The 55,889-nt window shown below is 58.9% G+C and carries 54 protein-coding genes and 1 pseudogene (2 of these 55 cut by a window edge); 32 read left to right on the top strand and 23 right to left on the bottom strand.

Annotated features, from left to right (window positions below; all coding sequences use genetic code 11):
* The 9 genes from coxB to FHL07_RS09230 all read left to right on the top strand — a co-directional run.
* Window positions 1-315, top strand: the final stretch of a protein-coding gene (coxB, locus tag FHL07_RS09190; RefSeq protein WP_138738397.1) for a cytochrome c oxidase subunit II. The gene continues 810 nt to the left of window position 1, outside the view; the window shows 315 of its 1,125 coding nt (coding positions 811-1,125); its start codon lies beyond the left edge, outside the window; it ends in the stop codon at window positions 313-315.
* A gap of 82 nt (window positions 316-397) precedes the next feature.
* Window positions 398-1,987: a cytochrome c oxidase subunit I gene (gene ctaD / locus FHL07_RS09195; protein WP_138738398.1), complete on the top strand. Its 1,590-nt coding sequence runs from the start codon at window positions 398-400 to the stop codon at window positions 1,985-1,987.
* A 57-nt stretch (window positions 1,988-2,044) separates the two neighbouring features.
* Complete coding sequence (locus FHL07_RS09200; protein WP_094999693.1) at window positions 2,045-2,617, top strand: cytochrome c oxidase assembly protein; 573 nt, start codon at window positions 2,045-2,047, stop codon at window positions 2,615-2,617.
* 12 nt (window positions 2,618-2,629) lie between these two features.
* Complete coding sequence (locus FHL07_RS09205; RefSeq protein ID WP_094999692.1) at window positions 2,630-3,517, top strand: cytochrome c oxidase subunit 3; 888 nt, start codon at window positions 2,630-2,632, stop codon at window positions 3,515-3,517.
* Window positions 3,514-4,251: an SURF1 family protein gene (locus tag FHL07_RS09210; RefSeq protein WP_095020627.1), complete on the top strand. Its 738-nt coding sequence runs from the start codon at window positions 3,514-3,516 to the stop codon at window positions 4,249-4,251. The genes FHL07_RS09205 and FHL07_RS09210 overlap by 4 nt, the downstream gene beginning before the upstream one ends.
* Window positions 4,226-4,819, top strand: coding sequence for a hypothetical protein (locus tag FHL07_RS09215; RefSeq protein ID WP_094999690.1), 594 nt, complete (start codon window positions 4,226-4,228; stop codon window positions 4,817-4,819). The genes FHL07_RS09210 and FHL07_RS09215 overlap by 26 nt, the downstream gene beginning before the upstream one ends.
* A gap of 11 nt (window positions 4,820-4,830) precedes the next feature.
* Entirely contained in the window at window positions 4,831-5,880 is a 1,050-nt protein-coding gene (locus FHL07_RS09220) for a COX15/CtaA family protein (protein ID WP_138738399.1), read from the top strand.
* On the top strand, window positions 5,880-6,767 hold the full coding sequence (gene cyoE, locus FHL07_RS09225) for a heme o synthase (RefSeq protein ID WP_446730758.1): 888 nt from the start codon (window positions 5,880-5,882) through the stop codon (window positions 6,765-6,767). Before FHL07_RS09220 ends, cyoE begins: the two co-directional genes overlap by 1 nt.
* The gene (locus FHL07_RS09230; RefSeq protein ID WP_095017884.1) at window positions 6,764-7,399 is read left to right on the top strand and encodes an SCO family protein; all 636 of its coding nucleotides are present in this window, start codon (window positions 6,764-6,766) and stop codon (window positions 7,397-7,399) included. Before cyoE ends, FHL07_RS09230 begins: the two co-directional genes overlap by 4 nt.
* A 138-nt stretch (window positions 7,400-7,537) precedes the next feature.
* Here FHL07_RS09230 and FHL07_RS09235 read toward each other — a convergent pair whose 3' ends face one another.
* The 3 genes from FHL07_RS09235 to FHL07_RS09245 all read right to left on the bottom strand — a co-directional run bounded on the left by FHL07_RS09235 (window position 7,538) and on the right by FHL07_RS09245 (window position 10,071).
* A complete protein-coding gene (locus FHL07_RS09235; protein ID WP_138738401.1) occupies window positions 7,538-8,308 on the bottom strand; it encodes a MetQ/NlpA family ABC transporter substrate-binding protein in 771 nt (256 codons plus the stop codon).
* Window positions 8,309-8,389: 81 nt separating this feature from the next.
* Window positions 8,390-9,064 carry a methionine ABC transporter permease gene (locus tag FHL07_RS09240; RefSeq protein ID WP_094999685.1) on the bottom strand — a complete coding sequence of 225 codons (675 nt, stop codon included), beginning with the start codon at window positions 9,062-9,064 and terminating at the stop codon, window positions 8,390-8,392.
* On the bottom strand, window positions 9,064-10,071 hold the full coding sequence (locus tag FHL07_RS09245; RefSeq protein WP_094999684.1) for a methionine ABC transporter ATP-binding protein: 1,008 nt from the start codon (window positions 10,069-10,071) through the stop codon (window positions 9,064-9,066). Before FHL07_RS09245 ends, FHL07_RS09240 begins: the two co-directional genes overlap by 1 nt.
* A 199-nt stretch (window positions 10,072-10,270) precedes the next feature.
* On the opposite strand from FHL07_RS09245, the gene katE reads away from it, so the two are divergent.
* Window positions 10,271-12,463, top strand: a complete 2,193-nt coding sequence (gene katE / locus FHL07_RS09250; protein WP_254925214.1) for a catalase HPII — start codon at window positions 10,271-10,273, stop codon at window positions 12,461-12,463.
* Window positions 12,464-12,523: 60 nt separating this feature from the next.
* Here the strand turns inward: katE and FHL07_RS09255 are convergent, their stop codons facing one another.
* From FHL07_RS09255 to FHL07_RS09270, 4 genes are read right to left on the bottom strand one after another with little or no spacing between them, the layout of a single operon-like run.
* On the bottom strand, window positions 12,524-13,243 hold the full coding sequence (locus FHL07_RS09255) for a PA5502 family lipoprotein (protein ID WP_095020625.1): 720 nt from the start codon (window positions 13,241-13,243) through the stop codon (window positions 12,524-12,526).
* Between the two features lie 37 nt (window positions 13,244-13,280).
* Window positions 13,281-14,069 carry a zinc ABC transporter permease subunit ZnuB gene (znuB, locus tag FHL07_RS09260; protein WP_094999681.1) on the bottom strand — a complete coding sequence of 263 codons (789 nt, stop codon included), beginning with the start codon at window positions 14,067-14,069 and terminating at the stop codon, window positions 13,281-13,283.
* Complete coding sequence (znuC, locus tag FHL07_RS09265; protein ID WP_094999680.1) at window positions 14,062-14,850, bottom strand: zinc ABC transporter ATP-binding protein ZnuC; 789 nt, start codon at window positions 14,848-14,850, stop codon at window positions 14,062-14,064. The genes znuB and znuC overlap by 8 nt, the downstream gene beginning before the upstream one ends.
* Complete coding sequence (locus FHL07_RS09270; RefSeq protein ID WP_094999679.1) at window positions 14,850-15,332, bottom strand: Fur family transcriptional regulator; 483 nt, start codon at window positions 15,330-15,332, stop codon at window positions 14,850-14,852. Before FHL07_RS09270 ends, znuC begins: the two co-directional genes overlap by 1 nt.
* A 66-nt stretch (window positions 15,333-15,398) precedes the next feature.
* Between FHL07_RS09270 and FHL07_RS09275 the strand changes: the two genes are divergently transcribed.
* Window positions 15,399-16,319: a zinc ABC transporter substrate-binding protein ZnuA gene (locus FHL07_RS09275; protein WP_095017886.1), complete on the top strand. Its 921-nt coding sequence runs from the start codon at window positions 15,399-15,401 to the stop codon at window positions 16,317-16,319.
* Window positions 16,320-16,478: 159 nt separating this feature from the next.
* Here FHL07_RS09275 and FHL07_RS09280 read toward each other — a convergent pair whose 3' ends face one another.
* On the bottom strand, window positions 16,479-17,429 hold the full coding sequence (locus FHL07_RS09280; RefSeq protein WP_095020623.1) for a homoserine kinase: 951 nt from the start codon (window positions 17,427-17,429) through the stop codon (window positions 16,479-16,481).
* A gap of 56 nt (window positions 17,430-17,485) precedes the next feature.
* Window positions 17,486-17,776 carry a DUF2782 domain-containing protein gene (locus tag FHL07_RS09285; RefSeq protein WP_019828138.1) on the bottom strand — a complete coding sequence of 97 codons (291 nt, stop codon included), beginning with the start codon at window positions 17,774-17,776 and terminating at the stop codon, window positions 17,486-17,488.
* A gap of 74 nt (window positions 17,777-17,850) precedes the next feature.
* On the opposite strand from FHL07_RS09285, the gene polA reads away from it, so the two are divergent.
* On the top strand, window positions 17,851-20,619 hold the full coding sequence (polA, locus tag FHL07_RS09290) for a DNA polymerase I (RefSeq protein ID WP_094999676.1): 2,769 nt from the start codon (window positions 17,851-17,853) through the stop codon (window positions 20,617-20,619).
* 331 nt (window positions 20,620-20,950) lie between these two features.
* On the opposite strand, the gene yihA is transcribed toward polA, so the two are convergent.
* Complete coding sequence (gene yihA, locus FHL07_RS09300) at window positions 20,951-21,601, bottom strand: ribosome biogenesis GTP-binding protein YihA/YsxC (protein WP_094999674.1); 651 nt, start codon at window positions 21,599-21,601, stop codon at window positions 20,951-20,953.
* A gap of 190 nt (window positions 21,602-21,791) precedes the next feature.
* Between yihA and FHL07_RS23835 the strand changes: the two are divergent.
* From FHL07_RS23835 to FHL07_RS09335, 7 genes and pseudogenes are all read left to right on the top strand, one after another.
* Window positions 21,792-22,039 (top strand): annotated as a pseudogene (locus FHL07_RS23835) (c-type cytochrome).
* A gap of 46 nt (window positions 22,040-22,085) precedes the next feature.
* Window positions 22,086-22,706, top strand: coding sequence for a c-type cytochrome (locus FHL07_RS09310; protein WP_094999673.1), 621 nt, complete (start codon window positions 22,086-22,088; stop codon window positions 22,704-22,706).
* Between the two features lie 200 nt (window positions 22,707-22,906).
* Window positions 22,907-23,545 (top strand): thiol:disulfide interchange protein DsbA/DsbL, encoded by a 639-nt coding sequence (locus FHL07_RS09315; RefSeq protein ID WP_016782754.1) that lies wholly within the window; start codon window positions 22,907-22,909, stop codon window positions 23,543-23,545.
* Window positions 23,546-23,560: 15 nt separating this feature from the next.
* On the top strand, window positions 23,561-24,439 hold the full coding sequence (locus FHL07_RS09320; RefSeq protein ID WP_094999672.1) for an endonuclease/exonuclease/phosphatase family protein: 879 nt from the start codon (window positions 23,561-23,563) through the stop codon (window positions 24,437-24,439).
* Window positions 24,436-26,424 carry a diguanylate cyclase gene (locus FHL07_RS09325; protein WP_130872200.1) on the top strand — a complete coding sequence of 663 codons (1,989 nt, stop codon included), beginning with the start codon at window positions 24,436-24,438 and terminating at the stop codon, window positions 26,422-26,424. The genes FHL07_RS09320 and FHL07_RS09325 overlap by 4 nt, the downstream gene beginning before the upstream one ends.
* A gap of 271 nt (window positions 26,425-26,695) precedes the next feature.
* On the top strand, window positions 26,696-27,097 hold the full coding sequence (locus FHL07_RS09330; RefSeq protein ID WP_095020621.1) for a hypothetical protein: 402 nt from the start codon (window positions 26,696-26,698) through the stop codon (window positions 27,095-27,097).
* A gap of 132 nt (window positions 27,098-27,229) precedes the next feature.
* A complete protein-coding gene (locus FHL07_RS09335; RefSeq protein ID WP_094999669.1) occupies window positions 27,230-28,009 on the top strand; it encodes an N-acetylmuramoyl-L-alanine amidase in 780 nt (259 codons plus the stop codon).
* Between the two features lie 4 nt (window positions 28,010-28,013).
* On the opposite strand, the gene FHL07_RS09340 is transcribed toward FHL07_RS09335, so the two are convergent.
* Together FHL07_RS09340 and algB are read right to left on the bottom strand one after the other, a co-directional pair.
* Complete coding sequence (locus FHL07_RS09340) at window positions 28,014-29,804, bottom strand: ATP-binding protein (protein ID WP_094999668.1); 1,791 nt, start codon at window positions 29,802-29,804, stop codon at window positions 28,014-28,016.
* A 7-nt stretch (window positions 29,805-29,811) separates the two neighbouring features.
* Window positions 29,812-31,158: a sigma-54-dependent response regulator transcription factor AlgB gene (algB, locus tag FHL07_RS09345; protein ID WP_094999667.1), complete on the bottom strand. Its 1,347-nt coding sequence runs from the start codon at window positions 31,156-31,158 to the stop codon at window positions 29,812-29,814.
* 538 nt (window positions 31,159-31,696) lie between these two features.
* Between algB and FHL07_RS09350 the strand changes: the two genes are divergently transcribed.
* The 4 genes from FHL07_RS09350 to FHL07_RS09365 all read left to right on the top strand — a co-directional run bounded on the left by FHL07_RS09350 (window position 31,697) and on the right by FHL07_RS09365 (window position 35,492).
* A complete protein-coding gene (locus FHL07_RS09350) occupies window positions 31,697-31,981 on the top strand; it encodes a hypothetical protein (protein ID WP_094999666.1) in 285 nt (94 codons plus the stop codon).
* Between the two features lie 82 nt (window positions 31,982-32,063).
* Window positions 32,064-32,228: a DUF1328 domain-containing protein gene (locus tag FHL07_RS09355; protein ID WP_019828122.1), complete on the top strand. Its 165-nt coding sequence runs from the start codon at window positions 32,064-32,066 to the stop codon at window positions 32,226-32,228.
* 610 nt (window positions 32,229-32,838) lie between these two features.
* Window positions 32,839-34,158, top strand: coding sequence for a glutamate/aspartate:proton symporter GltP (gene gltP, locus FHL07_RS09360; RefSeq protein WP_094999665.1), 1,320 nt, complete (start codon window positions 32,839-32,841; stop codon window positions 34,156-34,158).
* Between the two features lie 104 nt (window positions 34,159-34,262).
* On the top strand, window positions 34,263-35,492 hold the full coding sequence (locus tag FHL07_RS09365) for a nucleoside recognition domain-containing protein (protein ID WP_138738402.1): 1,230 nt from the start codon (window positions 34,263-34,265) through the stop codon (window positions 35,490-35,492).
* Between the two features lie 102 nt (window positions 35,493-35,594).
* On the opposite strand, the gene FHL07_RS09370 is transcribed toward FHL07_RS09365, so the two are convergent.
* The 8 genes from FHL07_RS09370 to FHL07_RS09405 all read right to left on the bottom strand — a co-directional run bounded on the left by FHL07_RS09370 (window position 35,595) and on the right by FHL07_RS09405 (window position 43,726).
* The gene (locus tag FHL07_RS09370; protein ID WP_095017892.1) at window positions 35,595-36,224 is read right to left on the bottom strand and encodes a class I SAM-dependent methyltransferase; all 630 of its coding nucleotides are present in this window, start codon (window positions 36,222-36,224) and stop codon (window positions 35,595-35,597) included.
* Between the two features lie 41 nt (window positions 36,225-36,265).
* On the bottom strand, window positions 36,266-36,910 hold the full coding sequence (locus FHL07_RS09375; RefSeq protein ID WP_094999662.1) for a methionine ABC transporter permease: 645 nt from the start codon (window positions 36,908-36,910) through the stop codon (window positions 36,266-36,268).
* Window positions 36,900-38,021 (bottom strand): methionine ABC transporter ATP-binding protein, encoded by a 1,122-nt coding sequence (locus FHL07_RS09380; RefSeq protein WP_094999661.1) that lies wholly within the window; start codon window positions 38,019-38,021, stop codon window positions 36,900-36,902. The genes FHL07_RS09375 and FHL07_RS09380 overlap by 11 nt, the downstream gene beginning before the upstream one ends.
* A 2-nt stretch (window positions 38,022-38,023) precedes the next feature.
* Complete coding sequence (locus FHL07_RS09385; protein ID WP_094999660.1) at window positions 38,024-38,815, bottom strand: MetQ/NlpA family ABC transporter substrate-binding protein; 792 nt, start codon at window positions 38,813-38,815, stop codon at window positions 38,024-38,026.
* Between the two features lie 114 nt (window positions 38,816-38,929).
* On the bottom strand, window positions 38,930-40,291 hold the full coding sequence (locus FHL07_RS09390) for an LLM class flavin-dependent oxidoreductase (protein ID WP_138738403.1): 1,362 nt from the start codon (window positions 40,289-40,291) through the stop codon (window positions 38,930-38,932).
* On the bottom strand, window positions 40,291-41,487 hold the full coding sequence (locus FHL07_RS09395; protein WP_094999658.1) for an SfnB family sulfur acquisition oxidoreductase: 1,197 nt from the start codon (window positions 41,485-41,487) through the stop codon (window positions 40,291-40,293). The genes FHL07_RS09390 and FHL07_RS09395 overlap by 1 nt, the downstream gene beginning before the upstream one ends.
* A gap of 14 nt (window positions 41,488-41,501) precedes the next feature.
* Window positions 41,502-42,743 (bottom strand): SfnB family sulfur acquisition oxidoreductase, encoded by a 1,242-nt coding sequence (locus FHL07_RS09400; RefSeq protein ID WP_138738404.1) that lies wholly within the window; start codon window positions 42,741-42,743, stop codon window positions 41,502-41,504.
* 173 nt (window positions 42,744-42,916) lie between these two features.
* Window positions 42,917-43,726, bottom strand: coding sequence for a hypothetical protein (locus tag FHL07_RS09405; RefSeq protein ID WP_138738405.1), 810 nt, complete (start codon window positions 43,724-43,726; stop codon window positions 42,917-42,919).
* 481 nt (window positions 43,727-44,207) lie between these two features.
* Between FHL07_RS09405 and FHL07_RS09410 the strand changes: the two genes are divergently transcribed.
* Entirely contained in the window at window positions 44,208-45,140 is a 933-nt protein-coding gene (locus tag FHL07_RS09410) for an SdiA-regulated domain-containing protein (protein ID WP_094999655.1), read from the top strand.
* Window positions 45,141-45,238: 98 nt separating this feature from the next.
* The gene (locus tag FHL07_RS09415; protein WP_138738406.1) at window positions 45,239-46,153 is read left to right on the top strand and encodes an SdiA-regulated domain-containing protein; all 915 of its coding nucleotides are present in this window, start codon (window positions 45,239-45,241) and stop codon (window positions 46,151-46,153) included.
* Between the two features lie 103 nt (window positions 46,154-46,256).
* On the opposite strand, the gene rpiA is transcribed toward FHL07_RS09415, so the two are convergent.
* A complete protein-coding gene (rpiA, locus tag FHL07_RS09420) occupies window positions 46,257-46,928 on the bottom strand; it encodes a ribose-5-phosphate isomerase RpiA (protein ID WP_048361307.1) in 672 nt (223 codons plus the stop codon).
* Between the two features lie 143 nt (window positions 46,929-47,071).
* Between rpiA and ilvA the strand changes: the two genes are divergently transcribed.
* Window positions 47,072-48,586 carry a threonine ammonia-lyase, biosynthetic gene (gene ilvA, locus FHL07_RS09425; protein WP_094999653.1) on the top strand — a complete coding sequence of 505 codons (1,515 nt, stop codon included), beginning with the start codon at window positions 47,072-47,074 and terminating at the stop codon, window positions 48,584-48,586.
* 40 nt (window positions 48,587-48,626) lie between these two features.
* Window positions 48,627-49,055 (top strand): DUF2269 family protein, encoded by a 429-nt coding sequence (locus tag FHL07_RS09430; RefSeq protein ID WP_138738407.1) that lies wholly within the window; start codon window positions 48,627-48,629, stop codon window positions 49,053-49,055.
* A gap of 109 nt (window positions 49,056-49,164) precedes the next feature.
* Here the strand turns inward: FHL07_RS09430 and FHL07_RS09440 are convergent, their stop codons facing one another.
* Window positions 49,165-49,821: a histidinol-phosphatase gene (locus FHL07_RS09440; protein ID WP_095017899.1), complete on the bottom strand. Its 657-nt coding sequence runs from the start codon at window positions 49,819-49,821 to the stop codon at window positions 49,165-49,167.
* A 143-nt stretch (window positions 49,822-49,964) separates the two neighbouring features.
* On the opposite strand from FHL07_RS09440, the gene FHL07_RS09445 reads away from it, so the two are divergent.
* Together FHL07_RS09445 and ptsP are read left to right on the top strand one after the other, a co-directional pair.
* Entirely contained in the window at window positions 49,965-50,444 is a 480-nt protein-coding gene (locus FHL07_RS09445; protein ID WP_019828104.1) for an RNA pyrophosphohydrolase, read from the top strand.
* 21 nt (window positions 50,445-50,465) lie between these two features.
* Window positions 50,466-52,745, top strand: a complete 2,280-nt coding sequence (gene ptsP, locus FHL07_RS09450; protein ID WP_094999650.1) for a phosphoenolpyruvate--protein phosphotransferase — start codon at window positions 50,466-50,468, stop codon at window positions 52,743-52,745.
* Window positions 52,746-52,802: 57 nt separating this feature from the next.
* On the opposite strand, the gene FHL07_RS09455 is transcribed toward ptsP, so the two are convergent.
* A complete protein-coding gene (locus FHL07_RS09455; protein WP_095017900.1) occupies window positions 52,803-53,549 on the bottom strand; it encodes an NRDE family protein in 747 nt (248 codons plus the stop codon).
* A 129-nt stretch (window positions 53,550-53,678) separates the two neighbouring features.
* On the opposite strand from FHL07_RS09455, the gene FHL07_RS09460 reads away from it, so the two are divergent.
* The 3 genes in view from FHL07_RS09460 to FHL07_RS09470 are tightly spaced (at most 53 nt apart) and all read left to right on the top strand, a layout consistent with a single transcriptional unit that may run on beyond the window.
* Window positions 53,679-54,461, top strand: coding sequence for a sulfite exporter TauE/SafE family protein (locus tag FHL07_RS09460; RefSeq protein WP_138738408.1), 783 nt, complete (start codon window positions 53,679-53,681; stop codon window positions 54,459-54,461).
* A gap of 12 nt (window positions 54,462-54,473) precedes the next feature.
* Window positions 54,474-55,277: a prolipoprotein diacylglyceryl transferase gene (lgt, locus tag FHL07_RS09465; RefSeq protein WP_094999647.1), complete on the top strand. Its 804-nt coding sequence runs from the start codon at window positions 54,474-54,476 to the stop codon at window positions 55,275-55,277.
* A gap of 53 nt (window positions 55,278-55,330) precedes the next feature.
* On the top strand, window positions 55,331-55,889 hold the 5' portion of the coding sequence (locus FHL07_RS09470; RefSeq protein WP_095020616.1) for a thymidylate synthase. 413 nt of this gene lie beyond the right edge of the window; only the first 559 of its 972 coding nucleotides appear in the window; the start codon lies at window positions 55,331-55,333; its stop codon lies beyond the right edge, outside the window.

Raw genomic sequence — 55,889 nt, forward strand, 5'->3', positions numbered from 1 at the left:
GACGAGTTGGTGGCGCGTGGCGACAAGGTCTATCACACCGCCTGCGTGGCCTGTCACCAGGCTCAGGGCCAGGGCCTGCCGCCGATGTTCCCGGCACTCAAGGGTTCACCTGTTGCCACCGGCCCTGCCGCCGACCACCTGCACCGCGTGTTCTTCGGCAAACCGGGTACCGCCATGGCCGCTTTCGGCAAGCAACTGTCGGAAGTCGACATCGCTGCGGTGGTGACTTACGAGCGCAACGCCTGGGGCAACAACAAGGGCGACATGGTGACACCAAAAGACGTGCTGGCGCTCAAGCAGGAACAAGGCAAATGAGCCGCCCGGGGATGTGTGCACGTAACGGTCGGGGGCAATCTGCCACTGGCTTCTTGGTCCAGCTGTTTGCAGGAGTCAGGACATGAGTGCTGTTATCGATGACCACGGCCATGCAGACGGTCAGGCCCATGGCCCGGCCAAAGGCCTGATGCGCTGGGTGCTGACCACCAACCACAAGGACATCGGCACCTTGTACCTGTGGTTCAGCTTCTGCATGTTTCTGCTTGGCGGCTCGTTTGCCATGGTGATTCGCGCCGAGCTGTTCCAGCCCGGCCTGCAGATCGTGGCCCCGGCCTTTTTCAACCAGATGACCACCATGCACGGTCTGATCATGGTCTTCGGCGCGGTGATGCCGGCGTTTGTCGGCCTGGCCAACTGGATGATCCCGCTGATGATCGGCGCACCGGACATGGCCTTGCCACGGATGAACAACTTCAGCTTCTGGCTGTTGCCCGCTGCATTTTTACTGCTGATTTCGACGCTATTCACCGCCGGGGGTGGGCCCAACTTCGGCTGGACGTTCTACGCGCCGCTGTCCACGACCTACGCATCCGAAAGCGTGACCTTTTTCATTTTTGCAATCCATTTGATGGGCATCAGCTCGATCATGGGCGCGATAAACGTGATCGCCACCATCCTCAACCTGCGCGCCCCCGGCATGACCCTGATGAAAATGCCCCTGTTTGTCTGGACCTGGTTAATCACCGCCTTTCTGCTGATTGCGGTAATGCCGGTGCTCGCGGGCGTGGTGACGATGATGCTGATGGATATCCACTTCGGCACCAGCTTTTTCAGCGCCGCAGGTGGCGGTGACCCTGTGCTGTTCCAGCATGTGTTCTGGTTTTTCGGCCATCCCGAGGTGTACATCATGATCCTGCCGGCCTTCGGTGCCGTCAGCGCGATCATTCCAACCTTCTCGCGCAAGCCGCTGTTTGGCTACACCTCGATGGTCTACGCCACGGCCAGCATCGCCTTCCTGTCGTTTATCGTATGGGCGCACCATATGTTTGTGGTGGGCATTCCGCTGGTGGGCGAGCTGTTCTTCATGTACGCCACGCTGCTGATCGCGGTGCCCACCGGGGTCAAGGTGTTCAACTGGGCCAGCACCATGTGGCAAGGCTCACTGACCTTTGAAACGCCGATGCTGTTTGCCGTGGCCTTTGTGATTCTGTTCACCATCGGCGGGTTTTCCGGGTTGATGCTGGCCATTGCTCCGGCGGACTTTCAGTACCACGACACCTATTTTGTGGTGGCGCATTTCCACTATGTGCTGGTGCCGGGGGCAATCTTTGGCATCTTCGCTTCGACCTACTACTGGCTGCCGAAATGGACCGGCCACATGTACGACGAAACCCTGGGCAAGCTGCACTTCTGGCTGTCCTTTGTGGGCATGAACCTGACGTTCTTCCCGATGCACTTTGTCGGACTGGCGGGTATGCCGCGGCGGATTCCGGACTACAACCTGCAATTTGCCGATTTCAACATGGTGTCGTCGATTGGTGGGTTCATGTTTGGAGCGACGCAGTTTTTGTTCCTGTTTATTGTCATCAAATGCATCCGCGGTGGGCCGCCAGCACCGGCCAAGCCGTGGGACGGCGCCGAAGGTCTGGAATGGAGCGTGCCTTCGCCCGCGCCGTACCACACCTTTACCACGCCGCCGGAAATCAAGTGAAAGGTCAAAGTCCCCTCTCCCTTTGGGAGAGGGGCTTTTGCTCCAAGGAGATCAAGCGTGAACAACTCAACCCCCATCAAACGCCTGGTCCTGCGCCTGTCGCTGCTGGTGGTGGTGATGTTTGCCTTTGGCTTTGCCCTGGTGCCGATTTACGACGTGATGTGCAAGGCCTTCGGCATCAATGGCAAGACCGCCGGGCAGTACGAAGGGGAGCAAGTGGTCGACCCGAGCCGTCAGGTACGGGTGCAATTCCTGTCTACCAATGCCATCGACATGGTGTGGGAGTTCTACCCCAAGGGCGATCAACTGGTGGTCAATCCGGGCGCGGTCAACGAGATGGTCTTTGTTGCCTACAACCCTACCGGTCAACCGATGTCAGCGCAGGCAGTGCCGAGCATTTCGCCCGCCGAAGCGGCCCGGTACTTCCACAAGACCGAGTGCTTTTGCTTTACCCAACAGGTGCTGCAACCGGGTGAACGGATCGAAATGCCCATGCGCTTTATCGTCGATCAGGCCATGCCCAAGGATGTGAAACACCTGACGCTGGCTTACACGCTGTTCGATATCACCGCTCGCCATCCGCCCGTCGCCGCCATCGCCGGCAAGGCCGCTGACCAGCCTTCCCGATAAGGAGAACGCCCCATGGCAACTCACGATCAGTACTACGTACCGGCGCAAAGCAAGTGGCCGATCATTGCCACCATTGGCTTGCTGGTCACGGTGTATGGACTGGGGACATGGTTCAACGATCTGAAGGCGGCGCGGCCTGAATCCCACGGGCCGCTGATCTTTTTCGTCGGCGGTCTGATCGTTGCCTACATGATGTTCGGCTGGTTTGGCGCGGTGATCAAAGAGAGTCGCGCCGGGCTTTACAGCTCGCAGCTCGATCGCTCCTTTCGCTGGGGCATGACCTGGTTTATTTTTTCCGAGGTGATGTTCTTTCTCGCCTTTTTTGGTGCGCTGTTTTATGTACGCCACTTTGCCGGCCCGTGGTTGGGGGGCGAAGGCAGCAAGGCAGTGGCACATATGCTGTGGCCCGACTTTCAGTTCACCTGGCCACTGCTGCACACCCCCGACCCTGCCCTGTACCCGCCCCCCAAAGGGACCATCAGCCCGTGGGGCTTGCCGCTGCTTAATACCGTATTGCTGGTCAGTTCCAGCGTTACCCTCACCATTGCCCACCATGCACTGAACAAGGGCCATCGCGGCGCGTTGAAGTTCTGGCTGGGGCTGACGGTGTTGCTGGGTGCAGGCTTCCTGGGGTTCCAGGCCGAGGAATATGTTCACGCCTACAAAGAGCTGGGGTTGACTCTGGGCTCAGGCATCTATGGTGCGACCTTCTTTATGCTCACCGGTTTTCACGGTGCCCACGTGACCATCGGCGCGCTGATTTTGCTGATCATGCTGATCCGTATTGTGCGCGGCCACTTCAATGCCGAGCACCAGTTCGGATTCCAGGCCGCAACCTGGTACTGGCATTTTGTTGATGTTGTGTGGCTCGGCCTGTTCTTGTTTGTTTACGTGCTATGACGCGCTTTCGCCCTGGTTTTGCCCCCACGCTGGTGGTGTTGGCGGTGCTGCCGCTGCTGGTGTTTCTGGGCTTCTGGCAGCTTGACCGGGGCGAGCAAAAGCGTGAGTTGCTCAACCACTACGCCGAGCGTCAGGTGGCTGCACCGGTGACCGTCGGGCAATTGCTCACCTTCGATGATCCGGCCTTTCGCCGCGTGCAGCTGCGCGGCCATTTCGACGGTCAACACAGCCTGCTCCTGGACAACCGCATGCGCGATGGCAAGGTCGGTGTGGAGTTGCTGCAACCCTTTCAGGATCAGGCCAGCGGCCAGTGGCTGTGGCTTAATCGCGGCTGGTTGCCATGGCCGAGCCGCCTTAAGCCACCCGAGTTCAGCACCCCGGAGCAGATACTGGATATTCAGGCCTGGGTCTACGAATCACCGGGAACGCCCTTCCAGCTGCACCCCGACCCGCTGGGCGCGCCCTGGCCACGGCTGGTGACGGCTGTGATGCCAGCCAAACTGTGGGCCGAACTGGGCCGTGAAGGCTTTGCCGACGAGGTGCGCATCGCCCCCGGGCCCGCAGCGTATCTGGCCGACTGGCCACTGATCTCCACGGGCATGGGCCCGGAAAAACACACTGCCTATGCCGTGCAATGGTTCGCCATGGCACTGGCGTTACTCGGTCTTTATCTGTATCTCGGCTGGCACACTGCTCAGGAGAAACGCCATGGGAACGGCCATCAATCCGCCTGAAAGCACACGCACCCTGCCCCCGACCACACGACGGCGCGGGCGCTTGCAACTGATCCTTATCCTGCTGCTCACTATCGGCCCCATGGTGCTGGCCACATGCATGTACCAACTCAAATTCTGGCTGCCCGAAAGCCGCAGCTACCACGGCGAGCTAATCGGCAACGGGCAAAGCCGCGCTGCCCTTGGGGTGACGGCCGATGAACAACGCTGGCAGCTGCTGGTGACCGCGCCTCAGGGTTGCGCTACGGATTGCCAGCAACTGGTGTACCTGGCCCGCCAGCTGCAGATCGGCCTGGGTCGCGATGCCTCCCGCGCAACCCACGCACTGGCAGCGGCACACCCCGTGGATGCGGCCTACGCGGCCAAGCTGCAACTCGAATACCCGCAACTGCAGCGCTACGCCCTGGACCTGCCAACTTATACGCAGGGAGCCGAGGGCAACGGTGCAGCGCAACTGTGGATCATCGACCCCCACGGCAATCTGGTGCTGCGCTACGCCTACGGGGTGATCGGCAAGGACGTGCTCAACGACCTGCGCCTGCTGCTGAAGCTGTCCAATATCGGATAGAGGGCTACGCCATGGCCAAAGCCGGATTTCGTCTCGCCTTGCTTGCCACCTTGCTGGCGCTGGTGGTGGTGCTGCTCGGCGCCTACACCCGCCTGACCCATGCAGGGCTGGGCTGCCCTGACTGGCCGGGCTGCTACGGTTTTATCAGCGTGCCCAAGACCGAGGCGCAACTGGCCCATGCCGAGCTGCATTTTCCCGATGCCCCGGTGGAGGCCGATAAAGGGTGGAGCGAGATGACCCATCGTTACTTCGCGGGCACCCTGGGCCTGTTGATCGCACTCCTGGCGGCCCGGGCCTGGCGGCAGCGGCACTTGCCCGATCAGCCGCTCAAGCTGCCGCTGTTTATTCTGCTAGTGGTGATCGCCCAGGCGGCCTTTGGCATGTGGACGGTGACGCTCAAACTATGGCCGCAGGTTGTCACCGGGCATCTGCTCGGCGGCTTTGCCACCTTGAGTTTGCTGTTTTTGCTGACCTTGCGCCTCTCTGGCGTATTGCCCGCGCTGGCGGTACCGCGGCGTTTGCAACGTTGGGCCAGCGCCGGGCTGATGCTGGCAATCCTGCAGATCGCATTGGGGGGATGGGTCAGCTCCAACTATGCCGCCGTGGCGTGTATTGATGTGCCGACCTGCCATGGCCAATGGTGGCCTGAAGCCGATTTCGCCAATGGTTTTCATCTGACTCAGCACATTGGCCCCAACTATCTGGGTGGGCAACTGGACAGCGAAGCCCGTACAGCGATTCACCTCACCCATCGTTTGGGCGCCATGCTGCTGACCGGCGTGCTGCTGGGTCTGGCCTGGCAATTACGCAAGGTCGGCATGAGCCGTCTTGCGGGGTTACTGCTGGTGGCGCTGGCGGCACAGATCGGCCTGGGCCTGAGCAATGTGCTGTTTGGCTTGCCGCTGGCAGTGGCGGTGGCCCACAACGCCGGGGGGGCGGCTTTGCTGCTGACCCTGGTGCTGGTCAATTACCATGCGCGCGCAGTGCTGGTACGGGCCCGGGCGCCACGATTTTCCCGCTGGACCTACAGCCTCAAAGGAGAACAACCGTGGCGACCTTGATGGGCGAGCATGCACAGCGGGCGTTGTGGCGCGATTATCTGGAGCTGACCAAGCCCAAGGTGCTGGTCTTGATGCTGATTACGTCGCTGGTGGGCATGTTCCTGGCGACCCGCGCCGGCGTGCCCTGGCCGGTGCTGATCTTCGGCAATCTGGGCATCAGCCTGTGTGCCGGTGCTGCGGCCGCAGTCAATCATGTAGTGGACCGGCGCATTGACGCCGTCATGGCCCGCACCCACAAGCGCCCGCTGGCACAGGGGCGAGTGTCGCCGGTTGCTGCGCTGACCTTCGCTCTGTTGCTGGCGCTGGCGGGCATGGGATTGCTGCTGGTGTTTACCAATCCGCTGACAGCCTGGCTGACGCTGGCGTCGTTGCTCGGCTATGCGGTGATCTACACCGGTTTTTTGAAACGGGCCACACCGCAAAATATCGTTATCGGGGGGCTCGCCGGGGCTGCCCCACCGCTGCTGGGTTGGGTGGCGGTTACCGGGCAGGTCACCGCCGAGCCGTTGCTGCTGGTGTTGATCATCTTCGCCTGGACCCCGCCGCATTTCTGGGCCCTGGCCATTCATCGCAAGGAAGAATACGCCAAGGCCGATATCCCGATGCTGCCGGTCACTCACGGCGAACACTACACCAAGGTGCATATCCTGCTGTACACCTGTGCCCTGCTGGCAGTGAGTCTGCTGCCGTTTGTGATCCATATGAGCGGCTTGCTCTATCTGGGCTGTGCGCTAGGGTTGGGCGCACGCTTTCTGCATTGGGCGTGGGTGCTGTACCGTGGCACCCAGCCGCACGCGGCGATCAACACGTTCAAGTACTCTATCTACTACCTGTTCCTGCTGTTTATCGCGCTGCTTGTCGACCACTATCTGATGTTGAACCTATGACTAAAATTCAAAAGACCGTCTTTATTCTCGTTGCGCTGGTGGCCTTGGTCATGGGCCTGACGTTTAACAAAATGATGTCGGGTAAAAACCAGGGCGATAACACGTCACTGATCGATGCCGGGATCATTTTGCTGCCGCAAAGCCGCCAACTGCCGGACGTGACGATGACCAACCAGGATGGTCAGCCGGTGGTGATGAACGCGCTGAAAGACAAATGGAGCATGCTGTTTTTTGGCTACACCTTCTGCCCGGACATCTGCCCGACCACCCTCGCCCAACTGCGCCAGATCAAAAGCGAGCTGCCCAAAGAGGTACAGGACAAGCTGCAGATCGTGCTGGTCAGCGTTGATCCCCATCGCGACACGCCGCAGCAGCTCAAGCAATACCTGGGCTACTTTGACCCGCAGTTTGTGGGGCTGACGCCGGGCTCCATTGAAGAGCTGCAGACACTCGCCAACGCGGTGAGCATCCCGTTTATTCCCGCCGATACCAGCAAGGCGAACTACACGGTGGATCACAGTGGCAATCTGGCGCTGATCGGGCCGGACGGCACTCAGCGAGGGTTTATCCGCGCACCGTTCAACAACCAGAAGATGGTTGCCCAGTTGCCGGGATTGGTTGAACGCAAGTAAGGAGGGGGGCTGCAGGTTACTGGGTGGGCGCTGGCTTGCCTGCGATGCAGGCGACACGGTCTTTCAGACAAACCGCAATGAGGCCATCGCGAGCAAGCCCGCTCCCACAGAGGGGCGGGATTGCTCCGACAGTGGGTGTCAGAACGCCGGAACGATGGCGCCTTTGTACTTCTCAAGAATGAACGCTTTCACTTCCGGGCTGTGCAGGGCTGCAACCAGCTTTTGCATGTCAGCCGAGTCCTTGTCATCCGGGCGAGCTACCAGAATATTCACGTAAGGCGAGTCGCTGCCTTCGATGACCAGTGCGTCTGTTTCCGGGTTCAGCTTGGCTTCCAGCGCGTAGTTGGTGTTGATCAGCGCCAGATCAACCTGGGTCAGCACCCGTGGAATGGTGGCTGCTTCCAACTCGCGGAACTTCAGCTTCTTGGGGTTGGTGGTAATGTCTTTGGGTGTCGACAGGATGTTGGTCTTGTCCTTGAGCGTAATCAGCCCGGCCTTATCCAGCAACAACAGCGCACGGCCGCCGTTGGTGGCGTCATTCGGGATCACCACGGTAGAACCGTCTTTGATTTCATCCAGCTTTTTGTACTTGCTCGAGTAAGCGCCCAGCGGCTCCAGGTGAACGGCTGCAACGTTGATCAGGTGGGTGCCCTTGGCCTTGTTGAACTCATCCAGGTACGGTTGGTGCTGGAAGAAGTTGGCGTCCAGGCGCTTTTCGGCCACCTGCACGTTTGGCTGGATGTAGTCGGTGAACACCTTGACCTTGAGGTTTACACCCTCTTTGGCCAGTGCAGGTTTCACGAACTCCAGGATTTCGGCGTGAGGCACTGGGGTGGCCGCAACCGACAGATCGCCCGCGTGGGCCGAGAACGCCGCAACAGCGGCCACAGCAGCAAATAACTTCTTCATGCAGCAACTCCTTGGGAATACCTGAAATCAGGTATCTGCCAGCCACAGGCTGGCGGTTACGTTTATTAATCCGGGGGGTACTTACTTGCGCGAAAAATGCACCACCAGCCTGTCGCCAACGGTTTGCAGAATCTGCACCAGAATCAGCAGCAGCACCACCGTGACGATCATCACGTCGGTCTGGAAGCGCTGATAACCGAAGCGGATCGCCAGATCGCCCAGACCACCTGCGCCCACCACACCGGCCATCGCGGTGTAGCTCACCAGGGTAATGGCGGTCACGGTGATCGCCGCAAAGATACCAGGGCGCGCCTCAGGCAACAGGGCGCTGGTGATGATCTGCCGCGTGCTGGCGCCCATGGCCTGGGTCGCCTCGATGATGCCGCGGTCCACTTCACGCAAGGCAGTCTCCACCAGACGGGCGAAGAACGGCGTGGCGCCGACCACCAGTGGTGGGATGGCGCCGGCAACGCCCAGCGAGGTGCCGGTAATCAGTACCGTGAAGGGGATCATCACAATCAGCAGGATGATGAACGGCAGCGAGCGCAGAATGTTCACCGCCAGCGACAGAAAGGCATACACCGCCTTTTGTTCAAACAGTTGGCGCGGGCTGCACAAAAACAGCAGCACGCCAAGCGGCAGGCCCAACACGATGGTAAACAGCAGCGAACCGCCGAGCATCATCAGGGTGTCGCCGGTAGCCAGCCAGATTTCCAGCCAGTCGATATTGGAGAAAAAACTCAAGAAAGCGTCCATTAGCGCAGCACCTCCATATGAACGTCAGCGGCAACGAAGCGGGCGAACGCCGCTTTCATATCGCCACCGGTGATGGCGAGGGTCAATTGCCCATAAGGGGTGTCTTTGATGCGGTCAATACGACCGGCCAGGATGCTGTAGTCCACACCTGTTTCGCGGGCGATGGTGCCCAGCAGCGGTGCGTAGGTAGCTTCGCCCTGGAAGGTCAGGCGTACGATGCGACCAGGTACATGAGCGAAATCGTCGCGCTGCTCACTCTCGTCGATCTGCTCGTCTTCCTGCACAAAACGCTTGGTGGTCGGGTGCTTGGGGTGCAGGAATACATCGGCCACCGGGCCTTGCTCAACGATCACCCCCGCGTCCATCACTGCCACTTCGTCACACACGCGACGGATAACATCCATCTCGTGGGTGATCAGCACGATGGTCAACTTCAGCTCACGGTTGATCTCGGCCAGCAATTGCAGCACCGAGGCGGTGGTTTGCGGGTCGAGGGCGCTGGTGGCTTCGTCGCACAGCAACACTTTTGGCTTGGTGGCCAGCGCACGGGCAATGCCCACACGCTGTTTCTGGCCGCCTGAAAGTTGCGCCGGGTATTTTTTGGCGTGATCAGACAGGCCCACGCGCTCGAGCAACTCTGCAACGCGCTTATCAATGGCACTGCGGGACAATTCACCGGCCAGTGTCAGAGGCATCGCGACGTTATCGGCCACGGTCTTGGAAGCCAGCAGGTTGAAGTGCTGGAAAATCATGCCGACCTGCTGACGGAAACGGCGCAGGCCGTTGGCGTCCATCGCGGTTACGTCTTCGTTATCGACGATGATTTTGCCGCCGCTCGGCGTTTCGAGGCGGTTGATCAGGCGCAGCAATGTACTTTTACCCGCACCGGAGTGGCCTATCAGGCCGAACACCTGGCCGCTCTCAACACGCAAAGTGGTGGAGTGCAGCGCGGGGATGTCCTTACCGGCAACCCGGTAAGTTTTATGAACGTTATGAAACTCAATCACGTAGCGAACCTTGTGGGCGCGTAAATAGAAGTTCAGCGGTAAGCCGGGCGCGCATTTTAGCCTGTCCGTATAGATGCACTTAGCATTTATTTGCGCACAAACCTTTGATTTGGCAATAAGACGACTAAAGGTCAGAAAAAAGGAACGACGGTAACGGCCAGACGTCAGTACTTAGGCAACTCGCATCCGCTTGGGCGGTATTTGTCTACAAAGCCCTTATCACAGGGCTTTCGCATACAAGGAGTTTAGTCTGATGAGCAGCAAAAAACCGTCTTCCAACAAGAGCCAGATGGCCGGCACCGACACCCTGGATCGTGGTAACACCAACGTCAAACTGGAAAGCCTTGAAACCTTTCGCGACGACGCCACCGATCAGGCCTTACGAACCAACCAAGGGGTGAAGATTGCTGACAATCAGAACACCCTCAAGGCCGGTTCGCGCGGGCCGTCGCTGCTCGAAGACTTCATCATGCGCGAGAAGATCACGCATTTTGACCATGAGCGTATTCCCGAGCGCATCGTGCATGCGCGAGGCACTGGTGCTCATGGTTATTTTCAGGCGTACAAGTCCCACAGCGCACTGACCAAAGCAGGATTCTTGCAGGACCCCGGCAAGCAAACCCCCGTATTCGTGCGTTTCTCCACCGTGCAAGGCCCGCGGGGCTCCGGGGATACGGTGCGTGATGTTCGCGGTTTCGCGGTCAAGTTTTTCACCGACGAAGGTAACTTCGATCTGGTCGGGAACAATATGCCGGTATTTTTCATACAGGATGCGGTGAAGTTTCCAGACTTTGTACATGCTGTAAAACCTGAGCCACACAATGAAATCCCTACTGGCGGCTCGGCCCATGACACCTTCTGGGACTTTGTCTCACTGGTTCCGGAATCCGCTCACATGGTCATTTGGGCCATGTCCGACCGGGCCATTCCGAAAAGCCTGAGAAGCATGCAGGGCTTCGGCGTGCACACCTTTCGTTTCATCAACGCGCAAGGCCAGTCTAACTTCGTCAAATTTCACTGGCGCCCAAGTGTAGGCACTTGCTCGTTGGTGTGGGACGAAGCGCAGAAGCTCGCAGGCAAAGACACGGACTTCCATCGCCGTGACCTGTGGGACGCCATTGAGACGGGCGATTACCCGGAGTGGGAGTTCGGTGTCCAGATCATCCCGGAGGAAGATGAGCATAAGTTTGATTTCGATATCCTTGACCCGACCAAGCTGATCCCGGAAGAACTGATACCGATTACGCCATTGGGAAAAATGGTCCTCAACCGCAACCCGGACAATTTTTTCGCAGAAACCGAACAAGTCGCCTTCTGCCCTGGCCACATTGTTCCAGGGATCGACTTTTCCAATGACCCGTTGCTGCAAGGGCGCCTATTTTCCTATACGGATACGCAGATCAGTCGCCTTGGCGGGCCGAATTTTCATGAGATCCCGATCAACCGTCCGGTGGCGCCATTCCACAACAACCAGCGTGATGCCCAGCACCGCAGCACCCTCCACAAGGGGCGTGCAGCCTACGAACCCAACTCGATCGATGGCGGCTGGCCAAAAGAAACCCCACCGGCGGCCAGTGACGGCGGTTTTGAGAGTTACCCGGAACGCATCGACGCCAACAAAATCCGTCAGCGCAGCGAATCATTCGGTGACCATTTCTCCCAGGCGCGGCTGTTCTTCAACAGCATGAGCAACCATGAGCAAGAGCACATCATTGCTGCCTACAGCTTTGAGCTGGGTAAAGTTGAGCGCGAGTCTATCCGTGCGCGGCAGGTGAATGAGATTCTGGCCAATATTGATTTGGGCCTGGCCAGGCGCGTCGCCGAAAATCTGGGCTTGCCCGCACCCAAGGCCGGTACGGTAGCTGAGCGCAAGACTCGCTTTACCCAGTCGCCGGCCCTGAGCCAGGCCAATCTGCTGGCAGGGAATATCAAAACCCGAAAAGTGGCGATCCTGGCGGCCAACGGGGTGGATGGCAAAGCGATCGATGCGCTGAAACAGGCGCTTGCAGCAGAGGGTGCCCACGCCAAATTGCTGGGGCCGACGTCAGCCCCGGTGAAAACCGCTGACGGCACATTGCTGGCTGTGGATGCGTCGATGGAAGGCTTGCCTTCGGTGGCGTTCGACGCGGTGTACGTACCGGGTGGCGCGGCGTCGATCAAGGCACTGAGCGGCGACGGAGTGGCCTTGCACTACCTGCTGGAAGCGTACAAGCACCTCAAGGCCATCGCCTTGCAGGGTGATGCCAGACAACTGCTGGACGTGCTGCACCTACAGGCAGATGAAGGGTTGCTGGCGATCAAGGATGCCCAGGATCTAAAAGCCTTTTTTGCAGCCATCGGGCAACACCGCGTGTGGTCACGGGAGGCCAGGGCCAAGGCAATACCGGCCTAGCCGAAAACAAAAAACCCGTAGCAGCCTTTGGCTGCTACGGGTTTTTCATGCCCGGATGTTTTATTCCGGTTTGCTGGGGATCAGCACCATTTGTGCGGGTACGTGGCGAATGACTTGACGGTTCAGCTTGAGGTCAAACCCGGGGTCGATCTTTTTAACCCGCTTGCTGATCAGTGTGGCCAGCCATGGATAATCCGCCGTACGCGGAACCTGCAGGCTGACGGCGCACTGGTAATTGACGATATCTTGCGCGATCAAATCCAGTTGATGGCGAAGTTTGGCAATATCGTTGATGTTCAGTGCAACGGTGGTGCTTTCGGCCGCCGGGTCGATCACCTTGGCCGGTGGTCGGGCCTCGGCAGCCTTGAGGGCGGCTTCAGCCTTGTCCAGCTCGGCCTTGCGGGCCTGGGCAATGGCGCTATTGACCCCACCGGTCAGTGCAGGGGCCTTGGGCATCAGGGCGCGGGCACGGCTCAGGGCGGTAGCTGCCGCGTTGACATCACCCTTTTGCAGGACGATCTGGCTGCGTTGCAGGTAGGCCTCGGCCAGTTGGCGCTGGTACTGCACCAACTGCGGATCATCCGGGGTTTGCGTCTGCAAGGCGCTCAATTGGTCTTCAGCGGTCGCGAGTTCACTGCTGGCCAGGTTTTGCTCCAGCTGTGCGATGGCCGTAGCGCGTGCGGCGGCGGCAGTAGTGTCGGCCGACGGCGTGCTTTGGCAGGCGCCCAGCAGCAGAGAAAATGCGGCCAGGAGCAAGTAACGGGAGTTGAACAGCTTCATTCCTGCGGCTCTCTAAGTGCGCAAAAAACAAGCAAGTCTACACCCCTCGACGGGGTAGAACAAAACTCAACAAAAACAGTGCTGCGGCACACACCACAATCGACGGGCCTGCTGGCGTGTCCTTAAACCATGACAGCGCAAGGCCACCCACTACGGCCAATATGCCCAGTGCGCTGGCGCCCAGTGCCATTTGCTCCGGCGAGCGAGCATGACGCTGGGCCGCGGCCGCCGGAATAATCAGCAAGGAGGTAATCAGCAACACGCCGACGATTTTCATCGCCACGGCAATCACCACCGCAATCAACAGCATCAGGGCCAATCGTAACGCCGCCACGGGCAGGCCTTCAACCATGGCCAGCTCTTCATGCACGGTGATCGCCAGCAATGGTCGCCACAGTGCAACCAGCAAGGCCAGAACCGTCGCGCTGCCACCCAGGATCCACATCAGGTCGGTTGGGCTGATGGCCAGCAGGTCACCAAACAAATACGCCATCAGGTCGATCCGCACTTCATGCATGAAGCTTAGTACGACCAGCCCGAGGGACAAGGTGCTGGGGGCGAGAATTCCGAGCAGTGTGTCGGATGCCAGCGACTGTCGCTGCTGCAGCGTGACCAACAGCACCGCCAGCAACAGGCAGCCCACGGTCACGGCAATGGTCGGGCTGATATCCAGCAGGAACCCCAGGGCTACGCCCAACAGGGCTGCGTGCGATAACGTGTCGCCGAAGTAGGCCATGCGCCGCCACACCACGAATGACCCCAAAGGGCCTGCAACTATTGCCAAAGCCAGACCTGCCAGCAGGGCGTAAAGCAGAAAATCAGCCATGCTTGCAGCCTTCTCCATGAACGTGGGCGGATGCCGCCGGGTTATTTTCGCTAACCACTGAGCCATGCAAGTCATGAGCATGGTCGTGATGGTGGTGATAAATCGCCAGGCTTTGTGCGTTTTTGCCAAATAGCTCAACGAAAGCCGGGTCACCACTCACCTGCTCGGGATGGCCCGAACAACAGACGTGGCGGTTGAGGCATACCACCTGATCGGTGGTGCTCATCACCAGATGCAAATCGTGGGAGACCATCAGCACGCCGCAGCCGTGGCGGTCGCGCAGGCGGGTGATGAGGGCATACAGCTCCGATTGACCGGCCACGTCCACGCCTTGCACCGGCTCGTCGAGCACCAGCAATTCGGGCTTGCGCAGCAGGGCGCGGGCCAGCAGCACGCGCTGCATTTCACCACCGGACACGCTTTGCACCGGGCTATCGATGACCTTTTCAGCACCGACTTCCTTTAGCGCCTCAAGGGCCTGGGCACGGTCTACACCGGGCACCAGGCGCAAAAAGCGCAACACGGACAATGGCAGTGTCGGGTCAACGTGAAGCTTTTGCGGCATATAGCCCACGCGCAGCTTGGGCTTGCGCCATACGCTGCCGCTGGTGGGCTTGAGCAGGCCGAGCACGGCTTTGACCAGCGTGGTCTTGCCGGCGCCGTTGGGACCGATCAGGGTCACGATCTGGCCCGGTTCAACGCTCAGCTCGATATTGTCGAGTACGTTTTGTCCGGCATAGGTCACAGTGACATGTTGCAGGCGAATCAGTGCAGCGCTCATCAGGCCTCCCGGCAACCCGAACACAAACCGACCACTTCGACAGTCTGGCCTTCGACAGTAAAGCCGACATCCCGGGCGCTATTGATAATTGCGTCGCTGATGGACTTTTGCTCAAGCTCGATGGCGGCGTGGCAGTTGCGGCAAATCAGGAACTGGCCCTGGTGCGGGTGCTCGGGGTGGCTGCAGCCAACAAAAGCGTTGAGTGAGGAAATGCGGTGCACCAGGCCATTGTCGAGCAGGAAGTCCAAAGCCCGATAAACGGTAGGCGGCGCAGCGCGACGGCCATCCTGCTCGCTCAGTACTGCAAGAATGTCGTAGGCACCCAGCGGCTTGTGGCTTTGCCACACCAGCTCAAGCACCCGTCGACGCAAGGCGGTCAGGCGCAGGCCCTTTTGCGCACACAAGGCATCGGCCTCGGTCAGGGCGCTATGGACACAATGAGAATGGTCGTGGGGACGGCTGGCAAGCGGTGTTATAGGCATGGGCGGCGACGATTATTGAGAGAGACGTTATTATGTTACCTGTTTCAGCCATCATGAGTGCTTATCGTGCCCCGTCTTTTTTCCCTTTTTCTTGCTCTAAGCGCCAGTTTGCTTGTGATCAGCCCGGCCCGGGCCGAGGTCAACGTGCTGACCAGCATCAAGCCCCTGCAACTGATTGCCGCTGCCGTGCAGGACGGCGTGGGGCATCCGGAGGTGCTTTTACCGCCCAATGCCTCACCGCATAACTATGCGCTGCGCCCATCCGACGTACGGCGCGTGCAGTCAGCAGACCTTCTCTACTGGATCGGTCCGGACATGGAAGGGTTTCTGCCACGAGTGATCAAGGGCCGCACCCTGCCATCGGTTACGGTACAAACCCTGCCGGGCTTGAAATTGCGTCATTTCGCCGAAGATAGCCATTCGCACGAAGAAGATGCCGCCGAACATGATCACGATCATCGTCCCGGCACCCTGGATGCACACTTGTGGCTGGCTCCGGACAATGCGCGGGTGATCGCCGCGAAAATGGCGGCGGACCTGAGTGAAAAAGACCCTGCCAATGCGACCAGGTATCAAAGCAATCTCAAGGCCTTCAATGAACGCCTGGATGCGTTGAATGCGCGCCTCAAAACGCGACTGGCCGGGATTGCCGACAAACCGTTCTTCGTCTTCCACGAAGGCTACGACTATTTTGAAAGCGCTTACGGCATCAAGCACACGGGCACCTTCAGTGTGGCTTCGGAAGTTCAGCCGGGCGCCCAGCACGTAGCCGCCATGCGCAAGCGTCTGCAGGAAGTGGGCAAGACCTGTGTATTCAGCGATCCGCCGCTGCGTCCGCGCCTGGCTGACACCCTGACGGCCGGGTTGCCGGTCAAGTTGGCGGAGCTGGATGCCCTGGGTGGCTACACCCCGGCGACGGCGCAGGGGTATGAGCAGTTGCTGGAAAAACTCGGCAATGACCTGGCGGGGTGTCTGGAAAGCTTGTAAGCCGACTCCCACAGATTGTGTGACATTCACAAAAGTTGCGGCTTGCCAGAACCTCTGTGGGAGCGGGCTTGCTCGCGATTGGATCGACGCGGTTGTTCAGATACACCGCGTCGCTACAATCGCGAGCAAGCCCGCTCCCACAATTGATTTCAGTGTTTGTTACAACGCGAACGGCAGCTGTACGGTCACCGTCTGACGCAAAGCCAGGCGTTTTTCAAACTCGCCCGGATCATGAATCAGCACGTCCTGACCGGCAAAGGTCTGGGCTGCGATCAGGCGCGACAGCCAGAACCGCACGCAAGCAACGCGCAACAGGGTTGGCCACAACTCGGCCTCGGCGGCAGTGAACGGACGCAGGGCGGCATAGGCGCCCAGCAGCGCACGGGCGCGGGGAGCATCGATCTGACCGTCTTCGTCTGCACACCAGTCATTCAGGGCAATGGCCACGTCGTACAGCATCGGGCCCGAGCAGGCGTTGTAAAAATCGATCAGCCCGGTCAGATGAGTGCCTTCAAACATCGCGTTATCACGAAACAGGTCGCCATGCAGGTTCGCCCGGGGCAGCGCCAGAATCTGCGCCTTGCGCTCAGTAATTTCCTGCAGCGCCTTTTGCAGCAAATCTGCTGAATCAGGCGACAAACCAGCCATCAAGGCAGGACCTTCAGCCAGCATCCAGTCCAGGCCGCGGTCTGTCTTGCGTTCCAGTACGTTGTTGCGGGTCGCGGTATGCAAGTGGCCGAGCAGTTCCCCAACCTGGGCGCAATGCTGGGCGTTGGCCTCACGAATATGCTTGCCCGCCAGGCGCGGCTGCAGCAGCGCCGGCTTGCCCTTGAGTTCGCGCAGGGCCTGGCCGTCAACGGTGCGCAAGGCGAATGGCACCGGCAGGTCGGCGTCATGCAGCACATCCAGCAACTCGATAAAGAACGGCATCTCTTTGACCGGCCCACGCTCAACCAGGGTCAGGACAAATTCACCGCGCTCCAGGCTGATGAAGTAGTTGGTATTTTCGCTGCCCGCAGCAATCCCCTGGAAATCGAGCAAACGGCCGAGTTCATAAGGCGCAAGGAAGGTTTCCAACTCGCTGCGAGTCAGTGGGGTGAATACAGACATGATTTAAATTGCCAGTACGGGCGCCGCGCAAGGCGGCGCCAATTAAAGTTAAGACGCTACTTCCATTCGAAGATTTTCCACGAAGGAATCAGCATATCCGGCTGGTCGGAACGGATGTAATTGGCATCAGTACCATCAGCCCGTACCAGGAAGTACGGTTTGCCCCCTTTTGGGGTGACCTTGATGGCGTACAGGAAACCGTTTTGACGGTACTCCTGAATGGTTTTATCGCCTTCCGTGCGAATGGTTACATCTGGATCGGCGGTGACTGCTTCATCTGCTGCGAAGGTTACCAGCGGAGTGAATGCAAACAAACCGGTCAGCAACAGGCGATTGAGTGTGCGCATGATAACCTTGTCCCTTTGTCGTCATTGGTCCGGACATTCTAGCGCCGGACTCGCCGAAAAGGTTGATCCTGCTCATGAGCCAAGCTCCCCTCGTCCTGGTGGACGGTTCTTCATATCTGTACCGCGCCTTCCACGCGCTGCCGCCGCTGACTACGTCCAAAGGGCTGCCGACAGGCGCCGTGAAGGGCGTATTGAACATGCTCAAAAGCCTGCGCAAGCAGTATCCGGACAGCCCGTTCGCGGTGGTTTTCGATGCCAAGGGCGGGACATTTCGCGATGACATGTACGCCGAGTACAAGGCCAACCGCCCGAGCATGCCCGATGACATGCGGGTGCAAATCGAGCCATTGCACGCCAGTGTGATTGCGCTGGGTTTTCCCTTGCTGTGCGTTGAAGGCGTGGAGGCCGATGATGTCATCGGCACGCTGGCCCGCAGCAGCGCCGCGGCAGACCGACCAGTGGTCATCTCCACCGGTGACAAGGACATGGCCCAGCTGGTTGATGGCCACATCACGCTGGTTAACACCATGACCGGCAGCGTGATGGACATTGAGGGCGTTAAAGAGAAATTTGGCGTATCGCCCGAGCAGATCATCGACTACCTCGCGCTGATGGGCGATTCGTCTGACAACATTCCAGGCGTACCTGGTATTGGTCCCAAGACAGCGTCCGGCTTGCTGGTGGGTGTAGGCGGTGGTTTGGTCGATCTGTACGAAAAGCTCGATATCGTGCCGACCCTGCCCATTCGCGGCGCCAAAAACTTGCCTGCCAAACTCGAAGAACATCGCGAAATGGCGTTTTTGTCCTATCAATTGGCGACGATCAAGATCGATGTGCCGCTGGATATCGGCCTGGAAGACTTGCACCTCAAGGCGCCTGACTGCGAAAAGTTGATTGAGCTGTACACCGAACTTGAGTTCAAAAGCTGGATTGCCGAAGTTGAGCGCGAGGCCAAGCGTGCCGGGCAGGTGATTGTGCATGAGGCTCCTGAAGCGCCCGCCGAAGCGGAGCAACAGTACGAGACCATCCTCGATCAGGCTCGCTTTGATGTATGGCTAAAAAAACTCAACGACGCCAAATTGATTGCCTTTGATACCGAAACCACCGGCCTGGACGCGCAGCAAGCGCAGCTGGTGGGCCTGTCGTTCGCGGTCAAGCCTGGCGAAGCGGCTTACATTCCATTGACCCATTCCTACATGGGCGTACCCGAGCAACTGGATCGCGACACGGTATTGCGTGCCCTCAAGCCGCTGCTGGAAGACCCGAGCAAAGCCAAGGTCGGACAACACGCCAAGTACGACATGAATATTCTGGCCAACTGCGCCATCGGTGGCGATCAATCCTGCGGGATCATGGTTCAGGGCGTTGCCTTCGACACCATGCTTGAGTCCTATGTGCTCGACTCCACGGGCAGCCGCCACGATATGGACAGCCTGGCCCTCAAGTACCTGGGCCACACCACCACCAGCTTCCAGGACATTGCCGGCAAGGGCGTCAAGCAACTGACCTTCGACCAGATTTCCCTGGAGCAGGCCGGCCCGTATGCGGCCGAAGATGCCGACGTGACCTTGCGTTTGCACCATGTACTGCACGAAAAACTCGCAGCGATCCCTAGCCTCAACAGCGTATTGACGGACATCGAGATGCCGCTGGTGCCGGTACTGGCGCGTATTGAACGTCAGGGCGCGCTGGTGGATGCCAACCTGCTGGGTATCCAGAGTGTTGAGCTGGGTGACAAACTGGTTGCGCTTGAGCGTGAGGCTTTTGCCATTGCCGGTGAGGAGTTCAACCTGAGCTCACCCAAGCAACTGGGTGTGATCCTGTATGAAAAACTCGGTCTGCCAATCATCAGCAAAACGGCCAAAGGCCAGCCTTCGACTGCCGAAGCCGTGCTGGCGGAACTGGCCGAGCAGGACTTCCCGCTGCCCAAGGTGCTGATGCAGTACCGCTCCATGAGCAAGCTGAAAAGCACCTACACCGATCGCCTGCCTGAGCAGATCAACCCGCGTACGGGCCGTATCCACACCTCCTACCACCAGGCCGTCACGGCGACCGGTCGTTTGTCTTCAAGTGATCCAAACTTGCAGAACATTCCGATCCGTACCGCCGAAGGTCGTCGGATCCGTCAGGCCTTTGTGGCCCCTAAAGGCTACAAACTGCTGGCGGCCGACTACTCGCAAATCGAGCTGCGGATCATGGCCCACCTGGCCAAGGACGAAGGTTTGCTGCATGCCTTCCGCAACAATCTGGACGTGCACAGCGCCACCGCTGCCGAGGTGTTCGGGGTTGATCTGGCGGACGTCACCACCGACCAGCGCCGCAGTGCCAAGGCCATCAACTTCGGCCTGATCTACGGCATGAGCGCCTTTGGCCTGGCCAAACAGATCGGCGTCGACCGCAAACAGTCGCAAGCCTATATCGACCGTTATTTCGCACGTTACCCGGGCGTGCTGGACTACATGGAGCGCACGCGCACCCAGGCTGCCGAGCAAGGCTATGTCGAGACCATTTTCGGTCGTCGCTTGTACCTGCCGGAAATCAACGCGAAAAACCCGGCGCTGCGCAAAGGCGCCGAACGCACGGCAATCAACGCACCGATGCAGGGCACGGCAGCCGATATCATCAAAAAAGCCATGGTGTCTGTGGATAACTGGCTCAGCGCCTCAGGCCTCGATGCCCGCGTCATCCTGCAGGTACACGATGAACTGGTGCTAGAAGTGCGCGAAGACCTGGTGGACCAGGTGCGTGATGAAGTGCGGATACACATGAGCGAAGCGGCGAAGCTGGATGTGCCGCTAGTGGTTGAAGTAGGCGTGGGCAACAACTGGGATGAAGCGCATTAATGAGGGAATGTGGGAGCGGGCTTGCTCGCGATGCAGGCGACGCGGTCTGTCGCAATGACCGCGTTGATGCCATCGCGAGCAAGCCCGCTCCCACACTAAAAATTTATTGCTGCTGCAGAGACCGGGCTTATTCCAAAGAGTTTTTAAGCTCCCGGAACTAAATCTGCCAACACCACTCAGATTTATTGAATGGGTGGTGAAGCCCTTCAAAGCTCCTAATGTTGTGTTAAGTGTTGGCAGATACCTGAACCCCGCCCTAGCGGTTCAGTACTTGAACCCCGGACCTCCTTCCCCCCATGCGAAGTCCGGGGTTTTTTTTGCCTGCGATTTGTTACTCGTCGGCTTCAACCAGTTCTTCGCCTTTGTTCGGCAATTCCATCCAGCGTGCCAGCACGGTGTACGCCTCTTCCAGGCCCATGCGCTTTGGCGTGGAGAACAACTGGATGGTGACGGCATCGCCCCATTGCTTGCGAATGTCCGACTGGATTTTAAGCAGCGTATTTTTTGCAGCGCCGTACGTCAGTTTGTCGGCTTTGGTCAGCAAAATGTGCATAGGCATGCCGCTGGACACGGTCCAATCCAGCATCAAAAGGTCGAAATCGGTCATTGGATGACGGATATCCATCATCAAGATCACACCCTTGAGGCTTTCACGGCTGCCGAAATATGCTTCAAGGTGGCGCTGCCAGTGCAATTTCAGCGGGATCGGCACCTTGGCATAACCGTAACCTGGCAAGTCGACCAGGCGACGTTCTTCGTCCAGTTGGAAGAAGTTCAGCAACTGAGTGCGGCCCGGAGTTTTCGACGTGCGCGCCAGGCTGGCGTGGGTCAAAGTGTTGAGTGCACTGGACTTGCCGGCGTTGGAGCGCCCGGCAAACGCGACTTCGTAGCCTTCGTCATCGGGGCATTGATCGACTTTGGCAGCGCTGAGCATGAAGGTGGCCTGTTGGCACAGACCGAGAATGGGGTTCTTGAGTTGCATGGGATTTCCGATGTGAGCGGCGTCAGGAATGGACGCGGCGAGCGTGTCGTTTCCGTTTCAGTGACGCCAGTATATAATGCCGCAGATTTTGTGTGCGCTTTGTCCCAGCGTAGGATGAAGAACACGGGAGCAAAAAACCCAGGTTGCGCATTAGAACGCAGCAGGCTCCCAACCCTGAAAAGGTCGTTTTATGACTGCTGGTGCCGGTGTCTTGATGCCACGTTACAGCATTCAGGCTACACAGGATCCGGAAGCCGTGTACAACCGCGTTTGTATTGTCTGCCATGCTGGTCAGCTAATAGGCCAAGGTAAGAGCAAGGTATGTAGGCGCTGGTACGACATGTGACCCAGGGTTTCAAGGCGATGCCGCCGCGTGGTTTGTGCATGGACTGCAGTGTCGAGGATTACCGAACTGTCCTACAGTGGATAAGCGAGTGAGCCCGGCCCATAACTCTTTAACCCTTAGCCGTAGTTGGATTAGCTGATGAACAAATTACTCGTGAGTCTGCTGTTGACCTTGGGCGTCAGCGGTATTGCCCAGGCTGCTAGCACCGCTGTGGTAGGTGATGCTGCTGCAGGTCAGGCAAAAACCGCTGTATGTGGCGCTTGTCACGGTCCGGACGGCAATAGCATGGCCCCAAACTTCCCCAAGCTGGCCGGGCAAGGTGATCGCTACCTGCTCAAGCAGTTGCATGAAATCAAGGACGGCAAGCGTCAGGTGCTGGAAATGACCGGCCTGCTGGCGAACCTGAACGATCAGGACCTTGCCGACATCGCTGCCTACTACTCAAGCCAGAAAGGTTCGGTTGGCGCTGCTGACCCGGCCCTGGTAGCCCAGGGTGAAGCCCTGTTCCGTGGTGGCAACCTTGAGAAAGGCATGCCAGCGTGCATCGGCTGCCACTCCCCAGACGGCCAGGGCCTTGCCGCTGCCGGTTTCCCGCACCTGGGCGGCCAGCACGCCAGCTATATCGAGAAACAGCTGACAGACTTCCGTGAAGGCGACCGCACCAACGATGGTGACTCGATGATCATGCGCGGCATCGCGGCCAAAATGAGCAACAAGGACATCAAGGCGCTGGCCAGCTATATTCAAGGCCTGCACTAAGGTCTGTACGGTCGGCGGGGCCAGGTCTTGAAACCAGAGGTCACGTTAACGATCGTTTAATCCTTGAATGTGAACCTCAAAGGGCAGCTTCGGCTGCCCTTTTGCATCGCGTCTACAGTTACACTATCGAACTCAAGCCAGCATGGACCTGTCTGAATACAGGTCACGTTGATATGACCTTATCTGTCCAGGAGTAAAGCATGCGTAATCTGATTCTCAGCGCCGCTCTCGTCAGTGCCAGCCTGTTTGGCATGACCGCTCAAGCTGCCGAGCCGCTTGAAGCGGGCAAACAATATGTAGAGCTGAGCAGCGCCGTTCCGGTTGCCGTGCCTGGCAAGATCGAAGTGGTCGAGCTGTTCTGGTATGGCTGCCCGCATTGCTTTGCATTCGAGCCAACCATCAATCCCTGGGCAGAAAAACTGCCCGCCGACGTGAGCTTCGTGCGTATCCCTGCCATGTTTGGCGGGATCTGGAATGTGCATGGCCAATTGTTCATCACCCTTGAAGCCATGGGCGTTGAAAACAAGGTTCACAAAGCCGTGTTCCAGGCCATCCACGACGGCAAGAAGCTGGCAACCCCAGAAGAAATGGCTGATTTCCTGGCCGGTGAAGGCATCGATAAAGACAAGTTCCTGAGCACTTACAACTCGTTCGCCGTCAAAGGCAAAGTTGAAGACGCCAAGAAGAAGGCACAGGCCTATCAAATCTCCGGCGTACCGACCATGGTCGTCAACGGCAAGTACCGCTTCGACCTGGGCACTGCCGGTGGCCCTGAAGGCGCTTTGAGCGTGGCTGACCAGCTGATCGCCAAAGAGCGCGCAGCGGGCGCAAAAAACTAAGCGGCGCCCTCGCCCATGCTCCGCTGGAAAGGCGAGCGAAGTGTTGGTCTGCATGAGCCGCAGATCAACGAAGATCATCTGGCGTCCTGCGGGATGCCGGATGATCGACGTTTACGACTGCTCAGTTTCAATATCCAGGTGGGTAACAGCACCCAGGGTTACCGGCATTACCTGACCCGCAGTTGGCAGCATGTGCTCCCCCATAAGGGGCGGGCCGGTAACCTGGAGCGTATTGGTGACCTGCTCGGCGACTTCGACCTGGTCGCCCTGCAAGAGGCCGACGGTGGTAGCCATCGTTCTGGCTACATCAATCAGGTCAAGTATCTTGCCCAGCAGGGCGAATTTCCCTACTGGTATCAACAACTCAATCGCAATCTCGGGCGTCTGGCCCAGCACAGTAATGGTGTGCTCAGCCGGTTGCGCCCTGCCGCGATTGAAGATCATCCCTTGCCCGGCCCTGCGGGGCGTGGTGCGATTCTGGTGCGCTTTGGTGAAGGCCCCGACGCTTTGGTGGTCGTGGTCATGCACCTGGCGCTGGGAACCAAAACCCGTACCCGGCAGCTGGCCTATATTCGCGAGTTGATTGGCGACTATCAGCACCAGGTGTTGATGGGCGACATGAACACCCATGCCAACGACCTGCTGCACACCTCGCCACTGCGGGACCTCGGGCTGCTGGCGCCGCAAATGGAGGCCACCTTCCCCAGTTGGCGCCCGCAACGTTGCCTGGATCATATTTTGCTCAGCCCAAGCCTGACCCTTGAGCGCGTCCAGGTACTGGATCAGCCTATCTCGGACCATCTGCCGGTAGCCGTCGATATCCGTCTGCCAGGCTCTGTCGGCGTCGACTCCCAGATCGCGCTGCGCCCGCCTGACAACGGGGCGAAGGCATGAGGGACGAGGCCGCGCGCTGGAAAGAGAAATACCTTAAAAGCGTGGAGCTGCAAGACAAGCTTGAGCGCCGCTGGAATGCCCGCCTCGACTTGCTGCGCCGTGGCCTGGTGCGTAGCACCCTGGCCGCTGAGGGCACGGACCGCACGGTCGACCAATGCATGAAAGAAATGCGCGAAGCGGTGCGCACCAATGAGATGGACGCCGCCCTTGCCGCCTTGCTCCCGCGCCTTGAAAAAGCCGTGCTCGACTCCGAGCAGCGACGTGAAACCCGGGTTGAGCAAGTCAGCGCAGCGCTCAATACGCTGGTCACCCAACTGCAGGCCCTGCCACTGCCCCGTGAGGTCAGCAAGCCGCTCAAGGCCTATGCCAAACAGCTCGAAAACCGGGTGACGCACGCCCGAGAAATACCGCTGCTGCTTGGTGAGCTGAGTCACTTGCAAGGGCAGGCACTGGCGCCGCAACTCAATGACGCCCAGCCGCCCAAGCCGGGCTTGTTACAGCGATTATTTGGTGCACAAGACGCTGAAAAGGCACTTGGCGAAGCGACTGTGGTTCCGATTCCGGTTGAGACTCAGGCGCCGCGACCGGCTGCGCCGAACAGCGTGGTCCCAGCGCATGTTGCCGAGCCGCCGGCAGTACCCACGCCTCAGCCTGAACCGGTAATTGTTGAAGCCGAACCACAGCCCTTGCCGCCCGTTGCTACGGCTGACGATGACGCCCAGGCGCTTGCCGAGCCGCCCCCTTCGGTACCTCTAGAGGCTCAAGAGCATGCATCCAGCGGTGCACTTGAGTCAGTGGTCGCGATGGTTGAGGCCGAAAATGATCAAGCCCGGGATTTCGTTGAGCAGTCGCCGCTCGACGAACAGACTGAGCTGGCCGAAGTCGATGCTGTCTATGCCTTGCCTGATGCCCCCGAGCCAACCTACAGCAGCGTGGCCGAGCACATTGAGTCCACACTGCTCGGGTTGTTGAGCGGCCTGTCGCTGCCTGAACACCACAGGCCACAGGCCGAGGCCATGTGCCGGCGTCTGGAAAAAGGGCTCAACTGGTACGAATTACTACCGATCCTCGACGATCTTGCTGTTTTGATGCTGGCCATCACTGACAGCGGCCAGCATGAGTTCGAGGCTTACCTCAAACAGCTCAATGAACGCCTGGAGTCATTTCAGAACAACCTCCAGGCGGCCAGCGAGGGTCATGCCGAGGGTCGATCCGCCGCCGACGACTTGCACAGCCAGCTGCGCGAACATGTGGACGGTTTGCAAAACAGCGTGCAGGACGCCGTTGACCTTAACAGCCTCAAGCACCTGCTGGAAAATCGTCTCGAAGGACTGCTGGGCACGATGGACCAGCACCAGCAGCAGCGCATCGCCCGTGAACAGGAGGTCTCGGCCCACCTCCAGGGGCTGGCCGAGCGTATCGCGAGCATGGAACAGCAGGCCCAGGGCTATCGCGAGCATCTTGAAGAACAGCGCCAAAAAGCACTGATAGACCCCCTGACCGATCTGCCTAACCGGGCGGCATGGGGCGAACGCCTGCAATATGAAGTCGATCAGTGGCAAAAAAACGGTAATCCTCTACTGATTGCCATGCTCGACCTCGATCATTTCAAGCGTATCAATGATGGTTACGGCCACCTGGCGGGCGACAAGGTGCTCAAGATCATTGCCACCCAGTTGCGCAAGCATCTGCGGCCGATCGACTTTATTGCCCGCTTTGGTGGCGAAGAGTTTGTGCTACTGATGCCCGATACTCCGTTGAGCGCAGGTTTGCATCTGATCGAGAAGCTGCGGGCAGCAATCCAGGCCTGCCCGTTCCACTTCAAGGGCGAACCCGTGACCATCACCACGTCTATCGGTGTATCCGCGTTCAGGCCGGGTGATCGCAGTGACCATGTGCTTAAACGGGCTGATGAAGCACTGTATCGGGCCAAACGGCGTGGACGTAACTGCGTGGAGCCTCAAGCAGCGACTATTGAAACTTGATATTTATTTGTCGCTTTATGTAGTTACTTTCTAGACAGCAAGTAGTCCCTGTCGGTATTTAAAATTAATTAACGGATTTCCTCGCGGCTTTCTTGACGGGTTGTGAGTGGGCGACTTATATAAAATAACAGACCGGCTTGGTTACCCGACAAGTAACGACGGCACTGTGGACATCTCATTATCAAACCCCCATCGACAATGCCGCCGGGCACTGCAGGCTCTAGCCCGGTGGTATAAAGCCAGTACGGTGTACGGCCGTAAAAGGTAGTGTATGAAAATATTGATTTACTTGTTATCTGTGTTCTTTTTGATCACGGGCTCTGTTTCGGTAAGTGCAGCCACTAAAACCCCGATCTATTCGGCCTCCATTAACAAGGATGGAACACTGGCCGCACAATCGCCGCACTGGATTGAAAGTATTGAATACTCCAGCCAACCCGATTATGCAGCCAGTTATAAAGTTAATCTGATGCCCGATGCCTTTCAAAAGGAGCCAAAATTTTGTGTGGCATCGACTTACGACAATTCAAGCTATGAACATACCCTTTATGGCATCGCCAAATTGTCGAGCAAACCGACCCGATCCGAAGTGAATGTTATAGGCTTGATGCTAGGTGCCAACGGGCCATCCGGGGATTCATCGATGAGTTTTTACCTGGTGTGCGGCAAATAAATCACCTTACGAAGGCTGCGACCCTGTTGGTGTTTACAAGGTCGCAGCCCTTGTCTTCATCCGGTACAGCTGCACGACACGGGCGGTAAGGTATGCTTGCCTATTAATTGCTCAGTCGTGTTGTTCTCGCCCATGAAATTCTCCGCCCTGATCTTGTCCCTTGCCCTGCTGGCCGGTTGCAGCAACGGTCTGCGCATGGACACCAGTCATCCTTCGATCAACCACGACAGCCGCGTGCAGTTTGTGGTGCTTCACTACACCTCAACCTCGCTGGAGCGCTCCCTGGAGCTGTTAACCCGCGGTCCGGTCAGCAGCCATTACCTGGTCGGGGATACTCCGCCGACCATTTACAAACTGGTGGATGAAAACCAGCGCGCCTGGCACGCCGGTGAAAGCCAATGGAAGGGCCGCACCTGGCTGAACTCCAGCTCCATCGGCATTGAAATCGTCAACAAGGGTTTTCGCGATACGCCCGAAGGTCGAGTCTGGTACCCCTATACAGAGGGTCAGGTCCAGTCGGTTATCGCACTGCTCAAAGATATTTCAACCCGCTATCAGATCGACCCGCGCAACATCATTGGCCACAGCGATATCGCGCCCTTGCGCAAGCTGGATCCGGGCCCGCTGTTTCCCTGGAAGCGCCTGGCCGACGCTGGCTTTGGCATCTGGCCAAACGCCCGGGCCGTAGCCCGGGAGCAAGCACTGTACGCCAGCAACTTGCCAAGCATCACCTGGTTCCAGCAGCAACTGGCGCTTCTGGGCTACGAAACCCCGCAAACTGGAGAGCTGGATGTCGCCACTCGTCACGTTCTGGCCGCCTTCCAGATGCATTTCAGGCCTTCGCGATACGATGGCACTCCGGATGCTGAAAGTGCGGCCATTTTGAAAGTGCTGAACACGCAAAAGCACTGATGAGCTAGAGCAATGGCAGGGCCATGTAAAATTGTGTGCCTTGCCCTGGACGCGAATACACCCCAATGCGCCCGCCATGCAGTTGCACAATCTCTTTGCACAGTGCCAGCCCAAGGCCGGCGCCACCCTTTTTGCGCCCCACTTGCACAAAGGGCTCAAAAATCCGCCCTTGTTGGCTATAGGCAATGCCTTCGCCATTGTCTTCGATGCTGATAATCACCCGTTCCCCATGGCGCCTGGCCTGCAGGCAGATCTGCCCGCCACTGGCGGTGTGGCGCAAGGCGTTGTCCAGCAGGTTGTCCAGCACCCGCTCCAACTGGGCCTGATCGGCCCGCAACTCAGGTAGCGGTTGTTGCAGCTGCACCAGCAGCTCGACATTTTTTACCCGCGCACGGTCGGCGAAACGGACACGGGCGTCCTCGAGCATGTGTTCGACACTGCAGGGGGCCAGCGTCAGCTTCTGCATGCCGTTTTGATAGCGGGAGAAGTTCAGCAGGTCATTGATCAACTGCATCAGGCGCTGCATTTCTTCGTTGACGGTGTTGAGCAGGTCGGTTTCCCGTGACTGGGGATCAAAGCGTGAACGCTCCAGAAACAACCCGAACGCCATATGCATGCCGGTGACGGGGGTGCGCAACTCATGGGAGGCCCGCAACACGAACTCGCTGCGTACCCGCTCAAAGGCACGCTGCTCGGTGACGTCGTGCAGCACCATGACGGCGCCGAGGATAGGCCCCTTGGGCTGGCTCACCGGGGTCAAGCTGTAGGTCAGGAGTCGGGTTTCGCCTTCAATGTCGACGCTCAAGTCTTCCGGCAAGCGCTCAAGACTGCCTCCGCGCAGTACTGTTTGCAGTTGCTGGTCGAGTTCCGGACGTTGCAAGGCCTCACCCAGCGACTGCCCCAATCGCCCTTCATCCCAACCCAGCTGGCGCTGTGCGACGGGGTTCAAGTGCTCCAGCCGGCCTTGCTGATCGATCATCAACAACCCGTCATCGATACTGTCGAGTACCGCTTGCAGCCGCTGCTGGCCCGCCAGCAGCTCGTCGATGTTGGTTGCCTGATGCTGGCGCAATGCCTCGGCCATAATCCCAAAGCGCCGCGTCAGCAGGTTCATCTCTGTGGCCGAGGAGAGCGGCAACACCACTTCGAAATTGCCTTTGCCAATGTTATCCGCGGCCTTGGCCAGTGCCTCGATCGGGGCACCAAAACGCCTGGCAATACCGTGGGCAGTGATAAAGCCGATGATCAGCACGGCAATGCCGACCAGGCCGAGCAAGGCGGCGACGACCAAGGCGCGATCCCGGGCTGCGGCCTGGGCGGCATATATGGTGTCGAGCGCACGACGGTGTTCGGTAATCAGACCGTTGCGCAGTTGATTGAAGCGGCTGGTCAGATCCTTGTCATTGCTCAGGTTCAGTTGCGCGTCGCTGGCCTTGTTGAAGGCCAGCAAAAAACTGCTGTAATCCTCCCGGGCCTGGGCAAAACCGCTATGCAGATTGTTTTTACGCTCATGCTCGATGCCCTCGTCGAGCAGCTTCAAATACTCCCGGGCTGATGACTTCAGCGCTTCGGGATCTGGCTGGTTATGCAGCATCATCACCAACTGATCGCCCAGCGACTGACGCAGTTTCAGGCCCAGATCGAGGGTAATGAAGTTGTTACGAATCAGCGCTTCCTGGGTTTTCGCCATTTGCATCACGCTGACGACGCCAAGCAACAGACCAAGCAGCGCCACCGTGATTAACGCGGAAATGCTCAGGAACAGGCGGGTGCGCAGCTTGATCGCAAGTTTCATCGCGGGCTCACAGGTTGTACTGCTTACGTTTGCGGTACAGCGTCGAGGCATCGATACCCAGGGTTTTTGCTGCCTGATCCAGGGTTTCACTGGTGGCCAGGACGGCGCCGATATGGGCTTTCTCCAGTTGATCGAGGCTCAGAGCAGCGCCAATGCGCGGGGCGTTGGGTACCGTTTGTTCGGCCATGCCCAGATGGCTGACTTCAACCACTTCCTGCGGGCAAATAATACTCGCGCGCTCAACCACATTGCGCAACTCGCGGATATTGCCCGGCCAACGGTAATTGGCCAGGGCCCGGCGGGCTTCCTCACTGAAGCCGCGGGCAGGGCGAGCATATTCCTTGACGAAACGGGCCAGGAAACGGTCGGCCAGGGTCAGGATATCCTCACTGCGCTCGCGCAGCGGCGGCAAATGCAGGGTGATCACGTTGAGACGGTAGAGCAGGTCTTCACGGAAGCGGCCATCGCGCACCATGTCCTCAAGGTGGAGGTTGGTGGCGGCCAGAATGCGTACATCGGCGCGGCGGGTAACGGGGTCGCCGACGCGCTCGTATTCTTTGTCCTGAATAAAGCGCAGCAGTTTTGGCTGTAGGGCCAGCGGGAAATCGCCGATTTCATCGAGGAACAAGGTACCGCCATCGGCCTGATTCACCCGGCCCAGAGTGCTTTCGCTGGCACCGGTAAAGGCTCCACGGGTATGGCCAAACAGTTCGCTTTCCATCAGCTCGGCCGTCAGTGACGGACAATTGATCGTGACACAGGACTTTTTCGCCCGTTTGCTCCAGCCGTGGATTGCGCGTGCCAGCTCCCCCTTACCGGTACCCGACTCGCCGAGAATAAGGATATTGGCATCCGTACCGGCCACCTGGCGGGCGGTTTCGAGCACCGCCATCATGGCCGGGCTATGGGAGTCGAGGCCTTCTTTGGGCTTGCGTACTTCACCCTCCAGGGCTTCAAGCCGGGCCGCCAACTGGCGCACTTCCAGTTGCTTGGCCGTGGCCAGCCTTAGCTGGTCGGGGCTGCACGGCTTGACCAGATAATCGGCGGCACCTGCCTGGATCGCATCAACGGCTGTATCGACGGCCGAGTGGGCAGTGACTATCACAACACGCATCCACGGCGCCTGGATACGCATTTGAGCCAGCACATCCAGACCGTTGTCTTCGCCCAGGCGCAGATCGAGAAAACACAGATCGAACACCTGTCGTTGCAGCAGTGCGTCGGCCTGCGCTGCGCTGTTAGCGGTGGCGACAGTGTAGCCCTCGTCTTCGAGGCAATAGCGGAATGTACGCAGGATGGCGGACTCATCGTCGACCAGCAGAATGCGGCCCTGTTGCTCTTTGGCTGAATCCATTTCCTACGTTCCTTTATATGTGGTCTTGGTTAGTGTCGGAATAATCGGGCAAGTTGCATGATTTTTCTGATTGATTCCGAGGCTAGCACCGAAGGCTCTGGCCTGCATAAGGTAACTGGCTGATTTTGCGGCTTTTTGCGTTGAGTCGCAGGTCGAAATTAATCCCTCTCGCAGCAGCTGACTCGCGGAGCAAGGCTGCGTCCGACGGCGAAGCCGTCGTAAACCCTGAAAACCGAATTTTACTGGCACACCGTGGTGTCTGATTTGCGACGGCTGTGCCGCCGCACGCAGCCTCGCTCCGCGAGTCAGCTGCTACGCGACGTGTGGTATCCCCTGATCGTGCAGAACGCCCGACCCGCAGGCCGGGCATCGTGCAGGTTGCGCGTCAAATCCATTCGAACAAATAGATAACACATTGATTTATAACGGTTTTTTCATTGTGTCAAAAGCTGGCACGGCCCCTGCAATTACCCTTGTACAGAGCGTCGCACAGAGCGGCTCAACCTCACATTGACCACCGGGTGGCAGGAGTTTGAACATGAATATTCACGAATTCTCCAACTTGCGTGTTTCGTCATTGCATCTGCAACAAGGTCTGTTCGCCAGCCTTGCGTTGTCGGTGACCCTGATCGGTGGTCAGCAGTTGGGCCGGTTGGAGCAAGCACCGCAGCCGGTTGCCGCTGCACAGCACTACATCGCTCCCCAGCAGCACTTCAAGGCATTTGGCCCAGTGTCTGATACCACTGGCCGTTACGAACTCGCAGCCTCGGACGAAACCCAAATCGCCCGCTCGCAACCAGCACCTGAACGTTGGGTGTTTTAAGTGTTCACAACCTTGAGGCCCTGATCGGGCGTCGAGACACACCCTCATCACCCTGTTTCGCACAGTAATAAGGAGAATCACCATGTTGAGTTGGGCCATTACCTTCCTGATTATCGCCATCATCGCTGCTGTCCTGGGCTTCGGTGGTATTGCGGGCACCGCTACCGGCATCGCCAAGATTCTCTTTGTCGTGTTCCTGGTGATGTTTGTGGTGTCCTTTATCTTTGGTCGCCGCGGTCGAGGCTAGAGATGACCGCCCCCTCCTTTAAGGCTACGGTCGCTGTCCTGGTAACGGGCGGCGGCCGAGGGGCATGAAACCGGTTACATGGATGCAGGCAGCCAAGGTTCTACCTTGGTTTTTTTGTGCCCGGAGAAAATCTTTCGGCGGCTGTAATGCCTTATCAGGGTTCATTTTTTTGAAAACAAATGTGGCCTGACCAGCACTTCGAAACGTCGACCGTATATCGACTTGTAGAAAAATAGCCCGGACTTATATCTGATTTGTGTTGTCGGATATTTCTTGGATATAAGCGGCTTAATGCCACCCCCTCCTTAGCCAAAAAGACCTTGAAACAGCCGGTCTACGGCACTTATGTCGTCTATTCTGTGGATTCTCAGGAGGGGCGATTTGAGGTCTTGTCGGACAAAACCCATGCCGATTCGGCATAGGGTAGGCGTTTACGGCATTAGACGGCCACCTCATGCATGGGAATAGTTGCGCCTTTTTTCGCCTGCCAAAGAGCCTTTCTGGCTCGGTTTGGGCGACCTTCTACGGGGGTGGCGGTTTCTGCTTTTTGCGCTTTCAAGCGCTCTATTCAGAGCCTCTGCCCGAGTCCACTTGAAGTAAGGGTAATGACATGAAGAAGGCAAAACTTAGCCTCGCCTGGCAGATCCTGATTGGTCTGGTCCTCGGGATTGCAATCGGCGCGCTGCTTAACCATTTCAGTGCTGAAAAGGCCTGGTGGATCAGTAACGTTCTGCAACCTGCCGGCGATATCTTTATCCGTCTGATCAAGATGATCGTAATCCCAATCGTGATTTCTTCACTGGTTGTCGGGATTGCAGGCGTGGGAGATGCGAAGAAACTCGGTCGTATCGGTTTTAAAACCATCATTTACTTCGAGGTGGTCACCACCATCGCGATCCTGGTCGGCCTGGTGCTGGCCAACGTGTTCCAACCCGGTGCCGGGATCGACATGAGCACCCTGGGCACGGTCGATATTTCCAAGTACGCAGCCACGGCAGCTGAAGTCACGCATGAACATGCGTTTATCGAGACCATCCTCAACCTGATTCCATCGAACATCTTCGCGGCCATGGCTCGCGGTGAGATGTTGCCGATCATCTTCTTCTCGGTGCTCTTCGGTCTCGGTTTGTCGAGCCTGAACGCCGAACTGCGCGACCCGCTGGTGAAAACCTTCCAGGGCGTGTCCGAGTCGATGTTCAAAGTCACTCACATGATCATGAACTACGCGCCAATCGGTGTGTTCGCCCTGATCGCCGTGACCGTCGCCAACTTCGGTTTCGCCTCGCTGGTGCCTCTGGCCAAGCTGGTGCTGCTGGTTTACGGCGCCATCCTGTTCTTCGCCGTTGCGGTGCTGGGCCTGATTGCCAAGCTGTTCGGCTTCTCGGTGTTCAAGCTGATCCGTATCTTCAAGGATGAACTGGTTCTGGCTTACTCCACCGCCAGCTCCGAAACCGTGCTGCCACGCGTGATCGAGAAGATGGAAGCCTACGGCTGCCCGAAAGCGATCTGCAGCTTTGTGGTACCGACCGGCTACTCGTTCAACCTTGACGGCTCGACCCTGTACCAGAGCATCGCGGCAATCTTTATCGCCCAGCTGTATGGCATCGACTTGTCGATCAGCCAGCAACTGCTGCTGGTACTGACCCTGATGGTGACCTCCAAAGGCATCGCCGGTGTACCAGGCGTATCCTTCGTGGTACTGCTGGCGACCCTGGGCAGCGTGGGTATCCCGCTGGAAGGCCTGGCCTTTATCGCCGGTGTTGACCGTGTGATGGACATGGCCCGTACAGCCCTGAACGTGATCGGTAACGCCCTGGCGGTACTGGTAATCTCCCGTTGGGAAGGCATGTACGACAACGCCAAGGGCGAGCGCTACTGGAACTCGCTGCCGCACTGGCGCAGCAAGGAAGCCCTGCCAAAAGGTGAGTAACCTCGCCTGGTAGTGCAACTCCCACAAACCCCGGCCCTGGCCGGGGTTTGTTGTTTCTGGGGGTAGGCCGCTATCATTCGCATCATCTTCCAGGAGTTTTCTTGATGCTCAACGGCCTATGGCTCAGCTTTTTCGTCGTCTCTACGGTGTCGGCGCTCGCCCAATGGCTGGTGGGGGGCAACGCGGGGATCTTCTCGGCGATCGTGGAAAGCATCTTCGCCATGGCCAAGTTGTCCGTCGAAGTGATGATCTTGCTCTTCGGCACCCTGACGTTATGGCTGGGTTTTCTGCGCATTGCCGAAAAAGCCGGCATCGTCGATTGGCTGGGCAGGGCCCTGGGACCTCTGTTCAAGCGCCTGATGCCGGAAGTCCCGCCTGGGCATCCGGCGCTGGGCTTTATCACCCTCAACTTCGCCGCCAACGGCCTGGGGCTGGATAACGCGGCCACGCCCATCGGCCTCAAGGCCATGCGTGCCCTGCAAGAGCTCAACCCGAGCCCGACCAGTGCGAGTAATGCACAGATCCTGTTTCTGGTGCTCAACGCCTCGTCCCTGACCCTGCTGCCGGTCACTATCTTCATGTACCGTGCCCAGCAAGGGGCGCCGGACCCGACACTGGTATTCCTGCCGATCCTGCTGGCCACCAGCGCCTCGACCCTGGTCGGCTTGCTGTCGGTGGCCATTGTCCAGCGCCTGCGTCTGTGGGACCCGGTGGTGCTGGCGTACCTGGTGCCTGGCGCGCTGATCCTGGGCGGTTTCATGGCATTGCTGGCGACCCTGTCAGCCACGGCGCTGGCCAGCTTGTCGTCGATCCTGGGCAACCTCACGCTGTTCGGCCTGATCATGCTGTTTCTGGTGATCGGGGCGCTGCGCAAGGTCAAGGTCTACGAAGCGTTTGTGGAAGGGGCCAAGGAAGGCTTCGACGTCGCGAAAAACCTGTTGCCGTATCTGGTGGCGATGCTGTGCGCGGTGGGTGTGCTGCGTGCTTCCGGGGCACTGGATTTTGGCCTGGACGGTATTCGCCATGTGGTTGAGTGGCTGGGTTGGGATACGCGCTTTGTCGATGCGCTGCCAACGGCCATGGTCAAACCCTTTTCGGGCAGTGCGGCGCGGGCCTTGCTGATCGAGACCATGCAGACCCAGGGTGTGGACAGCTTCCCGGCGCTGGTGGCGGCCACGGTGCAGGGCAGCACGGAAACCACGTTCTATGTGCTGGCGGTGTACTTCGGCGCCGTGGGCATCCAGCGTGCCCGGCATGCGGTGGGTTGCGCCCTGCTGGCCGAGTTTGCCGGCGTGGTGGCGGCGATTGCGGTGTGCTACTGGTTCTTCGGCTAACCCAGGCCACCTTGTGGGAGCGGGCTTGCTCGCGATGGCATCACCGCGGCCACGCAGGTAAACCGTGTTGCCTGCATCGCGAGCAAGCCCGCTCCCACAGGTTTACAGGGTTTTACGCCACACACTCACCAGCCACGGTTGCTGGTCACGGGGCAAGCCCGCCGGGCGGTAGTAGTGCTCCAGCTCGGCAAACCCTGCAGCCGTCAGCATCGTCCGCCAGTTCTGCAGATCGTGATAAGCCCCGTAACGCTCACCGTTCCAGCCTTCGCGGTTGTCGCCGCGCGGGTTGGAACTGAGCAGTACGCCGCCGGATTTCAGGGCTGCATGCAGCTTGCCCAGCACCTGACCCAGTTCCTGGGTCGGCACATGGAACAACGAAGCATTGGCGAAGATGCCGTCGAAGCGTTCAGCGGGCAAGTCGAGCTTGAGGAAGTCCTGGTGCCACACTTCACAGCCGCTGTCTTCGCGGGCCATTTGGGTGAAGCGTTCGGTGCCGTCCAGCCCGATTGCCACATGCCCGAGGCGGGTGAAAGCCTGCAGGTCGCGACCCGGCCCGCAGCCGAAATCCAGGACAGTGAAGGGCGCCGAACCTTGAATATGACGCAACAGGGCGTCGATGTTCTGGCTCACGTCATGGTCGCGGGTGCCTTCACGGAAGCCCTCGGCGCTCTGTTGATAGTGGCTCAGGGTCGTGGCGGCAATCTGTTCGAGAGTTTTTGCATCGAGGGTCATCGCAGGCTCGGTCGGCGGCAGGGCTGGCCGCCGACTATACCTCAGCGTTTGTTCAGTGCCAGGGCCAGGCGGTCACCACCCAGCTGAATCACGGCCACCAGAATCACCAGCAATACGATCACGGTCAGCATCACCTGCGAGTCGAAGCGCTGGTAACCATAGCGGTACGCGATGTCACCCAGCCCGCCGGCACCAATCGCACCGGCCATGGCCGACGAATTGATCATCGTCACCAGGGTGATGGTAAAACCGCCGACGATGCCGGGTAAGGCTTCGGGCAGCAGTACGTGCCAGATAATGTGATGGCGCTTACAGCCCATGGCTTGGGCGGCTTCAATCAAACCGTGATCCACCTCACGCAGGCTGACTTCAGCTATGCGTGCAAAAAACGGTGTGGCGGCGATGGTCAGCGGTACGACCGCCGCCCATACGCCGTAGGTAGTGCCCACAATCAGGCGGGTGAACGGGATCAATGCCACCATCAAAATCAGAAACGGGATTGAACGGAACAGATTGACGAACGCACCCAGAGCCTTGTTCAGTGTGGGGGCTTGATAAATCCCGCCTTTGCCGCTGGTGACAAGGATCACCGCCAGCGGTATGCCCAGAACCAGCGCGATCAGCGACGACACACCGACCATCAGGAAGGTGTCGATCACCCCCTGCCACAAACGATCAAATCCCATAGCCCACTACCTCGACCTGTTGTGCCCATTGTCCGGCCCGCTTGCGCAGCTCTTCGGCGCCCAGCGAAGTGCTGGTTACGCTGAGCAGCAGTTGCCCCAGGGCATGCCCCTGGATGTGTTCGACGCCGCCGTGGAGCAGTCGCACTTGCCCTCCCAGCGCGCTGAACAGCGCTCCCAGGTCGGGCTCTTGGGCCTGCCGGCCGGTAAAACGCAGGCGCAAGATCACGCTGGCTTGTGCGGACTGTGCCTGCGCCGAAATACGGTTACGCAGCGCTTCAGGCAGGGTCGCCTGCAAGGGCGCCAGCAGGGTCTTGCTGACGTCATGCTGAGGATCGCCGAAGACCTGCCACACAGGGCCTTGCTCGACCACGCGACCTTGCTCCAGTACCACTACGCGGTGACAGATATCACGAATCACGGCCATTTCATGGGTAATGAGGATGATGGTCAGGCCCAGGCGCTGGTTGATTTCGCGCAGCAGACCGAGGATCGACTGAGTGGTTTCGGGGTCCAGGGCCGAGGTGGCTTCGTCGCACAGCAAAATCGCCGGATCGTGCACCAGCGCACGGGCAATGCCCACACGCTGTTTTTGCCCGCCCGACAGTTGCGCTGGGTAAGCCGTGTGCTTGCCTTGCAGGCCAACCAGCTCCAGCAGCTCACGCACCTTCTGCTCCCGTTGCAGCTTGGGCACGCCCGCCACCTTGAGTGGCAACTCGACGTTCTGCCACACGGTTTTGGCCGACATCAGGTTGAAGTGCTGGAAGATCATGCCGATCTTGCGCCGCAGCGCCACCAGCTTGTCTTCGTCAAAGCTGGCGATATCGACCTGATCGATCAGCACGCGGCCGCGGGTAGGCTGTTCGAGGCGGTTGATGGTGCGAATCAACGACGACTTGCCAGCACCGCTGCGCCCGATGATGCCGAAGATCTCCCCGCGCTGGATTGCCAGATCAATACCCGTGAGGGCATCCACAGGGCCCTGGCGGCCGTCATAGGTTTTGCCGATACCGATAAAACGCACATGGGCGTGGCTCAACTCAGGGTGCAGCTCGGTGTGGTTGGCGCCGGGCTGCGGCTGATCGAGCCGCTCGCGAGCAATGGCCACATTCATGGTCAGCCTCCCCAGCCGGGCTGGTACAGAGTGCCGTAGGTCTTATCCAGCGCAGCTTTGACCACTGGCGAGTGCTGATAGATATCGATAAATTTGGCCAGCCGCGGGTCGTCTTTGTTCTTGGGCTGGATCACGAACTGAATCACATACTCGGGGTGGTCGATGCCGTCGAACAGCAAGGCCGACTCGGCATCGAAGGTTTTCGACAGGCGAATGTAGGCTGGATAACCCTGCACCAGGTCGGCATCGTCGTAGGCGCGTACCAGTTGCACGGCCTCAACCTGCAGGATCTTGATCTTTTTCGGGTTGGCGATGATGTCCTCTTCCGTCGCCTTGTAACCAACGCCCGGCTTGAGTGTAATCAGCCCGGCCTTGGCCAGCAGTTGCAGGCCACGCCCGCTATTGATCGGGTCATTGGCGATGGCAACAGTTGCGCCTTCAGGCAGGGCGTCGAGGCTTTTGTATTTTTTCGAGTACAGGCCCACGTTGTTGATGATGCCTTTGGCGTAGGGTGCCAAATCGAACCCGGCGGCGGCCTTGGCGTTTTCCAGGAACGGGATGTGCTGGAAGTAATTCACATCGATATCGCCGCTGGCCAGGCTGACGTTGGGTGCGATCCAGTCGGTGAACTCCACCAGCTCGACCTTGAGCCCTTGCTTGTCGGCCTCGGCCACTGCGGTTTCCAGGGGAATGGCGAACGCGGCGGTGGTACCGACCTTGAGCGGCTTGTCGGCCGCGTGGAGCAAACCGCTAAACAGCCCGAGGGCCAGAACCAGTGCGTGTTTTTTGTTCATGATAATTGCCCAGTCAAAGAGTCGGAATTCGAACCCTGTGGGAGCGAGCCTGCTCGCGAAAGTTTGGCAGTCCTGCAAGCTTCGCGAGCAGGCTCGCTCCCACAACAAAAAGGGTTAAGGGTTGTGTCTGTAAGCCGCACCTGTATGGCATTGCGGCAAGTGCGCATCGCCTTCCACAAACAGCTTCTGACGCAGGCTGCCAGTGTCATAAGCGGTTTTATAAGAGCCCCGGCGCTGCAGTTCGGGGACCACCAGGTCGATAAAATCGACGTAGCTTTCAGGGGTGACGATGCGGGTCAGGTTGAACCCGTCCAGGCCGGTTTCTGCAATCCAGGATTCCAGCTCGTCGGCCACTTGCGCAGGCGAACCCACCAGCGTGATGTAACGCCCGCCCAGGGCGTGCTGTTCAAGCAGCTTGCGCCGGGTCCAGTCGTTGTTTTGCAGCACTTTGGTGGCGGACTGGATCGCGTTGCTCTTCACGTACTGGATCGGCTCGTCCAGTTCATAGTCGGCAAAGTCGATACCCGTGGAGCTGGAAAAGTGCGCCACGCCGGCTTCAGCGCTGGCATAGCTCAGGTACTCGTCACGCTTGGCCAATGCCTGGGCCTCGGTCGGCGCCACGATCACATTGATCCCCATAAACAGCTTGATGTCGTCCGGGTTGCGGCCCGCAGCCACAGCGCCGGCGCGCACCTTGTCGACCTGGGCTCTGGTCGCTGCCTTGGTCTGCCCGCTGATAAACACGCACTCGGCATGGCGACCGGCAAACACCAGGCCGCGATCCGAGCTGCCCGCCTGAAACAGCACCGGGGTGCGTTGCGGCGACGGTGCGCAAAGGTGATAACCCTCCACCTGATAGAACTCACCTTCGTGTTTGATCTTGTGCACCTTGTCGGGCCGGGCATAAATGCGCCGGGCCGGGTCATTGAGCACGGCGTCGTTTTCCCAGCTGCCTTCCCATAGCTTGTAGAGCACTTGCAGGTACTCATCGGCCTGATCGTAGCGCCGGTCATGCTCGACCTGTTCGGTCAGGCCCATGGCCTTGGCTGCACTGTCGAGGTAGCCGGTAACAATATTCCAGCCAACGCGACCGCGGGTCAGGTGGTCCAGGGTCGACATGCGACGCGCGAATAAATACGGCGTTTCGTAGGTCAGGTTGGCGGTCAGGCCAAAGCCGAGGTTTTTGGTGACGGCAGCCATCGCCGAAACCAGCAGCAGGGGATCATTGACCGGTAGCTGGATCGCCTCTTTGAGTGGCATATCAACCGATTGTTGATAAACGTCGTACACCCCCACGATATCGGCGATAAAAAGCCCGTCGAACAGCCCGCGTTCCAGCAGCTGCGCCAACTCAGTCCAGTATTCAAGGGTGTTGAAGGTGGTCGAGTTGTCCCGTGGATGAGTCCACAGACCGTGGTTGATATGACCAATGCAGTTCATGTTGAAGGCATTGATCAGAATCTTCTTTTTGCTCATCAGATGGTCCCCCGCAATGGCGGGTTGGCATCATTTAGGTAGTAATTGCCTACCGCGTGGTACTTCCAGCGCACCGGGTCATGCAGGGTGTGCACGCGGGCGTTGCGCCAGTGACGGTCAAGGCCGTGCTCGGCCAGGGTGGCCTGGCTGCCCGCCAGCTCGAACAGGGTGCTGCCGGCGGCCAGGGAAATTTCTGTACTCAGGGCCCGGGCTTCTGCGATGGCAATCGAGGCTGCGGCGACGGTGCTGGCGCTGGTGTTGCTCTGAGCAATATCCAGAAACGCTCCGGCACGTTCCAGCAGGGCTTCGGCGGCATGCAGACGTACGCTCAAATGGCCGAAGCTTTTGAGGGTCAGCGGGTCTTCGCTGGCGATATCCGTAGTGGCATCAATCCAGGGCCGGGTTTTGCTGCGCACAAAATGCAGGGCGTCTTCAAAGGCGGCGCGGGCGATACCGGTATCGATGGCCGCGTGAAGGATCTGCGCCAGCGGGCCAACCGGGGTCGGACGCTCGAAGGCGCTTTGAAACGGGATCACGTCTTGTGCTGCGACCAGTACGTTGTCGAAAACCACCGAACCGCTGCCCGTAGTGCGCTGGCCAAAACCGCTCCAGTCGTCGATCACGCTTAGGCCATCGCTGTCGCGGCGCACGAATGCAAGATGCTGGATGCCGTTATCGTCCACAACCGAGGTAGGTATCCGCTGTGCATACAGTGCGCCAGTGGCGTAGAACTTGCGGCCGGTGATGCGGTAGCCGTGTTCGGCCTGGGCCAGATGGGTGGTGCGATCGTGTGCAGTCTTGGTGCCGATTTCAGCTAGGGCATTGCCGAAGCGCTCTCCGGCCAGCACTTCGGCATAGAGCCGCTGCTTTTGCTCGTGTGTGCCATTGACCCGTAAAACTTCGAGTGCATAAAAGTGGTTTTGCGGGATTTGCCCCAGAGAGGCATCGGCCGCAGCGATCAGCGCGATCACTTGCGCCAGGGTGACGCTGGACACGCCTGCGCCGCCGTAGGCCTTGGGCACGGTGATGCCCCACAGGCCGGTATGGGAAAACAGCTCAAGCTCATCAAACGGCAAGCGCCGCTCGCGGTCACGCAGGGCACTGTCGCGTTTGAAAAACGCCGCCAGTTCACGGGCTACGCTCAGGGCCTCGGCATCGCTGTGGATAACCGGGACCTGTTTGGATATCAGTGACATGGGTGTCTCCAGGGTCAGATCCAGGAATGCCGGGCAGGCAGGGTGCCGTTGAGGCGATACGCGCCGATGGCGTGGTATTTCCAGCGCACCGGGTCGTGCAGGGTGTGCACCCGGGCGTTGCGCCAGTGGCGGTCGAGGTTGAACTCGGCAAGGCTGGCGCGGCTGCCGGCCAGTTCGAACAATTTTTCGCTGGCCAGCAGCGACAGCTCGGTGCTCAGCACCTTGGCTTCGGCCACCGCAATCGATGCGCGGGCAGCGCCAGGGGCGTCGATCGCTGCCGCGCTGACTTCGTTCAGAACGCGTCCGGCTTTGCGCAACAAGGCTTCGGCTGCGTGCAGCTCAATGTGCAGTTTGCCGATATCGGCAATCACATAAGGATCATCGCTGTTGCGTTCGACCTTGGCGTCGATCCACGGGCGTGAGCGCTCGCGGACAAAACTCAGGGTGTCGGCAATGGCACCGCGGGCAATGCCCAGGTCAATGGCGGCCTGGATCAATTGCGACACGGCGCCTTGAATGTTCGGAGCATCGTTGAGGCGCGAACTGTCGACCACCTGTTCGGCTTCCACCCGCACGTTGTTAAGTAATACGGTGCCACTGGCGGTGGTGCGCTGACCAAAACCGGACCAGTCATCCACGACGCGCAAGCCTGGTGTACCGCGACGAACGAAGGCCATGACCTGTCTGCCTTCATCGTTGACGGCTTTTACCGCAATCCAGTGGGCGAACAGGGCGCCGGTGGAGTAAAACTTCTGACCGTTAATGGCGAAGTCGTCGCCATCGGCGATGATCCGGGCCTTAATGTCCAAGGTGTTTTTGCTGCCGCGTTCCGGGCCCGCATTGCCGATGCGCCAGCCTTGCAGCACGCTGGAGAACAGTTGTTCTTTTTGCGCCTGGGTGGCCGTGGCAGCGATCAGGCTGAGAATGCCGACCTGATTTTGCGGGATTTGCCCCAGCGCCGGATCGGCAGCCGAGATGATCGCGAACACTTCAGCCAGGGTCACAAATGACACCTGGGGGCCGCCAAATTCGCGGGCAATGGAAATACTGCCCAGGCCGCTGCGGGTGAAGGCTTCTATGAGCGACCACGGCAGCTTGCGTTGCTGGTCGCGTTTGCCCGCGTGTTCGCGTGCACTGGCTGCCAGTGTGTGTGCGGCTTCAAGGGCTTCGTTGTCGGTGCGCAGAACCTGCGCTGCCAGCAACAGAGGCGCGACATCCTGGTCGCTTTGCAGGTGTGCATTGGCCAAGCTGGACATTAGTTGCGCTCCTTGGCTGCACTCAATGCCCTGGCGTTATGCACAAGGGTGATTGTGTTACGGACCATACCTACCTCACGTTTCATGGGAGCGCCGCTCGTGCGGCGCGGTTAAAAGCTGAGAGTCCGGTGGTCCGGTTCATATACCCTAATCGAGTATAAAAATTTTAAGAACTAACTTTTAGGAATATGGATAGACGATTCCCTGGCTCCCTGCTCCTGGTTACGCCAGTTGGAACGGGGCTCTGCGGCGTGCAGTACCTCCCTCGGGGCAGGGTTGAGATAGAGCTTGGGAGCACCTACCTTGAGCACTCGCGCCGGTGCCCAGCGCGAATTGTTGCCCACGCGTTCGATCACACAGTAGGTGACTTCCAGCTTGGCGTCTTCGCCAGCCTCCTGGATGATGTGGGGGGGCACGAACACGCTGACGGGTTTGTCGATATCCACTTTGCGCAGTTTGGGCAAATCCAGGCGTACATCCCCCCAGAGCAGGGTGATGGCGTCATTGTTGGCCATGTTGCGATAGGGTTCGATACTCACCGGGACACCGCGTTTCATCTGGCTTGGGTTAACCCCGTAGCGCTGGATGGGCTGCGGAATTACAAGCGGGGCCAGGCCCTGGTTTTCGTCGCCAATGGCTTCGCCGCCAGGGCAGTCAAGTTTGACCAATATTTTAAGTTGCGCAGAAAGAACCGGGCTGCTGCCGATATGCATCACCCGGTAGTAAAGGCGCGCCGTACCATTTTGAATAAAACTCTCTGGCACTCTTAACATGACAGGCTGGCCAATACCGGCTTTGAAAATCTGCCGCGAGGCGACATAGCAACCATCCCAGAACAACTCTACAAGGTCACCTTCTTCCATGTTCTTGTAAGGGTTTATTGTAATAAGCAAGTGCTCGGCCGCGCGCGCGCACACAGTATGCCTTGCGGAGTTTGAAAGTACGGGCGGAGGGAGTTTGTTGAAACATGAGGTAAAGGGCATATTTAAAGATTCCTTTCCAGTATGTAAGGGAACGGTACACGTCTGCGCAGACCGGCCCTCGCTTTCAGCACCGAGTACTGGCCGCACATGGTTAACGCGATAAATATTTGCTTTTTGACAAGTGGCTGGGCTCGATTATTTTTATTAGATAAGAGTCTGTGGGCATGAGTGTCAAGGGCGAACAGAAGTAATATAAATGTCCCTGAATTATTCAGAATGTTCCTACTGAAAGAGTACTTTAAAGTTGCATGACAAGTAGTTCTAGCGATGAGTCATCAGTCTAAGTTTACAGGCTATTTAATGGTCCTCTCTCACCAGGCCTTTGCACGCGCCCAATCACTCGGGACCTCAGCCAGCATGATTTTTTTGCGTTTTTGCCATTTATTTCACACTCCGTCTGCATAATCGCCATGCACGAGGCAGCTGGTTAGCCCGCTTTGTGATATTTAGATCTGGCCCAACATTTCGGAAGCCCACTCAAATGGCAACAAACCCACAGTTGATACCGCCTGTTCCCCGGTCCTCACGTTTCAGCATGCGCTGGTATTCCTGGGTATTACTGGTGGGGGTATTGGTCTACGGGCTCGCGTGGATCATGCATTGGGATGACCGCGGTGCGTTGTGGGTACTGGAGCGGTTTGAGAGCCCGTCCGAGCAGAACGAAAGCATATGGCTACCTGACTACAGGGCGGTGATTGATGCCAAGGTGTTGCCAGGAATGGAAAAGGACGAGGCATCGGACCTGGCCTATAACCCGCTGACCAAAACACTGTTCTCGGTGATGGGTAAAAACCCTTTTCTCGTGGAACTGACTCTGGATGGCGACGTACTGCGCAAAATTCCGCTGGTGGGCTGGAGCAACCCGGAGGGCCTGACAGTCATGGAGAACGGCCTGCTGGCCATTGTCGATGAGCGTGAGCATATGCTGAGCATCATCAACATCGACGCGGACACCAAGTCCCTGAATATTGCCGACTTCCCCAAGTACGACCTGGGGCCTTCGAAAAACCAGAACAAGGCCTTCGAAGCCATTGCCTGGGACCCTCGCCGCCAACAACTGCTGCTGGGTGAAGAGCGTCCGCCGCAGTTGTTTGTATGGAAGAGCGACGGTAGCCAGGTGCTAACCGGCAGCAAGCAGAAAGTGCCAAGCGATGAGCTGGATCTACGCAACCTGTCGGCCCTGAGCATCGATCCGCGTACAGGCCATACACTCGTACTGTCGGCCGATTCGCATATGCTGCTGGAGCTCGATGAGCTGGGTGAGCAGGTCAGCTTCATCACCTTGCTCGGTGGCTTCAATGGCCTGAAGAACACCATTCCCCGGGCCGAAGGTGTCGCGATTGATGAACACGGCACGCTGTATATGGTGAGCGAACCGAACCTGTTTTATCGCTTCGAGAAGGTGGCCAAATAAATCCCGCGCTCGCGCAAGACATGTTGCCCGTTGAGGTTTAAGGTTCAATTCAGACAGCCGTGGTATTTCATTGGCCTGATCTGTTTAGAGTTCGACCCATGCGCCGTGTCAACCGCACTACCGTTTTTACTCTCTGTATAACGCTGGTGGCCTTGCTGGCCGCCGGCTTTGCCGCGCAACATTTTCGCCTGTTTGAACGGACCTGGTTCCAGATCAGCCAGATGTGGCACCCCGCCAATCCTGATGCAATCAACCTGGGAGACTACCGCGCCGTAATGCAGGGCAAGGTCATCGAAGGGCTTGAGGATGATGTCTCGGCACTGACCTTCGATCCATTGCGTAAGAGTCTGTTTACCGTGACCAACAAGAAAGCCGAGCTGATCGAGCTGTCCCTAGATGGCCGGGTCTTGCGCCGCATTGCACTGGTCGGGTTCGGCGATGCCGAGGCAGTCGAATTTATTGGCGAGAATACCTACGTCATTACCGATGAACGTCAACAGCGCCTGATCAAGGTCAAGGTCGATGACAACACCCGGGCTCTGGATGCCCGGGATGCCGAGCAATTGACGCTGGGGATCAATCAGTCGGGCAACAAGGGCTTTGAAGGTTTGGCCTATGACTCGGTGGGCAAGCGCCTGTTTGTAGCCAAGGAGCGCGACCCCATGCTGATTTATGAAGTGCGCGGCTTCCCTCAAGCCAACCCCCAGCAACCTTATGCCACCCATGTTGTGAGCAATCCGCGACGGGATGCACGGTTGTTTGTAAGGGACTTGTCGAGCTTGCAGTTTGACGAACGCACCGGGCATTTGCTGGCACTGTCAGATGAGTCGAAATTGCTGCTTGAACTGGGTCTGGACGGGCAACCGATCAGCACACTGTCGCTGAAGAAGGGCAAGCACGGTCTGACCCGCTCAGTGCCACAGGCAGAAGGCGTCGCGATGGACGATGAAGGGACTATCTATGTGGTGAGCGAGCCGAATCTGTTTTACGTGTTCAAAAAACCGGCTTTGTAGATGAGAAATGGCCGATCATTTTCTCTTGTGGGAGCGAGCCTGCTCGCGAAGTTCGTTCGCGAGCAGGCTCGCTCCCACAGTTGAAATTTTCCTGCTGGCGCAGTTACTTGCTCAGGGTTTTCACGCCCTCAGGCGTGCCCAGCAACAGCAGGTCGGCCGGGCGGGCGGCGAACAGACCGTTGGTCACAACACCGACGATGGCGTTGATCTGACGCTCCAGCTCAACCGGGTTGGTGATCTGCATGTTGAACACGTCAATGATGATATTGCCGTTGTCCGTAACCACACCTTCGCGGTACACCGGATCGCCGCCCAGTTTTACCAGCTCGCGGGCCACGTGGCTGCGGGCCATCGGAATAACTTCAACTGGCAGCGGGAACGCGCCCAGCACCGGAACCAGCTTGCTGGCATCGGCGATGCAGATAAAGGTCTTGGCCACGGCAGCGACGATTTTTTCGCGGGTCAGGGCTGCGCCACCGCCCTTGATCAGGTTGAGGTTTTCGTCACTTTCATCGGCGCCATCAACGTAGAACTCAAGATCACTGACCGTGTTCAGTTCGTACACCGGAATGCCGTGGCCCTTGAGACGCGCGGCGGTGGCTTCGGAGCTCGCAACCGCGCCGTCGAATGCGCCCTTGTGCTGGGCCAGGGCATCGATAAAGCAGTTGGCAGTGGAGCCGGTACCGACCCCGACGATGCTCTTGTCATCCAGTTTTGGAAGGATGAAGTCGACAGCAGCCTGGGCTACGGCCTGTTTGAGTTGATCCTGGGTCATGCGGGCTCCGGGGCGGGAAGGGGGAAAAAGAAAGGAGCTGAGTATAACCCAAGGCTTTAAAACCTTTGGATTCGTATGGTCGCCTGCGCAAACGCTGGGGTAGACTCCTTGGTCCCTGCCAACCCGCCCAGTGAAGCTTTCCGATGCTCGAACAGTACGTTAAGAAGATCCTCACCTCGCGCGTTTATGACGTTGCCGTAGAAACCCCACTGCAAGCTGCCAACCAGCTTACCCAGCGGTTGGGCAACCAGATTTTGCTCAAGCGCGAAGATTTGCAGCCGGTGTACTCGTTCAAGATTCGTGGCGCTTACAACAAACTGATGCACCTGACCGACGCCGAGCGCGCGTGCGGCGTGGTGACGGCGTCAGCGGGCAATCACGCCCAGGGCCTGGCCCTGGCGGCCAAGGTGCTGGGGGTCAAAGCGACCATCGTGATGCCCAAGACCACCCCCGAGATCAAGGTCGAAGGCGTGCGCTCCCGTGGTGGCATTGTGGTGCTGCATGGCGACACGTTCCCCGAGGCGCTGGCCTACTCGCTGCAACTGGTCGAGAAAGAAGGCTACGTCTACGTTCACCCCTACGATGACCCGCACACCATTGCCGGGCAGGGCACCGTGGCGATGGAAATTCTGCGCCAGCACCCGGCACCGCTGGATGCGATCTTCGTACCGGTCGGCGGCGGCGGGCTGATTGCCGGTATTGCGGCGTATGTGAAGTACCTGCGCCCGGACATCAAGATCATTGGTGTCGAGCCCGATGACTCCAACTGCCTGCAAGCCGCGATGGCGGCGGGCGAGCGCGTGGTGCTGCCAACCGTGGGGATTTTCGCCGACGGCGTGGCCGTGGCGCAGATTGGCCAGCACACGTTCGATATCTGCAAGGACTATGTGGATGAAGTGATCACCGTCAGCACTGACGAGATCTGCGCAGCCATCAAGGATATCTTCGACGATACCCGCTCGATCACCGAACCTGCCGGTGCGCTGGGCGTGGCCGGAATCAAGAAGTACGTCGAGCAGCGCGGCGTGCGCGGCCAGACCCTGGTGGCAATCGACTCCGGTGCCAACGTCAACTTTGACCGACTGCGTCATGTGGCCGAGCGGGCCGAGCTGGGTGAAGGCCGTGAAGCCATCATTGCGGTGACCATTCCTGAGGTGCCGGGTAGCTTCAAGGCGTTCTGCCAGGCCGTGGGCAAGCGTCAGATCACCGAGTTCAACTACCGCTACCACACTGGCAGCGAAGCGCACATTTTCGTTGGCGTGCAGACCCACCCCGAGAACGATCCCCGCAGCGCGCTGCTGGCCAGTCTGACTGAGCAGGGCTTCCCGGTGGTCGACCTGACCGAGAACGAGCTGGCCAAGTTGCATATCCGTCATATGGTTGGCGGCCATGCTGCGAAGGTCAGCGATGAGTTGCTGTTCCGTTTCGAGTTCCCGGAGCGGCCGGGGGCGCTGTTCAACTTCCTCAACAAGCTGGGCGGGCGCTGGAACATCTCGATGTTCCATTACCGCAACCACGGCGCGGCGGATGGCCGGGTCATGGCCGGCCTGCAGGTACCGGCGGACGAGCGCCACCTGGTGCCGGCGGCGCTGGAAGAAATCGGCTACCCGTACTGGGATGAGAGCGATAACCCTGCCTACCAGCTGTTTCTTGGCTGATAGGCGCTACGCTGATTGAACGGCTCAAGGGATTAATCAAATGGAAACGTTCACAGCGTTAAAACTGCTGCATGGCGTATCGACATTGCTGCTGTTTGTCAGCGCCGTGGCTCTGCTGGTGGTGGTGATTCGCCGCTGGCGGGCAGGGGACAAGAACCTGTCAGGCGGAGTGGTGCAGCGGCCCTGGAGCTTTGTCTGGGCGCTGATGGGCCTGTGTCTGCTGGCGTTGCCCGTCAGTGGCTGGTTTCTGGTGCATCTGGCCGGTTGGCCGTTGAGCCAGATATGGCTGCTGGCGGGCAGTTGTTTGTACCTGCTCGGCAGCCTGAGCTGGCTGTGGCTGGTGGTGCGCCTTAACCGTCTGCGCTTGGGGCGAATGGCCAGATACCCGTGGCTTACCCTGGTGCTGGCCATTTTTTGTGCAGCCTGCTTTATCGCCATCGCGGGATTGATGGGCGCCAAGCCGGTTTAAGCACACGTGCTTGTGTGGGAGCGGGCTTGCTCGCGATGGCATCACTGCGGTCTTGCAGAAAAACCGCGGCGATCTTATCGCGAGCAAGCCCGCTCCCACAGGTTGTGTGTCAGTCGCGAAGCGAGATGACTTCCCAGCCACGCTTGATGGCCTCCGCACGCAAGTTCGGATCCGGGTCGACCGCCACCGGATGATCAACCTGCTCCAGCAGCGGCAAGTCGTTCATCGAGTCGCTGTAGAAGTAGCTGTCTTTCAGGCTGTAGCCGTTTTCTTCGATCCAGCGGTTCAGGCGTGTCACCTTGCCTTCACGGAAGCACGGTACGTCTGTGCTGCGACCGGTGTAACGGCCATCGATGATTTCGCATTCGGTGGCAATCAAATGTTCCACGCCGAGTTTTTCGGCAATGGGGGCCGTGATCACGCGGTTGGTGGCAGTGATGATCACCAGGGTGTCGCCGGCTTCACGGTGTTTGGCCAGCAGGGCATGGGCCTTGGGCAGCATCAGGCCATCAATGCAGTCGCGCATGAATTCGCGGTGCCATTGATCCAGTTGCGCCATGTCATGGCGGCCAAAGATTTCCATGCTGAAATTAAGGTAGGCGGCGTTGTCCAGCTTGCCGGCCAGGTAGTCCTGATAGAACGCGTCGTTGCGCGCCTTGTAGGCGTCGCCGTCGAGAATGCCCCGGCGGCACAGGTAATCGCCCCAGGCGTGATCGCTGTCACCGCCCAGGAGGGTGTTGTCCAAGTCGAATAAAGCCAGACGCATTGAGGTTACCCGTTGAGTTGCCTGAGAAAAGGCCACAAGAATACGGTCTTTTAACAAGAGTGCACATAAGGCAGGAAGGCGCGTTGCTGCTTTCACAACCTTTGTGGAACAATGCGGCGACATGCGTTTGCGAGGTTGTTGCCGTGATCGACCCCGATGGTTTCCGCCCTAATGTCGGGATTATTCTGACAAATGACGCTGGTCAGGTACTTTGGGCTCGCCGTATCAATCAAGACGCCTGGCAGTTTCCACAGGGTGGCATCAACCCTGACGAAACGCCGGAAGACGCCTTGTACCGTGAGCTGAACGAAGAAGTTGGCCTTGAACGCGAAGATGTAGAAATACTCGCCTGCACGCGAGGCTGGTTGCGTTATCGTTTGCCGCAACGCCTGGTACGTACCCACAGCCAACCGCTGTGCATCGGCCAGAAGCAAAAGTGGTTTTTGCTGCGCCTGGTCTCCAACGAGCAGCGGGTGCGGATGGATTTGACCGGTAAACCGGAGTTCGATGGCTGGCGTTGGGTCAGTTATTGGTACCCGTTGGGCCAGGTGGTGACATTCAAGCGCGAGGTCTACCGTCGCGCTCTCAAAGAGCTTGCCCCGCGCCTTTTAACGCGCGCCTGACACGGAGTTCGACCCCGAGCCATGCTCAATACGCTGCGCAAGATCGTCCAGGAAGTTAACTCCGCCAAGGATCTCAAGGCGGCGTTGGGGATTATTGTGTTGCGCGTCAAAGAGGCCATGAGCAGCCAGGTCTGCTCGGTCTATTTGCTTGATCCAGAGACCAACCGCTTTGTCCTGATGGCCACCGAGGGCTTGAACAAGCGCTCGATCGGCAAAGTCAGCATGGCGCCCAACGAAGGCCTTGTGGGCCTTGTGGGCACCCGTGAAGAGCCTCTGAACCTCGAAAACGCCGCCGATCACCCGCGCTATCGCTACTTTGCCGAAACCGGTGAGGAGCGCTATGCCTCCTTCCTGGGTGCGCCGATCATCCACCACCGGCGCGTGGTCGGGGTCCTGGTCATTCAGCAAAAGGAGCGCCGTCAGTTCGACGAAGGTGAAGAAGCCTTCCTGGTGACCATGAGCGCCCAGTTGGCCGGGGTTATTGCCCACGCCGAAGCCACGGGTTCGATTCGTGGCCTGGGCCGTCAGGGCAAGGGCATCCAGGAAGCCAAGTTCGTCGGCGTACCGGGTTCGCCGGGTGCTGCCGTGGGTACCGCCGTGGTGATGCTGCCACCCGCGGATCTGGATGTGGTGCCCGACAAGACCATCACCGATATCCCCGCCGAAATTGCGTTGTTCAAGACCGCCCTGGAAGGCGTGCGCAACGATATGCGCGCGGTGTCCAAGAAACTCGCCACCCAGTTGCGCCCCGAAGAACAGGCATTGTTCGATGTGTACCTGATGATGCTCGACGATGCGTCGCTGGGCAGCGAAGTCAAAAATGTCATCAAGACCGGTCAATGGGCCCAGGGCGCGCTGCGCCAGGTCGTGACCGATCACGTCAACCGTTTCGAACTGATGGACGACGACTACCTGCGTGAGCGGGCGTCGGATGTGCGTGACCTTGGCCGTCGTCTGCTGGCCTATTTGCAGCATGATCGCCAGCAAACCATGGTCTACCCGGACAACACCATTCTGGTCAGCGAAGAGCTGACGGCCACCATGCTCGGAGAAGTGCCCGAAGGCAAGCTGGCAGGCCTGGTGTCGGTACTGGGTTCGGGCAACTCCCACGTTGCCATCCTGGCCCGCGCCATGGGTATCCCGACGGCGATGGGCGTGGTCGACCTGCCGTACTCCAGGGTCGACGGCATCCAGATGATCGTCGACGGCTACCACGGCGAGGTCTATACCAACCCCAGCGAAGTGCTGCGCAAGCAATACGCCGAGGTGGTCGAGGAAGAGCGCCAGCTGTCCCTGGGGCTTGATGCCCTGCGCGAGCTACCCTGCATCACCCCTGACGGGCATCGCATGCCGCTGTGGGTCAATACCGGCCTGCTGGCCGATGTGGCGCGCGCACAACAGCGTGGCGCTGAAGGCGTAGGTCTGTACCGCACCGAAGTGCCGTTCATGATCAACCAGCGCTTTCCCAGCGAAAAGGAGCAGCTGGCGATTTATCGCGAGCAATTATCTGCCTTCCATCCGCAACCGGTGACCATGCGCAGCCTGGACATCGGCGGCGACAAGTCACTGTCTTACTTCCCGATCAAGGAAGAAAACCCGTTCCTGGGCTGGCGCGGGATTCGCGTGACCCTCGACCACCCTGAAATCTTTCTGGTGCAGGCCCGGGCCATGCTCAAGGCCAGTGAAGGCCTGAACAACCTGCGTATCTTGCTGCCGATGATCTCGGGCACCCACGAACTCGAAGAAGCCCTGCACCTGTTGCACCGCGCCTGGGGTGAAGTGCGCGACGAAGGCACCGACGTGCCGATGCCGCCTATTGGGGTGATGATCGAAATCCCGGCTGCGGTTTATCAGACCAAGGAGCTGGCCCGTCAGGTCGACTTTCTGTCGGTGGGTTCCAACGATTTGACCCAGTATTTGCTCGCTGTGGACCGCAACAACCCACGCGTGGCGGACTTGTACGACTATCTGCACCCGGCGGTGCTGCAGGCCCTGCAGTCGGTGGTGCGTGACGCCCATGCCGAAGGCAAGCCGGCGAGCATCTGTGGAGAAATGGCCGGTGACCCGGCGGCGGCGATCTTGTTGATGGCGATGGGCTTTGACAGCCTGTCGATGAACGCCACCAACTTGCCGAAAGTGAAATGGATGCTGCGTCAGGTCAGCCTGAGTCGCGCCAAGGAACTGCTGGCCGAAGTGATGACCATCGACAACCCGCAGGTCATTCGCAGCACCATTCAACTGGCGCTGAAAAACATGGGCCTGACCCGCATGATGAACCCGGCGGCGATCAAGCCTTACTGAAAAGCGCCCTCACCCTAACCCACTCCCGGAGGGAGAGGGTTGGGGTGAGGGCTAGCGTCACACCGCCAGCCTTACCTCTCCCAACCGCCCCCCATGCGGCCCGAAGCTGTGTTCCACCATCACCCTTGACCCGTCTGCATTCACAATAAGCGCGGTGCTGGCACGGGTGCCATAGCTGGGGCTGGTGATAAACACACTCGACAGCAGACTCTCCGTGGCCAGACCTACGCCGGTGTCCGGCAGTTCGCTGAACGGGGCCGTCTGCGGATCCTTGAGCAACGCCAGCAGCGCTTGTGGCTGCGGGTTGTCCAGCACCTCGGCCAGCGCGGCCTTGGCTTTGAGCAGTTTGGGCCACGGCGTATCCAGCCCGCCGTTGGACAAACCATAAATCCCCGCGCTCAGCGGTTGCGGCGCCAGGTCCCCGGAATTGAAATGCCAGAGCTGATCTGCGGTGCCCAATAGCAGATTAAAACCGGCATAGTCGACAGAACGTCGGCCTACCTGGGTGAAATACTCGGCAATTGACTGGTGGCCGGTGAGAAAGTCTGCCACCAGCTCGCCCCGTGAGCGCCGTGAAGGCGGCTTGTGCGGTTCGCGGATATTGGTCAGGGCCGCAAAGCGTCCATCGGCGCCTATGCCCAGCCAGGTTCCTCCCGCTTCAAGGTCGCGCCCGGCATATACCTGTGGCGCATTGGCCCACTGCGCCAGGGGTTTGGCGGGGCGGGCATAGAATTCATCGCGGTTGGCCGCAACGACCAAAGGCTGTGCATGGCCGGGGCGCCAGGCGAAGACAATCAGACACATGGGCAGTCCTTAATGTTTTTTTAACCACACTACTTATAGATTGCTCGGGCGGCTCGCGCCATACCGTGCAGCGCAGTGGAGCCAAAGCCCTTGCTCCGTTACCATGCGGATCAAATTTGGGGGGGCGTCATGGAATTTCTGCTCTATCTGGTACTGGGAGGTTTTGCGGGGGTGCTGGCCGGGCTGTTCGGGGTCGGCGGCGGGTTGATCATCGTGCCGGTGCTGGTGTTCAGCTTCACCTTGCAGGGTTTTGACAGCGAGGTGCTGACCCATCTGGCCGTTGGCACGTCACTGGCCACGATCATTTTTACCTCGATCAACTCGAGTCGCGAGCACCATCGAAAAGGCGCCGTGCGCTGGCCTCTGGTGCTCTGGATGACGCTGGGCATCCTGATCGGTGCGGGCATCGGTGCGTTGACCGCAGAAGCCATTGCCGGCCCCCACTTGCAGAAAATCATCGGTGTGTTCGCCGTGGTGATCGCCATTCAGATGGCCCTGGGCTTGCAACCCAAGGCCACTGGCACGGTACCTGGCAAGGTCGGGCTGACCCTGGCCGGTACGGTGATTGGCTGGGCTTCGGCGATTTTCGGCATCGGCGGCGGCTCGCTGACCGTACCATTTCTGAGCTGGCGTAGCGTGCCGATGCAGCAGGCCGTGGCCACGTCGTCAGCCTGCGGGCTGCCGATTGCACTGGCAGGTGCAGCAAGTTTCATGATCATTGGCTGGCACAACCCCGACCTGCCCGCGCATAGTCTCGGTTTTGTCTACCTGCCCGCGCTGCTCGGGATCGCCCTGACCAGCATGTTTTTCGCCCGTTTCGGTGCGCGACTGGCCCACAAGCTCTCGCCACGCCTGCTGAAACGGCTGTTTGCCGCACTGTTGTTCTGTGTCGGCTTGAGTTTCCTGATCTAACAAGGAGTCGCAATGCTGCCTTACCCGCAGATTGATCCGGTGGCACTGGCCATCGGCCCGCTGAAAATCCATTGGTACGGCTTGATGTACCTGATCGGCATTGGCGCTGCCTGGCTGATCCTGTCACGCCGCCTCAACCGCTTCGACCCGACCTGGACCAAGGAGAAACTCTCCGACCTGGTGTTCTGGGTGGCCATGGGCGTGATTGTCGGCGGGCGCCTGGGCTATGTGCTGTTTTACGACCTGAGCGCCTATATCGCCAACCCGCTGCTGATTTTTGAAGTGTGGAAAGGCGGCATGGCGTTCCACGGCGGCCTGATCGGCGTGATGCTGGCGGTGTGGGGTTTTGGCAAGCGCAACGGCAAGTCATTCTTCCAGATCATGGACTTTATCGCCCCTGTAGTGCCCATTGGCCTGGGTGCAGGGCGCATCGGCAACTTTATCAACGCCGAACTGTGGGGCAAGGCCAGCGATGTGCCGTGGGCGATGATCTTCCCTACCGACCCACAACAACTGGCGCGTCATCCGTCGCAGCTTTACCAGTTCGCCCTCGAAGGTGTGGCACTCTTCCTGATTCTTTGGCTGTACTCGCGCAAACCCCGTCCAACCATGGCGGTTTCCGGGATGTTCGCCCTGTTCTACGGCATCTTCCGCTTTATCGTCGAATTCGTCCGTGTGCCGGATGCCCAATTGGGTTATCTCGCGTTCGGCTGGGTGACGATGGGGCAAATTCTCTGTATCCCGATGATCGCGGGCGGCCTGTTCCTGATCTGGTGGGCTTACCACCGCGATCCAGCGGCTCAAAAAGCTGCGTAATACATTCGGATGGCGGGGCTTATAGAGCCCCGCATTCAAACGGTAGGAAAACCATGAAGCAATATCTCGACCTCGTTGCCAACGTCATTAAAAACGGCACCCTGCAAGCCAACCGTACCGGCGTAAAAACCATCAGCCTGCCCGGCGCCATGCTGCGCTATGACCTCAAGGAAGGCTTCCCGGCCATCACCACCCGGCGTATGGCGTTCAAATCGGCCATTGGCGAGATGTGCGGTTTCTTGCGCCCGGTCAATAGCGCTGCAGACTTCCGCGCATTGGGCTGCAAGGTGTGGGACCAGAACGCCAACGAAAACGCCCAGTGGCTGGCCAACCCGTTCCGTCAGGGCGAAGACGACCTTGGCGAGATCTACGGTGTGCAATGGCGCAAATGGCCGGCCTACAAGCAAGTTGATCGCAGCAATGTGGCCGCTATCGAGTTGTGCCTGAGCCAGGGCTATCGTCAGATTGCCGAAGGCGAAGAAGACGGCCAGGCCTATGTGGTGCTGTACAAGGCCATCGACCAGGTACGCCAGTGCGTCGACACCATCATCAATGACCCGGGCAGCCGCCGTATCCTGTTCCACGGCTGGAACTGCGCCCAGCTCGACGAAA

Source organism: Pseudomonas sp. FSL W7-0098, assembly GCF_005930585.1.
In the GTDB taxonomy this organism is placed as follows: domain Bacteria; phylum Pseudomonadota; class Gammaproteobacteria; order Pseudomonadales; family Pseudomonadaceae; genus Aquipseudomonas; species Aquipseudomonas bubulae.

What these genes read in the sequence shown, in the direction of transcription:
- FHL07_RS09430 (WP_138738407.1), top strand. Translation starts at nt 48,627, where the DNA reads ATGGAAACGTTCACAGCGTTAAAACTGCTGCATGGCGTATCGACATTG.
- FHL07_RS09215 (WP_094999690.1), top strand. Translation starts at nt 4,226, where the DNA reads ATGGGAACGGCCATCAATCCGCCTGAAAGCACACGCACCCTGCCCCCG.
- znuC (WP_094999680.1), bottom strand. Translation starts at nt 14,850, where the DNA reads ATGAGCGCTGCACTGATTCGCCTGCAACATGTCACTGTGACCTATGCC.
- FHL07_RS09230 (WP_095017884.1), top strand. Translation starts at nt 6,764, where the DNA reads ATGACTAAAATTCAAAAGACCGTCTTTATTCTCGTTGCGCTGGTGGCC.
- FHL07_RS09355 (WP_019828122.1), top strand. Translation starts at nt 32,064, where the DNA reads ATGTTGAGTTGGGCCATTACCTTCCTGATTATCGCCATCATCGCTGCT.
- ctaD (WP_138738398.1), top strand. Translation starts at nt 398, where the DNA reads ATGAGTGCTGTTATCGATGACCACGGCCATGCAGACGGTCAGGCCCAT.
- FHL07_RS09405 (WP_138738405.1), bottom strand. Translation starts at nt 43,726, where the DNA reads ATGCCCTTTACCTCATGTTTCAACAAACTCCCTCCGCCCGTACTTTCA.
- FHL07_RS09255 (WP_095020625.1), bottom strand. Translation starts at nt 13,243, where the DNA reads ATGAAGCTGTTCAACTCCCGTTACTTGCTCCTGGCCGCATTTTCTCTG.
- FHL07_RS09340 (WP_094999668.1), bottom strand. Translation starts at nt 29,804, where the DNA reads ATGAAACTTGCGATCAAGCTGCGCACCCGCCTGTTCCTGAGCATTTCC.
- lgt (WP_094999647.1), top strand. Translation starts at nt 54,474, where the DNA reads ATGCTGCCTTACCCGCAGATTGATCCGGTGGCACTGGCCATCGGCCCG.
- cyoE (WP_446730758.1), top strand. Translation starts at nt 5,880, where the DNA reads ATGGGCGAGCATGCACAGCGGGCGTTGTGGCGCGATTATCTGGAGCTG.
- FHL07_RS09220 (WP_138738399.1), top strand. Translation starts at nt 4,831, where the DNA reads ATGGCCAAAGCCGGATTTCGTCTCGCCTTGCTTGCCACCTTGCTGGCG.
- FHL07_RS09350 (WP_094999666.1), top strand. Translation starts at nt 31,697, where the DNA reads ATGAATATTCACGAATTCTCCAACTTGCGTGTTTCGTCATTGCATCTG.
- FHL07_RS09365 (WP_138738402.1), top strand. Translation starts at nt 34,263, where the DNA reads ATGCTCAACGGCCTATGGCTCAGCTTTTTCGTCGTCTCTACGGTGTCG.
- FHL07_RS09380 (WP_094999661.1), bottom strand. Translation starts at nt 38,021, where the DNA reads ATGAATGTGGCCATTGCTCGCGAGCGGCTCGATCAGCCGCAGCCCGGC.
- FHL07_RS09235 (WP_138738401.1), bottom strand. Translation starts at nt 8,308, where the DNA reads ATGAAGAAGTTATTTGCTGCTGTGGCCGCTGTTGCGGCGTTCTCGGCC.
- FHL07_RS09410 (WP_094999655.1), top strand. Translation starts at nt 44,208, where the DNA reads ATGGCAACAAACCCACAGTTGATACCGCCTGTTCCCCGGTCCTCACGT.
- FHL07_RS09460 (WP_138738408.1), top strand. Translation starts at nt 53,679, where the DNA reads ATGGAATTTCTGCTCTATCTGGTACTGGGAGGTTTTGCGGGGGTGCTG.
- FHL07_RS09400 (WP_138738404.1), bottom strand. Translation starts at nt 42,743, where the DNA reads ATGTCCAGCTTGGCCAATGCACACCTGCAAAGCGACCAGGATGTCGCG.
- FHL07_RS09385 (WP_094999660.1), bottom strand. Translation starts at nt 38,815, where the DNA reads ATGAACAAAAAACACGCACTGGTTCTGGCCCTCGGGCTGTTTAGCGGT.
- ilvA (WP_094999653.1), top strand. Translation starts at nt 47,072, where the DNA reads ATGCTCGAACAGTACGTTAAGAAGATCCTCACCTCGCGCGTTTATGAC.
- FHL07_RS09310 (WP_094999673.1), top strand. Translation starts at nt 22,086, where the DNA reads ATGAACAAATTACTCGTGAGTCTGCTGTTGACCTTGGGCGTCAGCGGT.
- FHL07_RS09280 (WP_095020623.1), bottom strand. Translation starts at nt 17,429, where the DNA reads ATGTCTGTATTCACCCCACTGACTCGCAGCGAGTTGGAAACCTTCCTT.
- yihA (WP_094999674.1), bottom strand. Translation starts at nt 21,601, where the DNA reads ATGCAACTCAAGAACCCCATTCTCGGTCTGTGCCAACAGGCCACCTTC.
- FHL07_RS09315 (WP_016782754.1), top strand. Translation starts at nt 22,907, where the DNA reads ATGCGTAATCTGATTCTCAGCGCCGCTCTCGTCAGTGCCAGCCTGTTT.
- FHL07_RS09205 (WP_094999692.1), top strand. Translation starts at nt 2,630, where the DNA reads ATGGCAACTCACGATCAGTACTACGTACCGGCGCAAAGCAAGTGGCCG.
- rpiA (WP_048361307.1), bottom strand. Translation starts at nt 46,928, where the DNA reads ATGACCCAGGATCAACTCAAACAGGCCGTAGCCCAGGCTGCTGTCGAC.
- FHL07_RS09370 (WP_095017892.1), bottom strand. Translation starts at nt 36,224, where the DNA reads ATGACCCTCGATGCAAAAACTCTCGAACAGATTGCCGCCACGACCCTG.
- FHL07_RS09210 (WP_095020627.1), top strand. Translation starts at nt 3,514, where the DNA reads ATGACGCGCTTTCGCCCTGGTTTTGCCCCCACGCTGGTGGTGTTGGCG.
- FHL07_RS09415 (WP_138738406.1), top strand. Translation starts at nt 45,239, where the DNA reads ATGCGCCGTGTCAACCGCACTACCGTTTTTACTCTCTGTATAACGCTG.
- polA (WP_094999676.1), top strand. Translation starts at nt 17,851, where the DNA reads ATGAGCCAAGCTCCCCTCGTCCTGGTGGACGGTTCTTCATATCTGTAC.
- FHL07_RS09375 (WP_094999662.1), bottom strand. Translation starts at nt 36,910, where the DNA reads ATGGGATTTGATCGTTTGTGGCAGGGGGTGATCGACACCTTCCTGATG.
- FHL07_RS09335 (WP_094999669.1), top strand. Translation starts at nt 27,230, where the DNA reads ATGAAATTCTCCGCCCTGATCTTGTCCCTTGCCCTGCTGGCCGGTTGC.
- FHL07_RS09455 (WP_095017900.1), bottom strand. Translation starts at nt 53,549, where the DNA reads ATGTGTCTGATTGTCTTCGCCTGGCGCCCCGGCCATGCACAGCCTTTG.
- FHL07_RS09330 (WP_095020621.1), top strand. Translation starts at nt 26,696, where the DNA reads ATGAAAATATTGATTTACTTGTTATCTGTGTTCTTTTTGATCACGGGC.
- ptsP (WP_094999650.1), top strand. Translation starts at nt 50,466, where the DNA reads ATGCTCAATACGCTGCGCAAGATCGTCCAGGAAGTTAACTCCGCCAAG.
- FHL07_RS09270 (WP_094999679.1), bottom strand. Translation starts at nt 15,332, where the DNA reads ATGCCTATAACACCGCTTGCCAGCCGTCCCCACGACCATTCTCATTGT.
- FHL07_RS09395 (WP_094999658.1), bottom strand. Translation starts at nt 41,487, where the DNA reads ATGTCACTGATATCCAAACAGGTCCCGGTTATCCACAGCGATGCCGAG.
- FHL07_RS09440 (WP_095017899.1), bottom strand. Translation starts at nt 49,821, where the DNA reads ATGCGTCTGGCTTTATTCGACTTGGACAACACCCTCCTGGGCGGTGAC.
- FHL07_RS09390 (WP_138738403.1), bottom strand. Translation starts at nt 40,291, where the DNA reads ATGAGCAAAAAGAAGATTCTGATCAATGCCTTCAACATGAACTGCATT.
- FHL07_RS09240 (WP_094999685.1), bottom strand. Translation starts at nt 9,064, where the DNA reads ATGGACGCTTTCTTGAGTTTTTTCTCCAATATCGACTGGCTGGAAATC.
- FHL07_RS09320 (WP_094999672.1), top strand. Translation starts at nt 23,561, where the DNA reads ATGCTCCGCTGGAAAGGCGAGCGAAGTGTTGGTCTGCATGAGCCGCAG.
- FHL07_RS09325 (WP_130872200.1), top strand. Translation starts at nt 24,436, where the DNA reads ATGAGGGACGAGGCCGCGCGCTGGAAAGAGAAATACCTTAAAAGCGTG.
- FHL07_RS09285 (WP_019828138.1), bottom strand. Translation starts at nt 17,776, where the DNA reads ATGCGCACACTCAATCGCCTGTTGCTGACCGGTTTGTTTGCATTCACT.
- algB (WP_094999667.1), bottom strand. Translation starts at nt 31,158, where the DNA reads ATGGATTCAGCCAAAGAGCAACAGGGCCGCATTCTGCTGGTCGACGAT.
- znuB (WP_094999681.1), bottom strand. Translation starts at nt 14,069, where the DNA reads ATGGCTGATTTTCTGCTTTACGCCCTGCTGGCAGGTCTGGCTTTGGCA.
- gltP (WP_094999665.1), top strand. Translation starts at nt 32,839, where the DNA reads ATGAAGAAGGCAAAACTTAGCCTCGCCTGGCAGATCCTGATTGGTCTG.